The sequence below is a fragment of the Pseudomonas sp. genome, from assembly GCF_035554175.1.
Taxonomy (GTDB): Bacteria; Pseudomonadota; Gammaproteobacteria; order Pseudomonadales; family Pseudomonadaceae; genus Aquipseudomonas.
Genome location: NZ_DATMIV010000048.1, coordinates 1 through 57282, shown reverse-complemented (window position 1 = coordinate 57282; position 57282 = coordinate 1). Strand labels below are relative to the sequence as shown.

Annotated in this window: 53 protein-coding genes (1 of these 53 only partly in view); 31 read left to right on the top strand and 22 right to left on the bottom strand. The window is 60.5% G+C overall.

Features of this window, described 5'->3' with window-relative positions:
• Positions 1 to 277 carry the final stretch of a lysophospholipid acyltransferase family protein gene (locus tag VNV36_RS20915; RefSeq protein WP_325720109.1) on the top strand. Its footprint begins 518 nt before the window's first position, so only the last 277 of its 795 coding nucleotides appear in the window; its start codon lies beyond the left edge, outside the window; it ends in the stop codon at positions 275 to 277.
• 81 nt (positions 278 to 358) lie between these two features.
• Here VNV36_RS20915 and VNV36_RS20910 read toward each other — a convergent pair whose 3' ends face one another.
• A complete protein-coding gene (locus VNV36_RS20910) occupies positions 359 to 931 on the bottom strand; it encodes an acyl carrier protein phosphodiesterase (RefSeq protein WP_325720107.1) in 573 nt (190 codons plus the stop codon).
• Positions 932 to 1099: 168 nt separating this feature from the next.
• Here VNV36_RS20910 and VNV36_RS20905 point away from each other — a divergent pair, with 168 nt between their 5' ends.
• From VNV36_RS20905 to VNV36_RS20895, 3 genes are read left to right on the top strand one after another with little or no spacing between them, the layout of a single operon-like run.
• Positions 1100 to 1402: an ArsR/SmtB family transcription factor gene (locus VNV36_RS20905; RefSeq protein WP_016771327.1), complete on the top strand. Its 303-nt coding sequence runs from the start codon at positions 1100 to 1102 to the stop codon at positions 1400 to 1402.
• A gap of 34 nt (positions 1403 to 1436) precedes the next feature.
• Positions 1437 to 2603 (top strand): MFS transporter, encoded by a 1167-nt coding sequence (locus VNV36_RS20900; protein ID WP_325720105.1) that lies wholly within the window; start codon positions 1437 to 1439, stop codon positions 2601 to 2603.
• 29 nt (positions 2604 to 2632) lie between these two features.
• Positions 2633 to 3682, top strand: a complete 1050-nt coding sequence (locus tag VNV36_RS20895; RefSeq protein WP_325720103.1) for an alkene reductase — start codon at positions 2633 to 2635, stop codon at positions 3680 to 3682.
• 211 nt (positions 3683 to 3893) lie between these two features.
• On the opposite strand, the gene emhR is transcribed toward VNV36_RS20895, so the two are convergent.
• Complete coding sequence (gene emhR, locus VNV36_RS20890; RefSeq protein WP_325720102.1) at positions 3894 to 4526, bottom strand: efflux system transcriptional repressor EmhR; 633 nt, start codon at positions 4524 to 4526, stop codon at positions 3894 to 3896.
• Positions 4527 to 4792: 266 nt separating this feature from the next.
• Here emhR and emhA point away from each other — a divergent pair, with 266 nt between their 5' ends.
• From emhA to VNV36_RS20855, 7 genes are all read left to right on the top strand, one after another.
• Positions 4793 to 5950, top strand: a complete 1158-nt coding sequence (gene emhA, locus VNV36_RS20885; protein ID WP_325720100.1) for an efflux RND transporter periplasmic adaptor subunit EmhA — start codon at positions 4793 to 4795, stop codon at positions 5948 to 5950.
• 3 nt (positions 5951 to 5953) lie between these two features.
• A complete protein-coding gene (gene emhB / locus VNV36_RS20880; RefSeq protein WP_325720099.1) occupies positions 5954 to 9118 on the top strand; it encodes an efflux RND transporter permease subunit EmhB in 3165 nt (1054 codons plus the stop codon).
• Complete coding sequence (gene emhC / locus VNV36_RS20875) at positions 9115 to 10575, top strand: efflux RND transporter outer membrane subunit EmhC (RefSeq protein ID WP_325720097.1); 1461 nt, start codon at positions 9115 to 9117, stop codon at positions 10573 to 10575. The genes emhB and emhC overlap by 4 nt, the downstream gene beginning before the upstream one ends.
• A 376-nt stretch (positions 10576 to 10951) precedes the next feature.
• Positions 10952 to 12211, top strand: a complete 1260-nt coding sequence (locus VNV36_RS20870) for an OprD family porin (protein ID WP_325720095.1) — start codon at positions 10952 to 10954, stop codon at positions 12209 to 12211.
• Positions 12212 to 12390: 179 nt separating this feature from the next.
• A complete protein-coding gene (locus VNV36_RS20865; protein WP_325720093.1) occupies positions 12391 to 13581 on the top strand; it encodes an NAD(P)/FAD-dependent oxidoreductase in 1191 nt (396 codons plus the stop codon).
• Positions 13582 to 13605: 24 nt separating this feature from the next.
• Positions 13606 to 13962, top strand: a complete 357-nt coding sequence (locus VNV36_RS20860) for a DUF1641 domain-containing protein (RefSeq protein ID WP_325720091.1) — start codon at positions 13606 to 13608, stop codon at positions 13960 to 13962.
• Between the two features lie 21 nt (positions 13963 to 13983).
• A complete protein-coding gene (locus tag VNV36_RS20855) occupies positions 13984 to 14802 on the top strand; it encodes a methyltransferase domain-containing protein (RefSeq protein ID WP_325720089.1) in 819 nt (272 codons plus the stop codon).
• Positions 14803 to 14906: 104 nt separating this feature from the next.
• On the opposite strand, the gene pcaC is transcribed toward VNV36_RS20855, so the two are convergent.
• The 11 genes from pcaC to pcaR all read right to left on the bottom strand — a co-directional run bounded on the left by pcaC (position 14907) and on the right by pcaR (position 25900).
• Positions 14907 to 15299: a 4-carboxymuconolactone decarboxylase gene (pcaC, locus tag VNV36_RS20850; protein WP_007917093.1), complete on the bottom strand. Its 393-nt coding sequence runs from the start codon at positions 15297 to 15299 to the stop codon at positions 14907 to 14909.
• A gap of 10 nt (positions 15300 to 15309) precedes the next feature.
• A complete protein-coding gene (gene pcaD / locus VNV36_RS20845) occupies positions 15310 to 16101 on the bottom strand; it encodes a 3-oxoadipate enol-lactonase (RefSeq protein WP_325720087.1) in 792 nt (263 codons plus the stop codon).
• 11 nt (positions 16102 to 16112) lie between these two features.
• Positions 16113 to 17477, bottom strand: a complete 1365-nt coding sequence (locus VNV36_RS20840; RefSeq protein ID WP_325720085.1) for a 3-carboxy-cis,cis-muconate cycloisomerase — start codon at positions 17475 to 17477, stop codon at positions 16113 to 16115.
• Between the two features lie 45 nt (positions 17478 to 17522).
• A complete protein-coding gene (locus VNV36_RS20835; protein ID WP_325720083.1) occupies positions 17523 to 18818 on the bottom strand; it encodes an MFS family transporter in 1296 nt (431 codons plus the stop codon).
• A 191-nt stretch (positions 18819 to 19009) separates the two neighbouring features.
• Positions 19010 to 19576 (bottom strand): protocatechuate 3,4-dioxygenase subunit alpha, encoded by a 567-nt coding sequence (gene pcaG / locus VNV36_RS20830; RefSeq protein ID WP_325720081.1) that lies wholly within the window; start codon positions 19574 to 19576, stop codon positions 19010 to 19012.
• Between the two features lies 1 nt (position 19577).
• On the bottom strand, positions 19578 to 20282 hold the full coding sequence (pcaH, locus tag VNV36_RS20825) for a protocatechuate 3,4-dioxygenase subunit beta (protein ID WP_325720079.1): 705 nt from the start codon (positions 20280 to 20282) through the stop codon (positions 19578 to 19580).
• A gap of 36 nt (positions 20283 to 20318) precedes the next feature.
• Complete coding sequence (gene pcaF / locus VNV36_RS20820; RefSeq protein ID WP_325720077.1) at positions 20319 to 21524, bottom strand: 3-oxoadipyl-CoA thiolase; 1206 nt, start codon at positions 21522 to 21524, stop codon at positions 20319 to 20321.
• Positions 21521 to 22300 carry a CoA-transferase subunit beta gene (locus VNV36_RS20815; protein WP_325720075.1) on the bottom strand — a complete coding sequence of 260 codons (780 nt, stop codon included), beginning with the start codon at positions 22298 to 22300 and terminating at the stop codon, positions 21521 to 21523. Before VNV36_RS20815 ends, pcaF begins: the two co-directional genes overlap by 4 nt.
• On the bottom strand, positions 22297 to 23157 hold the full coding sequence (locus VNV36_RS20810; protein ID WP_325720073.1) for a CoA transferase subunit A: 861 nt from the start codon (positions 23155 to 23157) through the stop codon (positions 22297 to 22299). The genes VNV36_RS20815 and VNV36_RS20810 overlap by 4 nt, the downstream gene beginning before the upstream one ends.
• 265 nt (positions 23158 to 23422) lie before the next feature.
• Positions 23423 to 24769, bottom strand: a complete 1347-nt coding sequence (gene pcaK / locus VNV36_RS20805; protein WP_325720071.1) for a 4-hydroxybenzoate transporter PcaK — start codon at positions 24767 to 24769, stop codon at positions 23423 to 23425.
• Positions 24770 to 25057: 288 nt separating this feature from the next.
• Positions 25058 to 25900, bottom strand: coding sequence for a pca regulon transcriptional regulator PcaR (pcaR, locus tag VNV36_RS20800; RefSeq protein ID WP_325720069.1), 843 nt, complete (start codon positions 25898 to 25900; stop codon positions 25058 to 25060).
• Positions 25901 to 26532: 632 nt separating this feature from the next.
• On the opposite strand from pcaR, the gene VNV36_RS20795 reads away from it, so the two are divergent.
• The 3 genes from VNV36_RS20795 (at position 26533) to VNV36_RS20785 (ending at position 29077) form a co-directional block, all read left to right on the top strand.
• A complete protein-coding gene (locus VNV36_RS20795) occupies positions 26533 to 26733 on the top strand; it encodes a hypothetical protein (protein WP_325720067.1) in 201 nt (66 codons plus the stop codon).
• Positions 26734 to 27104: 371 nt separating this feature from the next.
• The gene (locus tag VNV36_RS20790) at positions 27105 to 28580 is read left to right on the top strand and encodes an inorganic phosphate transporter (RefSeq protein WP_325720065.1); all 1476 of its coding nucleotides are present in this window, start codon (positions 27105 to 27107) and stop codon (positions 28578 to 28580) included.
• A gap of 26 nt (positions 28581 to 28606) precedes the next feature.
• Positions 28607 to 29077 carry a hypothetical protein gene (locus tag VNV36_RS20785; protein WP_325720063.1) on the top strand — a complete coding sequence of 157 codons (471 nt, stop codon included), beginning with the start codon at positions 28607 to 28609 and terminating at the stop codon, positions 29075 to 29077.
• Between the two features lie 355 nt (positions 29078 to 29432).
• On the opposite strand, the gene ccoM is transcribed toward VNV36_RS20785, so the two are convergent.
• The 3 genes from ccoM to VNV36_RS20770 form a co-directional block, all read right to left on the bottom strand.
• Positions 29433 to 29546 (bottom strand): cytochrome c oxidase subunit CcoM, encoded by a 114-nt coding sequence (gene ccoM, locus VNV36_RS20780; protein ID WP_016771346.1) that lies wholly within the window; start codon positions 29544 to 29546, stop codon positions 29433 to 29435.
• A 144-nt stretch (positions 29547 to 29690) separates the two neighbouring features.
• Positions 29691 to 29915, bottom strand: a complete 225-nt coding sequence (locus VNV36_RS20775; RefSeq protein ID WP_325720292.1) for a hypothetical protein — start codon at positions 29913 to 29915, stop codon at positions 29691 to 29693.
• 32 nt (positions 29916 to 29947) lie between these two features.
• Positions 29948 to 30289 (bottom strand): aspartate-semialdehyde dehydrogenase, encoded by a 342-nt coding sequence (locus VNV36_RS20770; protein ID WP_325720060.1) that lies wholly within the window; start codon positions 30287 to 30289, stop codon positions 29948 to 29950.
• A gap of 250 nt (positions 30290 to 30539) precedes the next feature.
• Here VNV36_RS20770 and rapA point away from each other — a divergent pair, with 250 nt between their 5' ends.
• Positions 30540 to 33386 (top strand): RNA polymerase-associated protein RapA, encoded by a 2847-nt coding sequence (gene rapA, locus VNV36_RS20765; RefSeq protein WP_325720058.1) that lies wholly within the window; start codon positions 30540 to 30542, stop codon positions 33384 to 33386.
• Between the two features lie 153 nt (positions 33387 to 33539).
• Here rapA and VNV36_RS20760 read toward each other — a convergent pair whose 3' ends face one another.
• The gene (locus tag VNV36_RS20760; protein WP_325720055.1) at positions 33540 to 34889 is read right to left on the bottom strand and encodes a spinster family MFS transporter; all 1350 of its coding nucleotides are present in this window, start codon (positions 34887 to 34889) and stop codon (positions 33540 to 33542) included.
• A gap of 301 nt (positions 34890 to 35190) precedes the next feature.
• On the opposite strand from VNV36_RS20760, the gene VNV36_RS20755 reads away from it, so the two are divergent.
• Both VNV36_RS20755 and VNV36_RS20750 read left to right on the top strand, forming a co-directional pair.
• Complete coding sequence (locus VNV36_RS20755; protein ID WP_325720053.1) at positions 35191 to 35559, top strand: YkgJ family cysteine cluster protein; 369 nt, start codon at positions 35191 to 35193, stop codon at positions 35557 to 35559.
• 150 nt (positions 35560 to 35709) lie between these two features.
• Positions 35710 to 37992: a putative bifunctional diguanylate cyclase/phosphodiesterase gene (locus tag VNV36_RS20750; RefSeq protein ID WP_325720051.1), complete on the top strand. Its 2283-nt coding sequence runs from the start codon at positions 35710 to 35712 to the stop codon at positions 37990 to 37992.
• Here the strand turns inward: VNV36_RS20750 and VNV36_RS20745 are convergent.
• Entirely contained in the window at positions 37883 to 38779 is an 897-nt protein-coding gene (locus tag VNV36_RS20745) for an NAD(P)-dependent oxidoreductase (protein WP_325720049.1), read from the bottom strand. The two genes, VNV36_RS20750 and VNV36_RS20745, sit on opposite strands and share 110 nt — an antisense overlap.
• Positions 38780 to 38976: 197 nt before the next feature.
• On the opposite strand from VNV36_RS20745, the gene VNV36_RS20740 reads away from it, so the two are divergent.
• The gene (locus VNV36_RS20740) at positions 38977 to 41175 is read left to right on the top strand and encodes a hypothetical protein (RefSeq protein ID WP_325720047.1); all 2199 of its coding nucleotides are present in this window, start codon (positions 38977 to 38979) and stop codon (positions 41173 to 41175) included.
• Between the two features lie 267 nt (positions 41176 to 41442).
• Here VNV36_RS20740 and VNV36_RS20735 read toward each other — a convergent pair whose 3' ends face one another.
• Positions 41443 to 41763, bottom strand: a complete 321-nt coding sequence (locus tag VNV36_RS20735; RefSeq protein ID WP_325720044.1) for a DUF2288 domain-containing protein — start codon at positions 41761 to 41763, stop codon at positions 41443 to 41445.
• A gap of 351 nt (positions 41764 to 42114) precedes the next feature.
• On the opposite strand from VNV36_RS20735, the gene VNV36_RS20730 reads away from it, so the two are divergent.
• The 9 genes from VNV36_RS20730 to VNV36_RS20690 all read left to right on the top strand — a co-directional run bounded on the left by VNV36_RS20730 (position 42115) and on the right by VNV36_RS20690 (position 49849).
• Positions 42115 to 43242 carry a branched-chain amino acid ABC transporter substrate-binding protein gene (locus VNV36_RS20730; protein WP_325720042.1) on the top strand — a complete coding sequence of 376 codons (1128 nt, stop codon included), beginning with the start codon at positions 42115 to 42117 and terminating at the stop codon, positions 43240 to 43242.
• Between the two features lie 229 nt (positions 43243 to 43471).
• Positions 43472 to 44395, top strand: coding sequence for a high-affinity branched-chain amino acid ABC transporter permease LivH (gene livH / locus VNV36_RS20725; RefSeq protein ID WP_325720040.1), 924 nt, complete (start codon positions 43472 to 43474; stop codon positions 44393 to 44395).
• Positions 44392 to 45648, top strand: coding sequence for a high-affinity branched-chain amino acid ABC transporter permease LivM (locus VNV36_RS20720; protein ID WP_325720038.1), 1257 nt, complete (start codon positions 44392 to 44394; stop codon positions 45646 to 45648). The genes livH and VNV36_RS20720 overlap by 4 nt, the downstream gene beginning before the upstream one ends.
• The gene (gene livG / locus VNV36_RS20715; RefSeq protein WP_016771357.1) at positions 45645 to 46412 is read left to right on the top strand and encodes a high-affinity branched-chain amino acid ABC transporter ATP-binding protein LivG; all 768 of its coding nucleotides are present in this window, start codon (positions 45645 to 45647) and stop codon (positions 46410 to 46412) included. The genes VNV36_RS20720 and livG overlap by 4 nt, the downstream gene beginning before the upstream one ends.
• Entirely contained in the window at positions 46413 to 47114 is a 702-nt protein-coding gene (locus VNV36_RS20710; protein ID WP_003222380.1) for an ABC transporter ATP-binding protein, read from the top strand.
• A gap of 288 nt (positions 47115 to 47402) precedes the next feature.
• Positions 47403 to 47708: a BufA1 family periplasmic bufferin-type metallophore gene (locus VNV36_RS20705; RefSeq protein ID WP_325720034.1), complete on the top strand. Its 306-nt coding sequence runs from the start codon at positions 47403 to 47405 to the stop codon at positions 47706 to 47708.
• 25 nt (positions 47709 to 47733) lie between these two features.
• Positions 47734 to 48621, top strand: coding sequence for an MNIO family bufferin maturase (bufB, locus tag VNV36_RS20700; protein ID WP_325720032.1), 888 nt, complete (start codon positions 47734 to 47736; stop codon positions 48619 to 48621).
• Positions 48618 to 49376: an HvfC/BufC N-terminal domain-containing protein gene (locus tag VNV36_RS20695; RefSeq protein ID WP_325720030.1), complete on the top strand. Its 759-nt coding sequence runs from the start codon at positions 48618 to 48620 to the stop codon at positions 49374 to 49376. Before bufB ends, VNV36_RS20695 begins: the two co-directional genes overlap by 4 nt.
• Positions 49373 to 49849, top strand: coding sequence for a DoxX family protein (locus tag VNV36_RS20690; protein ID WP_325720028.1), 477 nt, complete (start codon positions 49373 to 49375; stop codon positions 49847 to 49849). The genes VNV36_RS20695 and VNV36_RS20690 overlap by 4 nt, the downstream gene beginning before the upstream one ends.
• Before the next feature lie 100 nt (positions 49850 to 49949).
• On the opposite strand, the gene VNV36_RS20685 is transcribed toward VNV36_RS20690, so the two are convergent.
• Positions 49950 to 50864, bottom strand: a complete 915-nt coding sequence (locus VNV36_RS20685) for a LysR family transcriptional regulator (protein ID WP_325720026.1) — start codon at positions 50862 to 50864, stop codon at positions 49950 to 49952.
• 104 nt (positions 50865 to 50968) lie between these two features.
• Between VNV36_RS20685 and VNV36_RS20680 the strand changes: the two genes are divergently transcribed.
• Positions 50969 to 51568, top strand: coding sequence for a short chain dehydrogenase (locus VNV36_RS20680; protein ID WP_325720024.1), 600 nt, complete (start codon positions 50969 to 50971; stop codon positions 51566 to 51568).
• 4 nt (positions 51569 to 51572) lie between these two features.
• On the opposite strand, the gene VNV36_RS20675 is transcribed toward VNV36_RS20680, so the two are convergent.
• Positions 51573 to 51920 carry a hypothetical protein gene (locus VNV36_RS20675; protein ID WP_325720022.1) on the bottom strand — a complete coding sequence of 116 codons (348 nt, stop codon included), beginning with the start codon at positions 51918 to 51920 and terminating at the stop codon, positions 51573 to 51575.
• A 128-nt stretch (positions 51921 to 52048) separates the two neighbouring features.
• Here VNV36_RS20675 and VNV36_RS20670 point away from each other — a divergent pair, with 128 nt between their 5' ends.
• Together VNV36_RS20670 and VNV36_RS20665 are read left to right on the top strand one after the other, a co-directional pair.
• Positions 52049 to 52702: a COG3650 family protein gene (locus tag VNV36_RS20670; protein ID WP_325720020.1), complete on the top strand. Its 654-nt coding sequence runs from the start codon at positions 52049 to 52051 to the stop codon at positions 52700 to 52702.
• Positions 52703 to 52797: 95 nt separating this feature from the next.
• Positions 52798 to 54411, top strand: a complete 1614-nt coding sequence (locus tag VNV36_RS20665) for an NAD(P)/FAD-dependent oxidoreductase (RefSeq protein ID WP_325720018.1) — start codon at positions 52798 to 52800, stop codon at positions 54409 to 54411.
• 137 nt (positions 54412 to 54548) lie between these two features.
• On the opposite strand, the gene VNV36_RS20655 is transcribed toward VNV36_RS20665, so the two are convergent.
• On the bottom strand, positions 54549 to 55643 hold the full coding sequence (locus VNV36_RS20655) for a PLP-dependent cysteine synthase family protein (RefSeq protein WP_325720016.1): 1095 nt from the start codon (positions 55641 to 55643) through the stop codon (positions 54549 to 54551).
• A gap of 250 nt (positions 55644 to 55893) precedes the next feature.
• On the opposite strand from VNV36_RS20655, the gene nhaA reads away from it, so the two are divergent.
• Entirely contained in the window at positions 55894 to 57078 is a 1185-nt protein-coding gene (nhaA, locus tag VNV36_RS20650; protein WP_325720014.1) for a Na+/H+ antiporter NhaA, read from the top strand.
• Positions 57079 to 57282 lie beyond the last annotated feature (204 nt).

Sequence of the window (57282 nt, the reverse complement as noted above, 5' to 3'; positions counted from 1 at the left end):
GATGCTGCAGCCGGTGGCGATCCGTTACCTGCGCGACGGCGAAATCGACACGCTGGCGCCGTTCATTGGCGACGACGACTTGCTGTCGCATTTGATGCGCCTGTTCAGCCATGACTGCGGCGATGTCGAAGTGCATCTGCTCAAACCGATTGCCTGTCAGGGCCGCGAGCGTGCGGCACTGGCGTTCGAAGCGCAGCAGGCGGTGCAGAAGGTGTTGTTTGGTGAGGTGGCGAAACCTGCCGAACCGCGTCGCACAGGCAATTTGATCGCCGCCTGACAATCTAAAGATCGCAGCGTTCGGCAGCGCCTACAGGGATCAGTGTAGGAGCTGCCGAAGGCTGCGATCTCTTGATTTTGCCTACCCCTGTAACGCTGCGAAATCCTGCAGTTGCGGGTAGAACAGGCTGAAGTCTTCACTCAACGGCTCGTACAACCGCCGCAATTCCTGCATCGCCCCCGCCAACTCCTCTGGCCGGGTCAACCGTCGCGAGATCCCGCGCAGGACCTGCTCCAGCACTGCAAATTCGCGATACGACCCCAACCAGTCATTGGCGATCATGTGCGGGGCAATTTTCGCCAGCCGTTCCGGCAATTGGCTCTCGCGGGACAACGCCCGATAGACGTCAGCGGTGAACTGCTCCAGCGGTCGGTCGGCGTACAGCGACCAGTCGCGCGCCAGGCAGTGATCGAAAAACACGTCGAGGACGATCCCGGCATAGCGCCGCCGCGTCTCGGTAAACCGCCCCAAGGCGATGTCCACCAGTGGATGCCGATCGGTGAACGCGTCGATCCGTCGATGCAGCTGGATCGCCGCTTCGACCTCCGGGGCGAACTGACCGTGCAGGCGACCTTTGACGAAGTCGCCGTACAGGCTGCCGAGGAACTGACCGGGGCGCTGGCCGCCGAGATGCAAATGCGCGAGATAGTTCATGGGCGCAGCTTAGCACTGCGGTTGGCGTTCCAGCACCTTCATATCGTTATAACCCGATATAACGATTTATGCGCAGGTCAGAGCGAATTCATATTGGTATATCGCGATTCAACGATTTAAAGTTCGCCTCATCGCGATATATCGCTACTGCCACCACGAGCCCCAGCCATGAACCTCGACCTCGACGAAATAATAAAAGCCCTGGCGCACCCAGTACGACGAGACATCCTCAACTGGCTGAAAGACCCGAAAGGCGAATTCCCCGAACAGTTGCACAACCACGAGTACGGCATTTGCGCCGGGCAGATCGATCAGCGCTGCGGCCTGTCGCAATCGACCGTGTCGGCGCATCTGGCGACCCTGCAACGGGCGGGGTTGATCAGCAGCCAGAAGGCCGGGCAGTGGCATTTTTTCAAACGTAACGAGGACGTCATCCAGGCGTTTCTCAGCACCCTCAGTAAAGAGCTCTGACCCTTAACGTCAGCCAGCTGACAAGGAAACCTGCATGCCCCTCTCGCTTCTCATCCTGGCCCTGAGCGCCTTCGCCATCGGTACCACCGAATTCGTCATCATGGGCCTGCTGCCCGATGTCGCGGCTGACCTCGGTGTGTCGATCCCCGGCGCCGGCTGGCTGGTCACCGGTTACGCCCTCGGCGTGGCCATCGGTGCACCGTTCATGGCGCTGGCCACGGCGAAGCTGCCGCGCAAGGCAGCCCTGGTGGCGTTGATGGGCATATTTATCGTCGGCAACCTGCTTTGCGCCATCGCCAGTGATTACAACGTACTGATGTTCGCCCGGGTGGTCACGGCGCTGTGCCACGGTGCGTTCTTCGGCATCGGTTCGGTGGTAGCGGCCGGTCTGGTCGCGCCAGACAAACGTGCGTCGGCGGTGGCCCTGATGTTCACCGGCCTGACCCTGGCCAACGTACTCGGTGTCCCGCTGGGCACGGCGCTGGGCCAGGAAGCCGGCTGGCGCTCGACCTTCTGGGCGGTGACTGTCATTGGTGTGATCGCCCTGATCGGCCTGATCCGCTTTCTGCCGGCCAAGCGTGACGAAGAAAAACTCGACATGCGCGCCGAACTTTCCGCGCTCAAGGGCGCCGGCATCTGGCTGTCGCTGAGCATGACCGCGCTGTTCGCTGCTTCGGTGTTCACCCTGTTCACCTACGTCGCCCCGCTGCTCGGCGAAGTGACCGGCGTGTCGCCGCGTGGCGTGACCTGGACGCTGATGCTGATCGGCCTGGGTCTGACTGTCGGCAACATCATCGGCGGCAAACTCGCCGACAAGAGCATGGCCGCTACGCTGATCGGCGTATTCGTCGCCATGGCCTTGATCTCCACCGTTTTGACCTGGTCCAGCGTTGCGCTGATCCCGACTGAAATCACCCTGTTCCTTTGGGCCGCCGCGTGTTTCGCCGCCGTGCCGGCGCTGCAGGTCAACGTGGTGACCTTCGGCAAGGCTGCGCCGAACCTGGTTTCGACCCTGAACATCGGCGCCTTCAACGTCGGCAATGCCCTCGGTGCCTGGGTCGGCGGCAGCGTCATTGCCCACGGCTACGGCCTGACCAGCGTGCCCCTGGCCGCCGCCGCCCTCGCCGTACTGGCCCTGCTGGTGACCCTGATTACTTTCCGCCAGAACGGCAATGCCGAACTGGCCCCTGCGTCCAACTGATCAACTTCCTTATCAAGAGGCTTTTAGACATGGCGACTATTTTCGACCCGATCAAACTCGGCGACATCGAGCTGAACAACCGCATCATCATGGCCCCACTGACCCGCTGCCGCGCCGACGAAGGCCGCGTACCCAACGCGCTGATGGCCGAGTACTACGTCCAGCGCGCCTCGGCCGGCCTGATCCTCAGCGAAGCCACCTCGGTGACGCCGATGGGCGTCGGTTATCCAGACACCCCGGGCATCTGGTCCAACGATCAGGTGCGTGGCTGGGCCAACGTGACCAAAGCCGTCCATGCTGCGGGCGGCAAGATCTTCCTGCAACTGTGGCACGTCGGCCGCATTTCCCATCCGTCGTACCTCAACGGCGAAGCCCCGGTCGCGCCGAGCGCCATCCAGCCCAAGGGCCACGTCAGCCTGGTGCGTCCGCTGGCCGACTACCCGACGCCGCGCGCGCTGGAAACCGCTGAAATCGCCGACATCGTCGACGCCTACCGCACCGGTGCCGAGAACGCCAAGGCTGCCGGTTTCGACGGCGTGGAAATCCACGGCGCCAACGGTTACCTGCTCGACCAGTTCCTGCAAAGCAGCACCAACCAGCGCACTGACAACTACGGCGGCTCGCTGGAAAACCGCGCGCGTCTGTTGCTGGAAGTGACCGACGCCGCGATCGACGTCTGGGGCGCTGGTCGCGTCGGTGTGCACCTGGCACCGCGTGCGGACTCCCATGACATGGGCGATGACAATCTGGCCGAAACCTTCACCTACGTCGCCCGCGAGCTGGGCAAGCGCGGCATCGCGTTCATCTGCTCGCGCGAGAAAGAAGGCGCCGACAGCTTGGGTCCGCAGCTGAAAGAAGCGTTCGGTGGCCTATACATTGCCAACGAAAAGTTCACCAAGGACAGCGCCAATGCGTGGTTGGCGGCAGGCAAGGCTGATGCGGTGGCATTCGGTGTGCCGTTCATTGCCAATCCGGATCTGCCGGCCCGTTTGCAGGCTGACGCGCCGTTGAACGAGCCGCATCCGGAAACCTTCTACGGCAAGGGTCCGGTGGGTTACATCGATTATCCGACGCTGTAAGCAAGCGGTAGCGCAGAAATGAAAAAGCCCCTGACTTGTGAGAGTCAGGGGCTTTTTGCTATCGGCGCAGGACGGGAACCAGAGAACACCGTTTCACAACAGCGACACAATTTCCCTACAAAATGCATGGCTCGCTACGTTTAAACTCCCCGCCGCGATCATTAGCCATGCAGGTTGATTGACATCTCTGCGGCCAATTGCGCATTTTGTTTCATTTGCGCAGGCTGGGGCTCAGGCGCAGCATGTCCAGCCCGGTATCGACCCAGCGCTCAGCCTGGGCATGCAGTTCGAAGCTGTCCGGGGCCAACAGCCAGCCGTACAGCAGGCCGTCGATATAGGCATGAATGCTGATAGCCGCGCGGGCGGTGTCGAGGTCTTCCGGCAATTGGCCGCGATTTACCGCATTACGCAGGGTCAGGCCGATGCGCAGGTTGCAATCGAGACTGGCCGTCCGGCGCTGCTGGCGCAGATCGCACATTTCATCGGTGAACTCGCACTTATGAAACAGAATTTCGTTGATGCGCCGGGTTTTCGGGTCCAGTGCAACTTGATGAAACAAATGAATCAGCAATTGCCGCATGCAGCCCAGCGGGTCCGGTTCGTCCTCGCTTTCACTGGCCTTGGCCAGTTCATCCAGCGGCTCTTGCAGGCTGTCGAGCATGGCCTGGACCAGATCGGCCTTGTTGCTGAAATGCCAGTAGATGGCGCCACGCGTTACGCCGGCCAGGGTCGCGATGTCCGCCAGGGTGGTGCGGGCGACCCCCCTTTCATAGAAGGCTTTCTCGGCCGCTTCCAGAATCTGGCTGCGGGTTTCCTGAGCTTCCTCTTTGGTACGACGGACCATGGCAGTAAAACCTCAAACAGGATGTTTCAGGGATGGCTGAATATCCGCTGAATAAAGAGGGGGCGATCTCTCGTGAATCGGCTCCCCGGCCTACAATTTCAAACCTTGCGACGACTTTTGTAACAGGGTGGGTGCGCGGCGCAGGTGTTTACAAACAACCATGAACGTAAGTATATTACTTAGCAAGCTACTTATCCACCCGGTGCCCGATTTTTACTCTTTCACACTTCTTGTGCGCTTCTTGCGCGCCTGACCCGAGGATCTTCATGCAATTCAAGCCAGCTGTTACCGCTCTGGTCACTGCCGTCGCCCTGGCATCGCTGCTCAGCGGATGTAAAAAGGAAGAAGCGGCCCCTGCCGCTCCGCCCCCTCAGGTCGGCGTCGTCACTCTGCAACCACAAGCCTTTACCCTCACCTCCGAACTGCCGGGCCGCACCAGTGCGTTCCGCATCGCAGAAGTTCGTCCGCAGGTCAACGGCATCATTCTCAAGCGTCTGTTCAAGGAAGGCGCCGACGTCAAAGCCGGCCAGCAGCTGTATCAGATCGATCCGTCGGTCTATGAAGCGACCCTGAAAAGCGCCGAAGCCAATCTGCGTTCGACCAAGTCGATCTCTGACCGCTACAAGCAACTGGTCGATGAGCAAGCGGTGAGCCGTCAGGAATACGACACGGCGCTGGCCAACCGCCTGCAATCGGAAGCATCGCTGCAAACCGCGCAGATCAACGTGCGCTACACCAAGGTCTACGCGCCGATCTCCGGCCGTATCGGCCGTTCTTCGGTGACCGAAGGCGCCCTGGTCAGCAATGGCCAGGCCGATGCGATGGCAGTGATTCAGCAGCTCGATCCGATCTACGTCGACGTGACTCAGTCGTCGGTGGAACTGCTGGAACTGCGCCGCGAACTGGAAAGCGGCCGCCTGCAAAAGGCTGGCGACAATGCCGCTGCGGTCAAGCTGACCCTTGAAGACGGCAGCCAGTACAAGCTTGACGGCAAGCTGGAATTCTCCGAAGTCTCGGTTGATCAGACCACCGGCTCGGTGACCCTGCGCGCGGTGTTCCCGAACCCGGATCACACCCTGCTGCCAGGCATGTTCGTGCACGCCCAGCTGCAGGCCGGCGTCAACAGCGCAGCGATTCTCGCACCGCAGCAAGGCGTGACCCGCGACCTCAAGGGCACCCCGACCGCCCTGGTGGTCGGCGCCGACAACAAGGTCGAGCTGCGTCAGCTCAAGGCCAGCCGCACCGTCGGCAGCCAGTGGTTGATCGAAGACGGCCTGAAACCCGGCGATCGCCTGATCACCGAAGGGTTGCAGTTCGTCAAACCGGGCGTCGAGGTCAAAGCGACCGAAGCGACTAACGTAGGTACCAAGAACCCGGCCCCCGCACAGGCAGCTGACAAAGCCGCCGGCGGCAAAGGGGAGTAACCCATGTCAAAATTCTTCATCGACCGTCCGATTTTCGCTTGGGTAATCGCCCTGGTGATCATGCTGGTCGGGGCACTTTCGATCCTGAAATTGCCGATCAACCAATACCCGAGCATCGCGCCACCGGCCATTGCGATCCAGGTGACCTACCCGGGTGCGTCCGCACAAACCGTGCAGGACACTGTGGTGCAGGTCATCGAGCAACAGCTCAACGGTATCGACAACCTGCGTTATGTGTCGTCGGAAAGTAACTCCGACGGCAGCATGACCATCACTGCGACCTTCGAGCAAGGCACCAACTCCGACACCGCGCAGGTGCAGGTTCAGAACAAGCTGAACCTCGCTACCCCGCTGCTGCCGCAGGAAGTGCAGCAACAAGGTATCCGCGTGACCAAGGCAGTGAAGAACTTCCTGCTGGTGATCGGCGTGGTATCGCGTGACGGCAGCATGACCAAGGACGACCTGTCCAACTACATCGTGTCGAACATGCAGGACCCGATCTCGCGGACCGCCGGTGTCGGTGACTTCCAGGTCTTCGGTGCGCAGTATGCGATGCGTATCTGGCTCGACCCGGCCAAGTTGAACAACTTCAGCCTGACCCCGGTCGACGTGAAGAACGCCATTGCCGCGCAGAACGTCCAGGTCTCGTCCGGTCAGCTCGGTGGCTTGCCTGCCGTGCAGGGCCAGCAACTGAACGCGACGATCATCGGCAAGACCCGTCTGCAGACCGCCGAGCAGTTCAAGGAAATCCTGCTCAAGGTCAACAAGGACGGCTCGCAGGTTCGCCTCAAAGACGTGGCTGAAGTCGGCCTCGGCGGTGAGAACTACGCGATCAGCGCCCAGTTCAACGGCAGCCCGGCCTCCGGTCTTGCGGTGAAACTGGCCAACGGCGCCAACGCCCTCGATACCGCCAAGGCCCTGCGCAACACCATCGACAGCCTCAAGCCGTTCTTCCCGCAAGGCATGGAAGTAGTGTTCCCGTATGACACCACTCCTGTAGTGACCGAGTCGATCAAAGGCGTGGTGCACACCTTGGTCGAAGCGATTGCGCTGGTGTTCCTGGTGATGTTCCTGTTCCTGCAGAACTTCCGCGCCACCGTCATCACCACGATGACCGTGCCGGTGGTGTTGCTCGGTACCTTCGGCATCCTCGCCGCCGCCGGTTTCAGCATCAACACCCTGACCATGTTCGGCATGGTGCTGGCCATCGGTCTGCTGGTGGACGACGCCATCGTCGTGGTGGAAAACGTCGAGCGGGTGATGGCCGAGGAAGGCCTGTCACCGAAGGAAGCGACCAAGAAATCCATGGGGCAGATCCAGGGCGCACTGGTCGGTATCGCACTGGTACTGTCGGCGGTACTGCTACCGATGGCATTCTTCGGTGGCTCGACCGGTGTGATCTACAAGCAGTTCTCGATCACCATTGTTTCGGCCATGGCCCTGTCGGTGCTGGTAGCGCTGATTTTCACCCCGGCACTCTGCGCGACCATGCTCAAGCCCATTCCCCATGGTGAGCACGGCACTCCGAAAAAAGGTTTCTTCGGCTGGTTCAACCGCAACTTCGATCGTAGTGTCAAAAGCTACGAGCGCGGGGTCGGCAACATCCTGCGCCAGAAGGTGCCGTACCTGTTGGCCTACGCGCTGATTCTGATCGGCATGATCTGGTTGTTCATGCGCATCCCCTCCTCCTTCCTGCCGGAAGAAGACCAGGGTGTACTGTTTGCTCAAGTCCAGACCCCGGCCGGTTCCAGTGCTCAGCGCACTCAGGTAGTCGTGGATGAGATGCGTGAATACCTGCTGCGTCCGACAAAGGATGGCGGTGAAGGTGACACTGTCGCCTCCGTGTTCACTGTGACCGGGTTCAACTTTGCCGGCCGCGGTCAGAGCTCGGGTATGGCGTTCATCATGCTCAAGCCATGGGATGAACGTAACACCGACAACAGCGTGTTCAAGCTGGCGGCTCGTGCCCAGCAGCATTTCTTTACCTTCCGCGACGCGATGGTGTTTGCCTTCGCGCCGCCAGCGGTACTTGAATTGGGTAACGCCACCGGTTTCGACGTGTTCCTGCAGGACCGTGCCGGTATCGGTCACGAAAAACTGATGGAAGCGCGCAACCAGTTTCTCGGCATGGCGGCGCAAAGCAAGGTGCTGTCCCAGGTGCGTCCGAACGGCCTGAACGACGAGCCGCAGTTCCAGCTGGAAATCGATGACGAGAAGGCCAGTGCCCTCGGTATCACCATCAGCGACATCAACAACACCCTGTCGATCGCGCTGGGCAGTAGCTACGTCAACGACTTCATCGACCGCGGGCGGGTGAAGAAAGTGTACGTGCAGGGCCAGCCGGATTCGCGTATGAAACCCGAAGACCTGAAGAAGTGGTACGTACGCAACGCCAGCGGCACCATGGTTCCTTTCTCGGCATTTGCGAAGGGCGAGTGGATCTACGGTTCGCCGAAGCTCTCACGCTATAACGGCGTGGAAGCGGTGGAAATCCTTGGTGCTCCGGCTCCGGGCTACTCCACGGGTGAAGCCATGGCTGAGGTCGAGGCCATCGCAGCGAAATTGCCAAAAGGTGTCGGTATCTCGTGGACTGGCCTGTCCTATGAAGAGCGTCTTGCAGGCTCGCAGGCGCCGGCTTTGTTCGCACTGTCGCTGCTGATGGTGTTCCTGTGTCTGGCGGCTCTCTATGAGAGCTGGTCGATTCCGATCGCCGTGGTGCTCGTGGTTCCGCTGGGGATCATCGGGGCCTTGCTCGCGACCAGTCTGCGCGGTCTGTCCAACGACGTGTACTTCCTGGTGGGTCTGTTGACGACCATCGGTCTGGCGGCGAAAAACGCCATTCTGATTGTCGAGTTTGCCAAGGAGCTGCATGAACAGGGCGCCAGCCTGCGTGACGCGGCTATCGAGGCTTGCCGCATGCGTCTGCGTCCGATCATCATGACCTCGCTGGCGTTTATCCTCGGCGTGGTACCGCTGGCCATTTCCACCGGCGCCGGCTCGGGTAGCCAACACGCCATCGGTACGGTGGTAATCGGCGGTATGATCACCGCCACGATCCTAGCGATCTTCTGGGTCCCACTGTTCTTCGTTACTGTGTCGTCCATCGGCAAGCGCAAAAATGCCGACGCGGATGGGACTACTGAAACTCCTAAAGAGGCTGGCCAATGAGCAAGTCGCTACTCTCCATCGCAGTCGCCGCCTTCGTGCTGAGCGGTTGCTCGCTAATACCTGACTATCAGCAGCCTGAGGCGCCCGTCGCGGGCCAGTACCCGCAGGGGCCGGCCTACTCGCCGGCCCAGGCTCCGGCGCAGGCCGCTGCCGAACAGGGCTGGAAGCAGTTTTTCCACGACCCGGCCCTGCAACAGCTGATCCAGGTCGCCCTGGAAAACAACCGCGACCTGCGTGTCGCGGCGCTGAACATCGACGCTTACGCGGCGCAGTACCGCATCCAGCGCGCCGACCTGTTCCCGGCGGTGTCGGCCAATGCCGCCGGCAGTCGCCAGCGTCTGCCGGCCCGCGCCTCGCAGACCGGCGATTCGATGATCAGCAGCTCCTACTCGGCCACCGTCGGCGTCAGCGCCTACGAACTCGACCTGTTCGGTCGGGTGCGCAGCCTGAGCGAGCAAGCGCTGCAGCAATACTTCGCCACCGAAGAAGCCCGGCGCAGCACGCAGATCAGTCTGGTCGCCAGCGTCGCCAATGCTTACCTGACCTGGCAAGCGGACAAGGAACTGCTCAAGCTGACTCAAGACACCCTCGGTGCCTTCGAAGAAAGCTTCAAGCTGACCAGCCGCAGCAACGAAGTCGGTGTGGCTTCGGCGCTGGATCTGGCCCAGTCGCGCACATCGGTGGAAAACGCCCGTGCCCAACTGGCGCGTTACACCCGTCAGGTTGCGCAGGATGAGAACAGCCTGACGCTGCTGCTGGGCACCGGCATTCCTGCCAACCTGCAAGCGGCCAAACCGCTGTCCGATGACCTGCTCAGCGATGTGCCGGCCGGTCTGCCTTCGGATCTGCTGCAGCGTCGTCCGGACATCCTGCAAGCCGAGTACAACCTGAAGGCGGCCAACGCCAACATCGGCGCGGCCCGCGCTGCGTTCTTCCCGAGCATCAGCCTGACCGCCAACGCGGGCAGCCTGAGCCCGGACCTGTCCGGCCTGTTCAAGGGTGGCTCGGGGACGTGGCTGTTCCAGCCGCAGATCAACCTGCCGATTTTCAACGCCGGCAGCCTGCGCGCCAGCCTCGACTACGCCAAGATCCAGAAGGACATTGGCGTGGCGAACTACGAGAAGTCCATTCAGACGGCCTTCCAGGAAGTCGCCGACGGCCTGGCCGCCCGCCAGACCTACACCGAGCAGTTGCAAGCGCAGCGTGACTTTGTTCAGGCCAACCAGGATTACTACCGCCTGGCCGAACGTCGCTACCGGATCGGCGTCGACAGCAACCTGACCTTCCTCGATGCCCAGCGTCAGTTGTTCAGCGCGCAACAGGCACTGATCACCGACCGCCTCGCGCAGCTGACCAGTGCGGTCAACCTGTACAAGGCCCTGGGCGGTGGCTGGAATGCGCAAACCGCGCAGAACGAACCGCTGAAAGAAGAAGCGCCGAAGATGAAGTTGTTCTGATCATCGGCTGAACACATCGAGCCCACCATGTTTGGTGGGCTTTTTGTTTTTTGAAGATCAAAAGATCGCGGCCTTCGGCAGCTCCTACAGGGAAACGCATTCCAAATGTAGGAGCTGCCGAAGGCTGCGATCTTTTGATCTTAATGCTGTTCGATTATCGCCCAGAACCCGCTTTGACCAATTGAAACCCCGCCTGCGCCCCACGCACCATTCGCCTCAGAAAACCAATAACAACAGGTTCGAAACCATGCTTGCGCGCCCTGCCCCGTCCGGCTGATCGCCGCCGCTTCATCCCTGAATTTTACTACCTGTCTGCGCCCCGAAAGCGGCCTTAGCGGATCCGTTTGCCTTACAAAAACAAGAGAATCCCCAGCCCATGACAACCTCCCCTGCTCCGTACGCATTCTCCAGTCTGATCGCCCTGGCACTGGCCGGAGCCGCCCTGCCCGTTGTGGCCGAAGAATCCGGTTTTATCGAAGGCGCCAAGGTCAACCTCAACCTGCGCAACTTCTACATCAACCGCAACTTCACCAACCCGACCAAGGCTCAGGGCAAGGCTGAGGAGTGGACGCAGAGTTTCATTCTCGACGCCAAATCCGGCTTCACCCAAGGCACGGTCGGCTTCGGCATGGACGTACTCGGCCTGTATTCGGTCAAGCTCGATGGCGGCAAGGGCACTGGCGGCACGCAGCTGTTGCCGTTGGACCGCGACGGTCGTCCGGCGGACAACTTCGGCCGCACCAACGTCGCGTTCAAGGCGAAGTTTTCTCAGACCGAAGTCAAGGTCGGCGAGTGGATGCCGGTGCTGCCGATTCTGCGCTCGGACGACGGCCGTTCGTTGCCGCAGACCTTCCGTGGCGGGCAGATCACTTCGAAGGAAATCGATGGCCTGACCCTGTATGGCGGCCAGTTCCGCGCCAACAGCCCGCGGGACGACAGCAGCATGAGCGACATGTCGATGACCGGCAAAGCTGCGTTCACCTCTGATCGTTTCAACTTTCAGGGCGGCGAATACCTGTTCAACGACAAGCGTACGCAGATCGGCTTATGGAATGCGCAACTCAAGGACATCTACAGCCAGCAGTACCTCAACGTGCTGCACAGCCAGCCGCTCGGCAACTGGACGCTGGGTGCCAACCTCGGTTTCTTCTACGGCAAGGAAGACGGCAGCGCCCGTGCCGGCGAGCTCGACAACAAGACCTGGTACGGGATGTTTTCCGCCAAATACGGCGGCAACACCTTCTACGTCGGCCTGCAGAAACTCACCGGCGACAGCGCCTGGATGCGCGTCAACGGCACCAGCGGCGGCACCCTGGCCAACGACAGTTACAACGCCAGTTACGACAATGCGCAGGAACGCTCCTGGCAATTGCGCCACGACTACAACTTCGCCGCCATGGGCGTTCCCGGCCTGACCTTGATGAACCGCTACATCAGCGGCGACAACGTACACACCGGCACCATCACCGACGGCAAGGAATGGGGCCGCGAGTCGGAGCTGGGTTACACCGTGCAGAGCGGCACCTTGAAGGATTTGAACGTCAGATGGCGCAACTCGACCATGCGCCGGGATTTCAGTAACAACGAGTTCGACGAGAACCGCTTGATCGTCAGTTATCCGATCAGCCTTTTGTAGCTGTCGATGCTCTGCTGATAACACATCCCATAACCGCCGGTCGCTTTGACTGGCGGTTCATCGAGGGGCAGATACAGTTTACAAAGCGTTTAAAATCTCCCGCCTGATGCAGGAGCCTTTTGTCCTTGCGTTATCTCCGGATGCTGTACGCGAAGCGGCCATGACCATGGAGGTCAGGTTTGAACAAGCGAATAGTTATCGTCGGCGGCGGCGTGGGCGGAACCATGCTGGCCAATCAATTGGTCGGCAAGCTGTATCCGGAAATCCTGCGCGGCGCAGTCTCCATCACTCTTTTATCCAACTGCCCCGATCACTTTTACAAACCTGCGTTCATGTACGTAGCGTTCAATCAGTTTTTCGAAGAAGAGCTCAAGCGCCCTGAACGCTCGCTCTTGCGCCCGGAAATCGCTTTCCAGGTCGAGGAAGTCACAGCTTTCGACTTTGTCGGCCAACACCTGAAAACCCGCAGCGGAAAACGATTCGACTACGATTTCCTGGTGATCGCCACCGGCTGCGTTCCGGCGCCCGAACGCATCGAAGGCCTGAAAGAGGCCGGCGACCACTTCTATCAATACCAGCCGGCCCGACAATTGGCGCAACGCCTGAGCACAATCGAAAAAGGCCGCATCTTCATTACCGTGTCTTTCCCCCATACCCCCAACGTGCCGCACCAATGCGGTATTGCGCCGGTGGAAACGACATTGATGCTCGATGATTTCCTGCGCCGTCGGGGTGTGCGCGAGCAGGTGGAGATTATTTACACCTACCCCACCGTCGCGCAGTTAATGCGCAATTGCCTGTTTTTGCAGCGCCCTACCGGTGACGTACTGCCCGCTGTTTTTGCGCAGAAAAATATTCATCATCAGCGTGGCTTCACCCTGAGCCGGGTCGATGCCGATGCGAAGATCGCCTACTCCGCAGAGGGCGATGCGCAACCCTTCGACATCCTGATGGCGACACCGCCCATCAGAGCCGTGGATGCGGTGCTGGAGTCAGGGGTTTCGCAGGCCGCGAACAATGAGGGCTGGCTGCCGACCAACCATGAAACCCTGCAGGTCTATGGTCTGGAACATGTCTATGTGATCGGCGACACCGTGGATCTTCCTGTAAGCAAGGCTGGCGGCGCGTGCCATAACCAGGCGCCGGTCATCGCCAACAACATCGCTGCCGAAATTCGTCTGGGCGCCCCTAACACCGTATACGACGGTCGAGTTCAGGCCGTGGCACAAATGGGCCTCAATGCCGGCATGCCCCTGTGGTACGACTACACCCACGATGTACTGCCGACCCCGCCGACCAGACTCGGCGGTCTGTTGAGAAACGGATTCAACCGTGGTCTGTACTGGGCTGTAGCCCGCGGACTGCTTTGACCCTGCACAGGGAGGAGCAATTTGATGCAAACGCCCGAAGACATGTCGGTTACCCCGGCAGCGGCCGCCCTGATGGCCAGACTGCAACCTTTGCTGGACGGTGGCCGGCTGGACAACCTTGTCGATGTGCTTGCACTGGTTTCGGATATGACCGATCTGCTGGACGCAGCGATGGTGGAAAAGCTTGCGCGACTTTTCGAAACCGCCACGGCCGCGAGCTGGACAGCGTGCAATACCTTGCGCCTGGCCCAAGCCGAAACTGCGGCGCTGCCAGAATCACCGAGCCTCTATAGCCTGTTCAAACTGTTGAACGATACGGATACGCGTAAAGGCGTGGCCGTCGTTCTGAAAACCCTCAACGTCATCGGAAGACAAATGTAATCCGCCAGAGAGGATCACCTCATGCGCGTCAAACGCGAAACGGCAGGGAATGCCGGTACCCACTGGGACGCCCGGGCGTACCAGCAATTTTCCCGTCTCCGGCAACGGCCGATCAATGAATTGCTCGAGCGTATCGAGTTGCAAGACCCTCAACACATTTACGACCTCGGTTGCGGCACCGGCCTTGCCACGCGGCTATTGGCCGAGCGTTGGCCGCAAGCGCGATTGCACGGGGTCGACAGTTCCGCGCAAATGCTCGAACAGGCACGTTGCCTGCCGATCAAGGCCTCGTGGAAACAATGCGACTTGCTCGACTGGCGGCCTGAACAACCGGCCGATCTGTTGCTCGCCGCCGCTGTCCTGCACTTTCTCGACGATCATCAACGGTTGTTGCCACACTTGCTCGGCCATCTCGACAGTGGCGGCTGCTTCGCCGCGCACATGCCGGACTGGCGCGATGCACTGTGGTACCGACTGATGCTCGAAACGCTCAACGATGGCGGCCCCGGCGGAACGCCTCTGGGCACGCCCGAACTGCGCCAGCGCATGGCTGCGCGGCCGTTACTGGCTCTGGAGGACTACTACCGTTTGCTCGCGCCGCTGACCGCGTCGCTGGACATCTGGGAGACTGAGCAACTGCAGGTGGTCGACGGTAAATCGCCGGTGTATGACTGGGTCAAGGTTTCGGCGCTGCGACCGGTGATGCAGGCGTTGAATGCAGAGGAACAGGTACGGTTTATCTATCACTACCTGATGCGTGTGCACGAGCATTACCCGCAGGAGGAGGACGGCTGCACGTTGTTTCCGTTCAAGCGAATATTTATTGTCGCCAGGGTTTGATTCGTTGCGGCCGCTACCGCTTTCGCGAGCAGGCTCGCTCCCACAGGGAAATGCATTCCAATGTGGGAGCGAGCCTGCTCGCGAAGGCGTCAGTGGCAACAACCTCACTCGCGGGATTCAACCCCGAGTTCATCCCACACCGATTCGGCCAGATGAAACGTCGCATTCGCCGCCGGGATGCCGCAATAGATCGCGCTCTGCATGATCACTTCTTTGATCTCGCCCCGGCTCACGCCGTTATTGGCCGCCGCGCGCAAATGCAGTTTCAGTTCGCCTTCGCGGTTCATGCCGATCAGCATGGCGATGGTGATCAGGCTGCGGGTGTGCCGAGGCAGGCCCGGACGGGTCCAGATGTCGCCCCAGGCGTGGCGGGTGATCATCTCCTGGAATTCCGAGTTGAATTCGGTCAGCGTGGTCAGGCTGCGATCGACATGGGCGTCGCCCAACACCGCGCGGCGCACTTGCATGCCTTCGTCGTAACGTTGTTTCTCGTCCACAGAATCTTCCTCACTGAGCCTGCAAAAACGCCAGCACACGCTCGCTGAAATCGGCGCCAGCCTGCACGCTGGACAAATGTGCCGCGTGGAACTCGGCGTACTCGGCGCCGCGCACGTTGTCGCGAATGAAATGCCCCCCGGACGGCGGCGTCACCGCATCTTCGCTGCCGGCAATCACCAGCAACGGCACATTGATCGAAGCGAGTTGCTGACGAAAATCGGCATCGCGCACCGCTGCGCAGTTGGCCGCATAACCTTGTGGATCAGTCGACGCGAGCATGTCGGTGATCTTCTTCGCAACTGCCGGATGTGCCGCGGAAAAGTCCGGCGTGAACCAGCGCGCAATCGAGGCGTCCCGCAACTCAACCATCGCTGCCGGGCCATCGCGCAATACCGTTTCGATGCGCGGATTCCACACCGACGGATCGCCGATCTTCGCCGCCGTGTTGCACACGATCAGCTTATGCAGACGACGGCTGGCGTTGATCCCCAGCCACTGGCCAATCAATCCGCCCATCGACAGTCCGCAGAAATGCGCACGCTCGATGTGCAGCGCATCCAGCAGGCCAAGTACATCGTGGCCCAGTTGCTCGATGCTGTACGGCCCTTCAGTGACCAGCGATTGACCATGGCCGCGCGTGTCAAAACGCAGCACGCGAAAATGCTCGACGAGCGCCGGCATCTGCGTATCCCACATGTGCAGGTCGGTGCCCAACGAGTTGGACAGCACCAGCACCGGTGCATCGACCGGGCCTTCTATTTGATAGTGCAGTTCGCCATCGGCGAGTTGTACGAAAGCCACAGCCCTCTCCTTCAGACAGTCAAAGCGTTGTGTTCGGCCACCGCGCGCTCGACCCAGACGTGGGCCTGGCCGAGGTAATGCGCGGGGTTCAACAGATCATCGAGCTCAGCGTCGCTCAGTTCGCCGGTGACTTGCGGCTCGTCACCGAGCACCGCACGCAAATGGCGCTGCTCGGCCACCGCGCGTTTGCAGCACTGCTCGAGCAGATGATGCGCGGTGTCGCGGCCAACACGCTGGGCGAGGACGATACTGACCGCTTCGGCCAGCACCAGCCCTTGAGTCAATTCGAGGTTGCGCGCCATGCGCGCCGCGTCGACTTCCAGGCCCTCGGCGAGCAAGCGCGCCTGCTGCAACGAACCGGACACCAGGCAGCAGATCTCCGGCAGGGTTTCCCATTCGGCATGCCACAAACCAAGGCTGCGCTCGTGCTCCTGGGGCATGGCGCTGAACAGCGTTGAGACCAGCCCCGGCACCCGCGTCGCCGCGCCGATCAGCACTGCCGCGCCGACCGGGTTGCGCTTGTGCGGCATGGTCGACGAACCGCCCTTGCCCGGTGCTGCCGGCTCGAACACTTCCGCCGCTTCGGTCTGCATCAACAGGCTGACGTCGCGGCCGAATTTGCCGAGGCTGCCGGCGATCAAACCGAGCACCGCGCCGAACTCGACGATGCGATCACGCTGGGTGTGCCACGGTTGCTCTGGCAGGTTCAGTTGCAGCTCTTCGGCCAAGGCTTGCGCGATTGGCAACGCTTGTTCGCCAAGTGCCGCGAGCGTGCCGGACGCGCCACCGAATTGCAGCACCAGCAGCCGCGGCTTCAGTTCTTGCAGACGTTGACGGCTGCGGGTCACGGCGCCCAGCCAGCCGGCGATTTTCATGCCGAGGGTCACCGGCGTTGCGTGTTGCAGCCAGGTACGCCCGGCCAATGGCGTGGTGGCGAAACGTTGTGCCTGGGCGGCGAGCGAGTCGGCCAGTTGCGCCAGTTCGCTTTCGATCAGCACCAGCGCCTGACGCAATTGCAGGACGAGCCCGGAATCCATCACGTCCTGGCTGGTCGCACCCAGATGCACATAGCGCTCGGCCTGGGCATCGGTCGCGGCAATCTGTTTGCCCAACGCCTTGACCAGCGCAATCGCCGAATTGCCGGCCGTGGCAATCGCCTCGCCCAGCGCGGCGAAGTCATACAGGCGCGCATCGCATGCCGCCGCAATCGGCGCTACGACCGACGAAGGAATCAATCCGACCCGTGCTTCGGCCCGGGCCAGCGCCGCTTCGAAATCGAGCATCGCCTGCACCCGGCCCTGATCGCAGAACACCTCGCGCATATCGCGGGCGGTGAAGTAGGCATCGAACAATTGATTGCCCGGTCGCTGAGTCATAAACAGTCCTTGCCGGCGCGGGCCTTGCAGCCCGCGCACATGAATTTACAGATCGTGGTGCAAATACTTCGCCTGCTTGGGCAAACGCAGACTGAACAGGAAGGCGACTGCCATCATCGCCGTCACGTACCAGTAGAAGGCGTTTTCCATGCCCCCGGCCTTGAGGCTCAGGGCAACGAATTCCGCCGAGCCGCCAAAGATTGCATTGGCCACCGCGTAAGCCAGGCCGACACCAAGGGCACGTACTTCGGGTGGGAACATCTCGGCTTTCACCAGACCGCTGATCGAGGTGTAGAAACTGACGATCGCCAGCGCCAGGGTGATCAATACAAACGCCAGAAACGGGCTGCTGATGCTTTTCAGGCTGAGCAGAATCGGCACGGTGAGCAGCGTGCCGAGGGCGCCGAACCAGAGCATCGAGTTGCGCCGACCGATCTTGTCGGCGAGCATGCCGAACAGCGGTTGCATGCACATATAGAGGAACAGCGCGCCGGTCATGATGTAGCTGGCGGTCTTGGCGTGCATGCCCGCGGTGTTCACCAGGTATTTCTGCATGTAGGTGGTGAAGGTGTAGAAAATCAGCGAGCCGCCAGCGGTGTAACCGAGCACGGTGATGAACGCCGCTTTGTGATCGCGAAACAGTGCGGTAATGCTACCCGCGTCTTTGTGCGCGCGGGTTTCTTCGTTGGTGGTTTCCTTCAGCGAACGACGCAGGAACAGCGAAATCAGCGCCGCCACCGCACCGACCACGAACGGTATGCGCCAGCCGTAGGCACGCAGGTCCTCTTCAGTGAGGAACTGTTGCAGCACCACCACCAGCGACACCGCCAGCAGTTGCCCGCCAATCAGCGTCACGTACTGGAACGAGGCGAAGAAACCGCGCTGGCCCTTGAGTGCAACTTCACTCATGTAAGTCGCGGTGGTGCCGTACTCGCCACCCACCGACAAACCTTGCAGCAATCGCGCGAACAGCAACAGCACCGGCGCCCAGACGCCAATGTCCTTGTAGGTCGGCAAGCAGGCGATCAGCAACGAGCCAAAGCACATCATCAGAATCGAGATGAGCATCGAATTCTTGCGTCCGTGCTTGTCAGCGACGCGGCCAAAGATCCAGCCGCCAATCGGGCGCATCAGGAACCCGGCAGCGAACACGCCAGCGGTGTTGACCAGTTGCACGGTGGGGTTGTCGGAGGGGAAGAACGCCGGGGCGAAATAGATCGCGCAGAAGGCGTAGACGTAGAAGTCGAACCATTCGACGAGGTTGCCGGACGAAGCGCCGACAATGGCGAAGATGCGCTTGCTGCGCTCTTCACCGGTGTAATGAGAGGTGGCCGTTGTCATTGTTTTTTCACTCGATAGGGACAGTCACAGTCTAGACATACTTTGCAACAGTCCCGTTCCACATCCAGTATCGATCGTTCCCCTGTGGGAGCGAGCCTGCTCGCGAAGAGGGAGTGCCAGACGACATGTGTGCTGGCTGACCCACCGCTTTCGCGAGCAGGCTCGCTCCCACAGGGGATGAGTGGTGTTCTTTAATAATCGAAGAACACCGTCTCGGCATCAGTGCCCTGCAGAACCACATTCCACTGGTAAACAGCGGATGCATCCTGTTTCGCCAGCAACGTTGCGCGACGCTCCGCCGGTACACATTCGAGCAACGGATCATCAGCGTTCGCCGGTTCACCCTCAAAATAAATCCGCGTCAGCAAGTGCTTGACCAGGCCTCGGGCAAACACCAGCACCACCAGATGTGGCGCCTGGGTCGAGCCTTTCAGCCCGGGCACGGTGCCGGGCTTGATCGTGGTGAAACGGAAGCGCCCTTCGGCGTCCACCGGCACCCGGCCGAAACCTTCGAAATTGGGGTCGAGCGGTTTGTCCTGCTGATCTTCCGGGTGGTCGTACTTGCCGGCGGCGTTGGCCTGCCAGACTTCGAGCATGGCATCGTTGACGACATCGCCGTTGCCGTCCAGCACCTGGCCGGTGATCGCCACGCGCTCGCCAAGGGTCAGCTCGTTGGCGAGGGTTTCGCGGTTCAGCCAGGTCAGGCCGATGTGGTAATACGGCCCGACGGTGTGGGACGTGGTCGCGGTCAAGGTCATGTCATTTCTCCATCGGCGTGGCATCACGGCCGCGCAGCACGATGTCCCAGCGGTAACCGAGGGCGTAGGACGGAATGGTTTTTTCCAGATCGAAAGCAGCGATCAGGCGTTCCTTGGCCGAAGTGTCCGGCACGCAGTTGTAGATCGGGTCGTAAGCCAGCAACGGGTCGCCCGGGAAGTACATTTGCGTGACCAGTCGGGTGAGGATGCTCGGCCCGAACAGGGAAAAGTGGATGTGCGCCGGGCGCCACGCGTTGTGGTGGTTGCCCCACGGATAGGCGCCGGGCTTGATGGTCTGGAACTGGTACCAGCCGTCGGCATCGGTGACGGTGCGACCGGTGCCGGTGAAGTTCGGGTCCAGCGGCGCATCGTGCAGGTCGCGGGCGTGGTTGTAGCGGCCGGCGGCATTGGCCTGCCAGATCTCCACCAGAATCCCCGGCACCGGCAGGCCGTTTTCGTCGAGCACACGGCCGTGAATGATAATACGCTCGCCCAACGGCTCGCCTTCGTGCTGTGCGGTCAGGTCGTTGTCCTTCTCGGCAATGTGCTCGGCACCGATGGTCGGCCCGGTGATTTCCGAGAGTGAATGGGGCAGGTACACCAAAGGCTTGGACGGCGAGCGCAGGTTGGTGGATTGATACGTCGGGTGCAGGTAGTCAGGCTGAGTGCCTGCCTGTGGGCGACGGTAACCAGGCTTGTCAGTCATTTCGCTTTCCTCAATTCTTAAAAGTGCCGCAGCGCGTCAGACGCGTTCGATGGCCAGCGCCAGACCCTGGCCGACACCGACGCACATGGTCGCCAGACCTTTCTTGCCACCGGTCTTTTCCAGATGGTGCAGGGCGGTCAGCACCAGCCGCGCGCCGCTCATGCCCAATGGGTGACCGAGGGCAATCGCGCCGCCATTCGGGTTGACCTGCGGCGCATCGTCCGCCAGGCCCAACTCGCGCAATACCGCGAGGCCTTGGCTGGCAAACGCTTCGTTGAGTTCGATCACGTCGAAATCGCTGACCGCCACGCCGAGGCGCTCGGTCAGTTTGCGCACCGCCGGCACCGGGCCGATGCCCATCACCCGTGGCGCGACACCGGCACTGGCCATGCCCAGCACTTTCGCGCGGGCGGTCAGACCGTGTTTTTTCACTGCGTCGGCTGAGGCGAGAATCAGTGCCGCGGCGCCATCGTTGACCCCGGAGGCATTGCCGGCAGTGACGGTTTTGTCAGCGCCGTTGACCGGTTTCAGCTTGGCAAGCGCTTCGATCGTGGTGTCGGCACGCGGATGTTCGTCCTGGCTGACCACGGTTTCGCCTTTCTTGTGGGCGATGCGCACTTCGACGATTTCTTCGGCGAAATAGCCGGCAGCCTGGGCAGCAGCCGTGCGTTGCTGGCTGCGCAGGGCAAAGGCGTCCTGATCTTCGCGCGACACTTTATAGTCGTCGGCGACGTTGTCGGCGGTTTGCGGCATCGCATCGACGCCGTACTGCGCCTTCATCAGCGGGTTGATGAAACGCCAGCCGATGGTGGTGTCTTCCAGCTTCATGTTGCGCGAAAACGCCGCGTCAGCCTTGCCCATCACGAACGGCGCACGGGACATCGACTCGACGCCGCCGGCGATCGCCAGCTCCATCTCGCCGCTGGCAATCGCACGGAATGCGGTACCGATCGCGTCCATGCCCGAAGCGCACAGGCGATTGAGGGTCACCCCCGGCACGCTGTCCGGCAGGCCCGCCAGCAGCAGCGCCATGCGCGCAACGTTGCGGTTGTCTTCGCCGGCCTGGTTGGCGCAGCCGAGGAACACCTCATCGACTGCATTCCACTCCACCGATGGATTGCGCTCCATCAAAGCCTTGATCGGCACAGCGGCCAGGTCATCGGCGCGAACGGCGGACAGTGCGCCGCCGAAACGGCCGATGGGAGTGCGAATCGCGTCGCAGATATAAACGTCACGCATCATGCTTCTCCCGGTGCCTGACCGTGGGCGGCAGCGGTGCGTGCTTCAAGATCACGCAGCGCGGTCAGCTCGACGTCGGTCGGCTCAGCGGTGGTTTCAACGGAGTCGGCAAAACGGATCGCCCAACCAGTAGCGGCGACCACTTGCTCGCGGGTCACGCCTGGATGCAACGCGGTGACCACGAACTCGTTGGTACCCTCCTCCGGTTCCATGATGCACAGGTCGGTGATGATCCCCACCGGCCCGGCGCCCGGCAGGCCCAGACGTTTGCGCGAATCGCCGCCCTCGCCGTGACCGACCGAGGTGATGAAATCGAGTTTGTCGACAAACGAACGCGCCGACTGTTTCAGGATGATCAGCACGCTTTTCGCCGAACCGGCAATCTCCGGCGCGCCACCGGCGCCCGGCAGACGCACTTTCGGCGTGTGGTAATCGCCGACCACGGTGGTGTTGATGTTGCCGAAACGGTCGACCTGGGCGGCGCCGAGAAAACCGACGTCGATGCGCCCGCCCTGCAGCCAGTAGCGAAAAATCTCACCGGTCGGCACTACAGTGTCGGCGGTTTCGGCCAACTCGCCATCACCGATGGACAGTGGCAACACGCTCGGCTTGGCGCCGATCGGGCCGGACTCGTAGATCAGTACCACATCGGGCGATGAAGTCAGGCGCGCGAGGTTGGCGGCTTTCGACGGCAGGCCGATGCCGACGAAGCACACCGAGCCGTTCTTCAGGCGGCGGGCGGCGGCGACGGTCATCATTTCATTGGTGGTGTAAGTCATTGCTTGGCCTCCGAAGCAGCGGCCAACCTGGCCTGGAATTCACTGAAGTCAGCGCAGCCATGGATGTATTCGTCGATCCACGCGGTAAACGTCTCACGGTCGCGAGCGATCGGATCCCACGCCTGATAGAAACGATTGTCACGCTCGGTGTAACCGTGGGCGTAGGACGGATGTGCACCGCCCGGCACATGACAGACCGCGCTCAAGGCCCAGGTCGGTAGTACGCAAGCGTTCATCGGCGCGTTGAGGTCGTCGACGATTTCTTCAACAGTGACGATGCAACGCTTGGCGGCCAGCGCGGCTTCTTTCTGCACACCGAGAATGCCCCAGAGCAGGACGTTGCCCTTGCGGTCGGCCTTCTGCGCGTGGATCACGGTAACGTCGGGGCGTACCGAGGGCACCGCCGCCAGCACTTCGCCGGTGAACGGGCAGGTCACGGTTTTGATCAGCGGATTGACCTTCGGCAGATCGGAGCCGGCATAAGCGCGCAGCACCGCGAACGGTAGGCCGGAAGCGCCGGCGACGTAGGCGTTGGCGAGGTCGGCGTGGCTGTGTTCTTCGATTTCCAGCGCGTGCGGCCATTGCTTTTCGACCGCGTCACGCAAACGGTGCAGCGAGCCCACACCCGGGTTGCCGCCCCAGGAGAAAATCAGTTTGCGTGCGCAACCGGCGCCGATCAGTTGGTCGTAGATCAGGTCAGGCGTCATCCGCACCAGCGTCAGATCTTTCTTGCCCTGACGAATGATTTCATGACCCGCTGCCGTAGGGATCAGGTGAGTGAAGCCTTCGAGGGCGACGGTGTCGCCGTCGTTGACGAATTGCTTCACCGCGTCGTGCAGCGAAAGGATCTCAGCCATGGAGCGGGCTCCTGTTTCTTTGTAAGGAATCGCCAGTGATAAAAAGGCGCGAGGTTGAGCGCCGGAGTCACTGAAGATTAAGCCTGGGAAAATCGCCAGACAATCCGATAATCGACTGAGCGTTCGTTTATCGAACGGATTGTTGCTTCCCTATCGGTTCGTGTCGCCGGCAAGAGATCGCAGCCTTCGGCAGCTCCTACAGGAGAACGCATTTCAAATGTAGGAGCTGCCGAAGGCTGCGATCTTTTCGCTCTACAAGGAAGTATCAGGTGGCATCCGCATGACTCACCATGCCTTTGATCAGCACCGCCGCCGTGGCCAATCCAGCCGGAATCACCAACGCGGTCAGCACCTGCTCGAAATTCCAGCCGAGGCCGAGCAAAGTTGCACCCATCCACGCACCAAGAATCGCGCCGAAGCGGCCGATGCCGAGCATCCACGACACGCCAGTCGCACGGCCTTGGGTCGGGTAAAACCGCGCCGCCAGCGACGGCATCGCCGATTGCGCGCCGTTCACGCACATGCCCGCCACCAGCACCAGCGTCGCCAGCAAGGTGATGTTGCCCAGGCTCTGGCCCACCGCGTAGGCAAACACTCCGGCGAGCAGGTAGAAAATGCCGATGACCTTGTGCGGATTGAAGCGGTCCATCGCCCAACCCACCGCGACCGCACTCAACACGCCGCCAAACTGGAACAACGCACCAATGAACGCGGCTTGCTCCATGCTTGCGCCGCTGTCGCGCATCAGCGTCGGCAGCCAACTGGTCAGCAGGTACACGATCACCAGGCCCATGAAATAGGTCAGCCACAACAGCAAGGTGCCCGTGCTGTAGGTACCGGAGAAAATCACCGCGAACACATTGCGCGCCTTGACGGTTTTCTGTTCCGGCACGCTGAAGCTCGACGCTCGGGCCACGGTAATCGGGTCGATCGGCGCCAGGGTCTTGCGCACTTTGTCGCTGCCACGGTTGCGCACGACCAGATAGCGCGCCGATTCCGGCAACCAGAACAGCAACACCACAGCAAGGATCAGCGGCAGGATCCCGCCGATCATCAGCAGGGCGTGCCAGCCGAACGCCGGGATGAGTTTTGCGGAAATGAATCCGCCGCCGGCCATGCCGAGGTTGAAGCCGCAGAACATGCTGGTCACCAGCAGCGACTTCTTGCGCTCCGGAGTGTATTCCGACAGCAACGTCGTGGCGTTGGGCATTCCCGCACCCAGACCGAGCCCGGTCAGGAAGCGCAGCACCAACAGTTGCTCGACGTTGGTGCTGTACGCCGACGCGAGGCTGAAGCCGCCAAACAGAATCACCGCACCGACGAGTACGACTTTTCGCCCGAAGCGGTCAGCCAACGGGCCGGAGCCCAGTGCGCCGAAGACCATGCCGATCAGCGCGGCACTCATCACCGGGCCGAGACTGGCGCGATCGATACCCCAGTCTTGCGACAGTGCCGGAGCGATGAAGCCCATGGCGGCAGTGTCGAGGCCGTCGAGAAAGACAATCAGGAAACACAGAATCACCACCCGCCACTGATAGCGCGAGATCGGTTGGGCATTGATGAAGGTCTGCACGTCGAGGCAGTTACCCACAGCGGACTGAGGCTGGTTCATTATTTTTATTCCACGTAAAAAACGCAGTCGAACGGCGGCCGGCCAAGGCAAGGCACGGTCACAAGAATAGAAGGTTGTAATCAGGCGTTGCGGTAAACCCGGCAACAACGGGTGAAATGCAGACAGTCAGGGAGCGAGCGCATGGTGAGTTGCCTCTTGTCATTATTATGGTGGTCGAGCATTCGGCGCGATGGAGAGTGCCGGATGACGCTGCCGCGACATTAATGATCCGAGGGTTTTAGCGTCAATTCGATAAACGCAACACTGTGCGTTTATCGAACAGCTTCCTCAGGCGAACAACTGCGCACTGAGGTCGCGACTGGCACTGAGCAGGCCCGGCAGAAAGCGCTGCTCCAGTTCGGCGCGGCTGACCCGTCCGGCGTGAGTGCTGACATTGAGCGCCGCCACCACTTGCCCGGACGCGTCGTACACCGGCACGGCGATCGAGCGCAGTCCCTGCTCCAGTTCCTGGTCGACAATGCACCAGCCCTGCTGCCGTACTTGTTGCAGACATTCAAGCAAAGCCTGGGGCGTGTGGATCGTGCGACTGGTCTTGGCCACTAGTTCGGCGTGGTCGAGGTACTCGCCCAGCGACGTGTCGTCCAGCGCCGCCAGCAGAATCCGCCCCATCGATGTGCAATACGCCGGCAGCCGCCCGCCGACCGAAAGATCCACGGAAATCAGCCGTTGCGTGGTCGCCGAGCGGGCGATGTAAAGAATGTCATCGCCCTCCAGCGTCGCCATGTTGCAGGCTTCGTGCAGTTGCTCGCTCATGCGGTCAAGGTATGGCTGGGCGGATACGGCCAATGGCGTCGAAGACAGATAAGCGTGGCCCAGGGTCAGCACTTTCGGCAGCAACGAATACGTGCGGCCGTCGGTAGTGGCGTAGCCGAGCTTGATCAAGGTATGCAGGCAACGGCGCACGGCGGCGCGGGGGATTTCCGTGCGGTGGCTGATCTGCGCAATGGTCAGATGGCGTTTGCGCTCCTGAAACGCTTGCACCACCGCCAGGCCACGGGCCAGCGAGGTCATGAAATCCGGGTCACCGGTCAGCGCCTGGATGCGTTTGGCCGGTGAGGCGACGATGGGCGGCGCCACGGAAGTGAAGGAGTTGCGCATTTGATCGTTCATTTCTTGTCCTTGTCCGGCCCGCATCAATGGCTAGTCAAACGGCTCACCGCCCGATGCACAAGCATGGAGACATCAACATTGGGCGATTATCGGACGGCCGACCGATAATCGCAATCGAGCGTTCGAGCTTTGAGTTGAACCAACTTTATCGATTCTGCTCACAACAAAGTGCGTCTTAGTTGTTCGAGTTAATGGCGCCAAAAACAGATCGCCTGCCAATAACGCTGTCTTTACACTTAACTAGCAACAAAAGTTGCAGCAACAAAACGATCACACATTCGGAACCGTTTTTAACTTGGCAAAGATAGTCATTCCCGAATCGACCGCTATAATGCACCCAGGTGGCGGCGCTTTAATCAACAGTCCGCGACCCGCTGAACGAGGCCTTTCGCTTCAGCCCCGGCCAGCGCCTGGCGCTCATTACGCATGCAACGCCAGCGCTCGCTGAAACAGGAAACTGATGCTGCGTCATTTTCAATCTGGTGCCGTAGCCGCCTGTAACAAGGAAGTCTTGATCGCCTTTGCAATGTCACCCTGCCTGATCGGGCCGTGGCTGACTGGCAAGTTCGTTCATTGCGTTCGTTGCAGTGCGTTTCACCGGATATTCAATTCGACTCATACAGGTAGCAACCGTGACAAAAGACGAACTGCGCGCGGAACTCGAGCGCCAGGAACAACGTTACAAGGAAGTTTACGGCGGGGAAGTCACCACCTACGCCGCCCAGCCGGAACCGGAACGCAAGGCATGGCGCAAGCGCCCGACCGTTCAGGATCAGGTGTTCAAGCAGGAAATCGAAAAAATCGCAAAGGAACTCAAAGCCGAAGAGCCATGAGCCACGGCTGTTGAACGTTCGTCTGTGGGCGACCCCCTGAGCCACACCGCGGTGGCAAGACGACATCGCGCGCGCCCGCTACTCGCGGGCGGCGGCAGCATCGCCATTTTGCTGGTTGTAAACGAGCGTCCCACAGGTTTCAGAGATATTTCAGACAAACGTTTGAGCCTTGGCGGCGTCGACAAAATCGCCTGTAAAAATGGATTTAATCAGTAAAATCAACAAGTTGTAAAACCCTGTACAGCGCTTGGTTTTCACGCTCTGCAACAAATTAAATCGAACAAGAGTGTGACCAGTGAGCAGACAGGGCATCGATTTCCTGTCTTTTCTGGCATAATCGCGCCCCCTTACGACCGGGTCAGAAAACCTTCATGATCGATTTATTCAGCGGACTGGATGCTTGGGTGCTTGTGAGCCTCTTGCTCGCCCTGACGTTTGTCCTCGCCTTCGAGTTCATCAATGGATTTCATGACACCGCTAACGCGGTAGCCACTGTTATCTACACCAAAGCCATGCCGCCGCACCTGGCGGTGTTCTTTTCCGGTGTGTTCAATTTCCTCGGCGTGCTGCTGGGCGGCGTGGGGGTAGCGTATGCCATCGTCCATCTGCTGCCGGTTGAACTGCTGATCAATGTGAACACCGGCCATGGCCTGGCGATGGTTTTCTCGTTACTCGCCGCGGCAATCGCCTGGAACCTGGGGACCTGGTACTTCGGTATCCCGGCTTCCAGCTCGCACACCCTGATCGGCTCGATTCTCGGTGTCGGCCTGGCCAACGCATTGATCAATGACATCCCGTTGAGAGATGGCGTGAACTGGCAGAAAGCGATCGACATCGGCGCCTCGCTGGTGTTCTCGCCGATGGCCGGCTTCCTCATCGCCGCGCTGGTGCTGATCGGTCTGAAGTGGTGGCGCCCCCTGTCGAAGATGCACAAGACACCGGAACAGCGCCGCAAAATCGACGACAAGAAGCACCCACCGTTCTGGAATCGCCTGGTCCTGGTGATCTCGGCCATGGCCGTGAGCTTCGTACACGGTTCCAACGACGGTCAGAAAGGCATCGGCCTGATCATGCTGGTGCTGATCGGTATCGTGCCGGCGCAGTTCGTCCTCGACCTGAACAGCACCACCTACCAGATCGAACGCACCCGCGACGCGACTTTGCACCTGAGTCAGTTCTACCAGCGCAACGCCGATTCGCTGGGTGAATTCCTGGCACTGGGCAAAAGCGTCGAAGGCGATCTGCCGGAGAAATTCCGCTGCAACCCGCAGCAGACCGAACCGACCATCGCCGCCCTGCTGCACACCCTCAAAGGCGTAGCGGACTACCATTCGCTGTCGTCGGAAAGCCGCATCGAAGTGCGTCGCTACCTGCTCTGCCTGGACGACACGGCGAAGAAAGTCGGCAAATTGCCTGGCCTGGAAGCCCGTGAAAAGGCCGACCTGGACAAGCTGCGCAAAGACCTGACCACCACCACTGAATACGCGCCGTTCTGGGTGATTCTGGCGGTCGCTCTGGCACTGGGCCTGGGTACCATGGTCGGCTGGAAACGCGTGGTGCTGACCATTGGCGAGAAGATCGGCAAGCAGGGCATGACCTATTCCCAGGGCATGTCGGCGCAGATCACCACCGCCAGTCTGATCGGCATGGCCAATATTTTCAGCCTGCCGGTTTCGACCACTCATGTGTTGTCTTCGGGTGTCGCCGGGACCATGGTTGCCAATAAAAGCGGCCTGCAGGGTGGCACGGTGAAGACGATTCTGCTGGCTTGGGTGTTGACCTTGCCCGCGACTGTGGCGCTATCGGCCGGGTTGTTCTGGTTGGCTTCGAAGGCTCTGGGCAGTTGATCGTTAGCTGTTGATTGGAAAAGGGCGTGATTCGTGAGGATCACGCCTTTTTTGTTATTGGATTGGGGGCATATCCGTTTCTGCGGGTGCTGCCGCTGACGGTTTCGCTCTTACAGCGAGTCACCTTTTTCAGACGCCAAAAAGGTAACCCAAAAGGCTTTGCCCCGGCGTACGGCCCGCTCGCTGGGGCTCGGGGTTCCTTCGTTACGGGACCGATCCGGGCGCAGCCTGCCGAAGGGGCAAAAGATCAAAAGCCAGAGCAAAAGCCAGAGCAGAAGCAGAAGCCAGATCAAAAGATCGCAGCCTTCGGCAGCTCCTACAGTTGGATTGGGTACAACCGCAAGAAACAGGTCGGCTGTCAGGCCGCCTTCGCGAGCAGGCTCGCTCCCACAGAAAAGCAAAAGCAAAAGATCGCAGCCTTCGGCAGCTCCTACACGATGAGCGTTAGCTCGAGTATCGCTTTTGATCTTGATCCACGGGCGACGTCGGAAGGCTGAGTGGAGGGATTGATCCGGGCGTGGGAGCGCAGCGACCGTTTGGCGCAGTCGTACACAGCGAGTGTAGGTGCAGCGAAGCAAACCGGAGCCGCTGCGCCCGGATCAGTCCCGGAGCGAAGGAACCCGAGCCTGCGAGGGCCGAACGCAGGAGCAAGCGTTTTTTTGCTTACTTTTTTTAGGCGCTTGTAAAAAAGTAAGTCGCCGTCAGGCGAAACCGCCAGCAGCCGCTACCGAAGCAACGGATATTCACCCAAAACCCCAACAGCCTGGTCGGCCCAAAGGCCGCCACGGCCAAAAAAAAGGGGCAACCGAAGTCGCCCCAAAATGCCTTGCGTGCCCATCAATCCAGAAGAACTCACTTGCGCCGTTTATGCGCATCCTTCCAGATAAAAAATCCAAACCCTGCAAAAAACAGCACCATAAGCCCCACCGTCAGAACCCCGGCAAACACCACGTTATCGAAAAACATGACTGGCCTCCTGGCCCTGCTTTGCTGCGATGGGTTCAAGTTACCAAACACACAGACGCACACATTGACCGGGATCAATATCCGCAAGGAAGGGAAATAAAGGAGGGGAAATAACTGACCTGCATCAATGAATGCAGCGGGAGATCAACGCTTTTTCGGTTTGTTCTTTGACTTTTTCTTGGACTTTCCCAACGGCATGGCCTGTTCGAAGGCCTGGCGCACTTCGTTCAACCGCTTCTCGTTGAGGTCATGCACGCGCTTGGCGCGTTCGGTACTGAGGTCGATCAGTTTGTCGTCTTGGCTCATGGCGTCCGGCACATCGCAAAAGGAATCACGGCTGCCGATCATCGGCAGGGTTGCGCCAATCATGCCGCCTGGCGCACGCGCTGACCAGCCGCAGCTCAAATCTCGATATCGACCCACAGCCCCTGACGCGGCTGATCGTCTATCAGCGGCACCACCGGCACCGTGTTGTCAGCGTTAAGCTCAGTGCCTGGCACGGCCAGATGCTCTTCGGGATCCTCGTCCGCCTCGCGGCGTCTGCGCTCGCGCTCCTGCTGGCGACGCTGTTCTTCGCGCAGCAACAGGCCATCCTCTTCAGGATCGCGCTTTTGCAGATCGATCGTGCTTTCGTTGGAGCTTTCCTGCACCGGCACCACCGGCGGAATGTCCGGCCGCTGGCGGATCGGATCCTGCTGGGAAGTGATCGGCACAGCGCTCAAGGGGAGCATCGGTGGCAACATATAAAGGTCTCCTGTGTGCAGGCTATCGGCTGCGGCAAGGGCGCCTTGAGCCACTGGTCGAAAATCTGTGACGCACTTGGCACCTGTAGGGCTGCCGAAGGCTGCGATCTCTTATGGACAACGCCAAACCCGAGTGTTCCCACAGATCAAAAGATCGCAGCCTTCGGCAGCTCCTACCCCAGTATTCCTTTGGCCTGAAGCCCGCATTCCGTTAAGATAGCCCGCTTTTTCAAGGTGGGAGTCAGGCAGCATGGCGCAGCAGTATCAACCGGGGCAACGCTGGATCAGTGACAGCGAAGCAGAGCTTGGTTTAGGCACCGTTCTGGCACAGGACGGCCGCTTGTTGACCGTGCTTTACCCGGCCACTGGCGAAACCCGCCAGTACGCGCTACGGAATGCGCCCCTGACCCGCGTGCGGTTCTCGCCCGGCGACTCCATCACCCACTTCGAAGGCTGGAAGATGACCGTGCAGCAGGTCGACGACGTCGACGGGCTGATGGTCTATCACGGCCTCAACGGGCAGAACGAAGTTGTCACCCTGCCGGAAACCCAGCTGTCGAACTTCATTCAGTTCCGCCTGGCCAGCGACCGTCTGTTCGCCGGCCAGATCGACCCGCTGCCGTGGTTCTCCCTGCGCTACAACACCCTTGAACACACCAGCCGTCAGTTGCAGTCCTCGCTGTGGGGCCTGGGCGGCGTGCGCGCGCAGCCGATCGCGCACCAGTTGCACATCGCCCGTGAAGTTGCCGACCGTATCGCCCCGCGCGTGCTGCTGGCGGACGAAGTAGGTCTGGGTAAAACCATCGAAGCCGGTCTGGTGATTCACCGCCAACTGCTCTCCGGCCGTGCCAGCCGCGTGCTGATCCTGGTTCCGGAAAACCTCCAGCATCAGTGGCTGGTGGAAATGCGCCGCCGTTTCAACCTGCAGGTCGCGCTGTTCGACGAAGAACGCTTCATCGAAAGCGATGCCACCAACCCGTTCGAAGACACGCAACTGGCGCTGGTCGCGCTGGAGTGGCTGGTCGATGACGAGAAAGCTCAGGACGCCTTGTTCGCCGCCGGTTGGGATTTGCTGGTGGTCGACGAAGCGCACCATCTGGTGTGGCACGAAGACAAGGCCAGCGCGGAGTACTCGCTGGTCGAACAACTGGCCGAAGTGATCCCTGGCGTGCTGCTGCTCACCGCCACCCCGGAGCAACTCGGTCAGGACAGCCACTTCGCCCGTCTGCGCCTGCTCGACCCGAACCGTTTCCACGACCTGGCCGCTTTCCGCGCCGAGAGTGACAACTATCGTCCGGTCGCCGAAGCCGTTCAGGAACTGCTCGACAAGGGTCGTCTCTCGGCCGAAGCGCACAAGACCATCCACGGTTTCCTCGGCAACGAAGGCGAAGCCCTGCTCAGCGCAGTCAACGACGGCGATAGCGAAGCCAGCGCACGTCTGGTGCGCGAACTGCTCGATCGCCATGGCACCGGCCGCGTGCTGTTCCGTAATACCCGCGCCGCCGTGCAGGGTTTCCCGGAGCGCAAACTGCACCCGTACCCACTGCCATGCCCGGACGAATACCTCGAACTGCCGCTGGGCGAACACGCCGAGCTGTATCCGGAAGTCAGCTTCCAGGCGCAGCCGGACGCCAGTGAAGAAGAACGCTGGTGGAAATTCGATCCGCGCGTCGAGTGGCTGATCGACCAGCTGAAAATGCTCAAGCGCACCAAAGTGCTGGTGATCTGCGCCCACGCCGAAACCGCGATGGACCTGGAAGACGCCCTGCGCGTGCGCTCCGGCATCCCGGCCACGGTGTTCCACGAGGGCATGAACATCCTTGAGCGTGACCGCGCCGCCGCCTACTTTGCCGACGAAGAGTTTGGCGCGCAGGTGCTGATCTGCTCGGAAATCGGCAGTGAGGGTCGCAACTTCCAGTTCGCCCATCATCTGGTGCTGTTCGATCTGCCGTCGCACCCGGACCTGCTCGAACAGCGGATCGGACGTCTGGACCGGATCGGGCAGAAACACATCATCGAACTGCACGTGCCGTATCTGGAAACCAGCCCGCAAGAGCGCCTGTTCCAGTGGTATCACGAAGCGCTCAACGCGTTCCTCAACACCTGCCCGACCGGCAACGCCTTGCAGCATCAGTTCGGCCCGCGCCTGCTGCCGCTGCTCGAAGAAGCGGATGACGGCGAGTGGCAAGCGCTGATCGACGAAGCGCGCAGCGAGCGCGAGCGTCTGGAAGCCGAACTGCACACCGGTCGCGACCGTCTGCTGGAACTGAATTCCGGCGGCGCTGGCGAAGGTGAAGCGCTGGTCGAGGCGATCCTCGAGCAGGACGATCAGTTCGCCCTGCCGATCTACATGGAAACCCTGTTCGACGCGTTCGGTATCGACAGCGAAGACCATTCGGAAAACGCCCTGATCCTCAAGCCGAGCGAGAAGATGCTCGACGCCAGTTTCCCGCTGGGCGACGACGAAGGCGTGACCATCACTTACGACCGCAACCAGGCGCTGTCACGCGAAGACATGCAGTTCATCACCTGGGAACACCCGATGGTCCAGGGCGGCATGGATCTGGTGCTGTCCGGTTCGATGGGCAACACCGCCGTCGCGCTGATCAAGAACAAGGCGCTGAAACCGGGCACTGTGTTGCTGGAGTTGCTGTACGTCAGCGAAGTGGTCGCGCCGCGCTCGCTGCAGCTGGGTCGCTACCTGCCGCCGGCCGCACTGCGCTGCCTGCTCGATGCCAATGGCAACGATCTGTCGCCAAGGGTTTCCTTCGAAACCCTCAACGATCAACTGGAAAGCGTGCCTCGCGCCAGCGCCAACAAGTTCATCCAGGCCCAGCGCGATCAGCTGACGCCACGGATCAACGCCGGCGAAGAAAAAATCGCCCCGCGTCACGCCGAGCGTGTGGCTGAGGCGCGTCGTCGTCTGGCGGCTGATACTGACGAAGAGCTGGCGCGCCTGACCGCGTTGCAGGCGGTCAACCCGACCGTGCGCGACAGCGAACTGGAAGCGTTGCGCACTCAGCGTGAGCAAGGTCTGGCGATGCTGGATAAAGCGGCGTTGCGCCTGGAAGCGATTCGGGTGCTGGTGGCGGGTTAAACCGCCCTGCTCCATCGCTGCAAACAAGAAGGCCCGCAGTGATGCGGGCCTTTTTTATTTCAGAAGCAAAAGCAAAAGATCGCAGCCTTCGGCAGCTCCTACAGGGGGAACACATTCCCATGTAGGAGCTGCCGAAGGCTGCGATCTTTTGATCTAAGCAGTCGCCGCAGAAATTTCAGGCTCAACCACCGCCACCAACCCATCCTTCATCCGCTGCGCATCCCGCACAAAACACCGCGCCGCCAGAAACAGAAAGACCATGGTCAGGAACAGCGCCACCGGGATCAGGTACATCGCGTCATGCAGACCGACTGCCTTGAACGCTTCGGTCATCTGCTCCGCTCCCGCCGCCGCCATCGCCGTATGCGCGAAGTGATCCGACAGCCCACCGACCACCACCGGCCCCAGCCCGCCGCCAAGCAGATACAAACCGGCAAAGAACAACGCCATCGCCGTGGCGCGCAGGCGCGGTTCGACCACGTCCTGAATCGCCGTGTACACGCAGGTGTAGAAGTTGTACGCGAACAGCCAACCGACGCTGAACACCGCGACGAACACACCGATCTCGATGCGTCCGGCATGCAGCGCCCACGCCGTGCACAAGGTTGAGATGATCAGGCTGAACGCGGCAAACAGCAGCCGCCCGCTGGCGAAGCGCTGGTGGATCTTGTCGGCGATCCAGCCGCCGAGCGTCAGGCCGACCAGCCCGGTCACGCCGACAATCACTCCGGTGGCCACCGCCGCCTCCTGCAACGGCATGAGGAAATAGCGCTGCAGCATCGGCACCAGAAACGAGTTGCAGGCATAGGTCGCGAAGTTGAAGCACAGCCCGGCCATCACCAGCCACAGAAAGGTCGGCACGGCGAGCACGCGGCGGATCGGTCTGTCGACCTTCTCTTGCGAGACCTGCACGGCTTCTGCCGCGCCGCGTTTCGGCTCTTTGATGAAGAACATGAAAATCGCCAGGATCAGCCCCGGCACGGCGGCAATAAAGAACGGCGCGCGCCAGCTGTCGAACGCCTTGACCATCGCGCCGATGGTGAAGAACGCCAGCAGCAGCCCCAGCGGCAGGCCGAGCATGAAAATGCCCATGGCTCGCGCCCGACGGTGCGCCGGGAACAGATCGCCGATCAGCGAATTGGCCGCCGGCGCATAACTGGCCTCGCCAATGCCGATACCCATGCGCACGATGAGGAAACTCCAGAAACTGCCGACCAGACCGTTGACCGCCGTCAGCGCGCTCCACGTCGCCAGGCCCCAGCCCATCAGTTTGCTGCGCGAACCGGTGTCGGCCATGCGCCCCAGCGGCAGGCCGGCAATCGCATAAACGACGGTGAACGCGGTGCCGATGACGCCGAGCTGAAAGTCGCTGAGGTGCCATTCCATGCGGATCGGCTCGATGATGATCGCCGGGATGGTGCGGTCAAAGAAATTGAACAGGTTGGCGAGGAACAGCAGGAACAGAATGCGCCAGGCATTCGCCGCTTGGGTCGAGTTCTGCATGGGTCCGTCTCTTTATTGTTATGGGGCTTCACTGCCAGCGCGTTCGAGCCCGGAACCTGCAATCTAGTCAGCGGCGCGGGGGCTGTCTGTCATCATTCGTCAGCCTGATATCAGCCCATCGCACTGTAAAGAAACGTAAGCCCTTGATAAGTCAGCAATCCCCCGCCATACGGGGCTTTCGCGGCAAAATCCGGCGACAAAAAAATAGTTTCGCGCCCCCCTTCCCAATGCCTTGGCAAAGCCTAGAATGGCCGCCGGATCCGTCCGGATCTTCCGATCAATCCCTTTGATACCCCCGCCCATGTCCGAAGCCAGTCCGTGTCTGAATTGCGGTGCCTGCTGTTCCCATTTTCGCGTGTCTTTTTTCTGGGGTGAGTGTTCATCCGCTGGCGGGACAGTGCCCGATGAACTGGTCTCGCAGATCACTCCGAGTCGGGTAGCGATGATCGGCACCGACCGCAAACCGGCGCGCTGCACATCCCTGGCAGGTGAGGTCGGCAGCGCCGTGGCGTGCACGATCTACGACAAACGCTCAAGCACCTGCCGCGAGTTCGAGGCGTCCTGGGAGAACGGCGAGCACAACCCGGACTGCGACAAGGCCCGCGCCGCCCATGGCCTGCCACCTCTGCCGCCGCACTGGAACGACCTGCCGCTGGAGCGCATTGCCTGAGCCTTATCGCGAAACGCTATGAGGCTAATGGCAAAATCATTACCACCAATGTGCCACTACGACTTGCAGCCTGAAAACCGCCTCTATACTCCTCTCATTCGCTTGCGTTGATTGACGCACGGGCCAGATGAATCCGAGACGGGGCGCGCTATGGAGTGGCTTGGTTTGCAGTTTGTTGCCGAGCTGCCGCAAAGCGGACAGGTTCTTCTCGATTGCAGCCACAACCCCTTGCTGGTGATGGTCGCCTATCTGGTCGCCTGCGCGGCAAGTTTCGCCACCCTGGACATGGCCGAGCGTGTAGTGCATGCCGAAGATAAAGGGGCACGCCGCGTGTGGCGCTGGATCGGCGCGACCTGCCTGGCCGGCGGCATCTGGGCCATGCACTTTATCGGCATGCTGGCTTTCCAGGCGCCGATCGAGATTCAGTACGACCTCGGCATCACCCTGTTCTCCTTGCTGATCGCCCTGCTCGCCTCCTGGCTGGCCATGCACACTTTGAGCGAGGTGCAACCGAGTGCCCTGCACTGCCTGAAAACCGCATCAGTCATCGGCCTGGGCATTGCCGGCATGCATTACGTCGGCATGGCCGCCCTGCAGTCGAGCGCTACCGTCTACTATCATCCGGGACTGTTCGCGCTGTCGGTGGTCATTGCCATAGGCGCCAGCTTCGCCGCGCTGTGGGTCGCCCGGTACCTGAGCGAAGGCAGCGGTGTAGCGCATCAGTTGCTCAAGTACAGCGCAGCACTGATTCTCGGCGCAGGCATCATCAGCATGCACTTCACCGGCATGGCTGCGCTGGATCTGGTCCTTCCCGAAGGCGCCCTGGCAGCCAACGGCGGCGACACCGGGCATCTGCAACTGGCCCTGACCGTGGCGCTGATCATCCTGTTGATTCTGGGCAGCGCGATCAGCGCCGCCCTCGCCGACAAGAAACTGCAAAACAAGGAACACGATCTGCGCCGGGTCAACGCCCTGCTCAGTCAGCTCGATCAGGCGCGCATGTCCTTGCAGCACGCGGCCAATTACGACGCTTTGACCAACCTGATCAACCGCCGTGGTTTCAACCAGATGTTCGCCGAAAAAATCAGCCAGAAGACCCGCGAGGGCGGCATGCTCGCGGTAATGTTTCTCGACATCGACCACTTCAAACGCATCAACGACAGCCTCGGCCATGATGCCGGTGATGCACTGCTCAAGGTCATCGCCCAACACATCAAAGGCTCGGTACGCAGCCACGAAGACGTGGTTGCGCGTTTCGGCGGTGACGAATTCTGCATCCTCATCAGCCTGCGCGATCGCGAAGAGGCTCGGGGCATGGCCCAGCGCATCATGCTCAAGATGAAGGAACCGATCGAACTGGCCGGCCGCCGCATGGTGATGACTACCAGCATCGGCATCAGCCTGTTCCCCGAAGACGGCACGACTTGCGAGGAGCTGCTCAAACACGCCGATCTGGCGCTGTATCAATCCAAAGGCGCGGGGCGCAACGGCCTGCACTTCTTCAATTCCAGCCTCAAGACCCGCGCCAGCTTCGAGCTGCAACTGGAAGAAGAACTGCGCGGCGCGCTGCGCGAAGAGCATGCGCTGATGCTCTATTACCAGCCGATTTTCGAATTGAAAACCGGCCGCGTGACCAAGCTCGAAGCGCTGATTCGCTGGCAGCATCCGGTTCACGGCTTGCTCACTCCCGATCGCTTTATCGGCATCGCCGAGAACAATGGTTTGATCGCCGAGCTCGACAACTGGGTGCTGCGCCGCGCCTGCAAGGATCTCGGCGAGCTGTCGCGGCATGGGTGTGCCGAGGTGAAAATCGCCTGGAACTGCTCGCCGCTGAATCTGGCTCGGGAAGAACTGGCTGAGGAAATCGAACACGCGTTGCGCACCGCCGGTGTAGCGCCGGAACGCCTGGAGCTGGAGGTCACCGAAAACGCTTTGATGGGCAACATCGCCAACACGCTGGTGTTGCTGCGGCAGATCCGCGCCCTCGGTGTGTCGCTGTCGATCGATGATTTCGGCACCGGCTATTCGTCGCTGGCCTACCTCAAGCGCCTGCCGCTCAATACCCTGAAGATCGATCGCTCGTTCATCCTCGACATTCCCACCGCCACGGCGGACATGGAGATCGTCCAGGCGATCATCGTCATGGCCCACACCCTGCATCTGCAGGTCGTCACCGAGGGCGTCGAGAGCCTGGAACAGTACGAGTTTCTCGAGCGCTCTGGCTGCGATTTCATTCAGGGCTATCTGCTCAGCCGCCCGGTGCCGCTGGACGAGTTACGGGAGGTGCTGGACGAAATCAACCAGCGCAAACCCGTGCTCGGGGTCAATCCTTTGAGTCTGGCGCGCGGTACATTTGCACCAGTGTCGCCGGATCCTGTGCCAAAAAGCCCTGCGCCCCATGCAGGCGCATCAGTTGTGCGGCCAATCCGCTGATCGGCGTCGCCGAACCCTGTTCGCGGGAAAACTTCACCGCCGTGTCGAGATCCTTGAGCAACGTTCGCACATGCCACTTGATCGGCTCGAAACGACTCTCGGCCATTTGCGGGACGAGGATCTGCAATGGCTTCGAATCGGCAAAGCCGCCGGCCAGGGCTTCTGCGATCAGGCTCGCATCGACGCCAGCCTGCTCGGCCAGCGCGACCACTTCGGCGATCACCAGGGCATTGCAGGCAACGATCATCTGATTGCAGGCCTTGGTCACCTGCCCGGCGCCAATGCCGCCCATGTGCGTGACGCGCTGACCGAGACTGAGCAGCACCGGGCGTACCCGCGCAAGATCCGCCGCATCGCCACCGACCATGATCGCCAGACTGCCGGCCTCGGCACCGACCACGCCGCCCGAGACCGGTGAGTCGAGCCAGTCCATGCCGGTTTTCTCGGCCAGTTCGGCAGCCATTTCGCGGGTTGCGGTCGGTTCGAGGCTAGAGAAATCCACCAGCAGTTGGCCGCGCTGCGCACCTTCGGCAATTCCCCTCGCGCCGAACACCACCTCACGCACCACGGCAGTATCGGCCAGGCACAGCATGACAATGTCGGCGTGCGCGCACAGTTCGGCGGGGCTCGCCACTTGTCGGGCGCCGGCCGCAACCAGTGGCGCGCACTTGTCCGGGTTGCGGTTCCACACCGTCAGCGGGTAACCCGCCGCCAGCAGACGCCGGCACATCGGCAGGCCCATCAGGCCGATTCCGGCAAACCCCAACGAAGGTAGCGTTGACATCATTTTGCCTCTTTTCCATTAAAGATCAGCGAATCATGGCCGATTCATCAACGATCAGGAAAGGATTCCGCCCGGCGATCACACAGGCCAACACCCCCGACGCCCGGGCCTTATTCGCGCACACAAGACGCGAGATCCCATTCCGTGAGGCGCGCCGGCATTGATCGGCACGCCAACCCAGTCCAGGTAAATGGCGCACCATGACCTCTAAAAACAATCCCGCCAGCGCAGTAGCCGATCTGACCCTGAACCCCGCTGCGAACAGCACGTCATCATCCAGGCCCGCGCTACCTTCGCGTCCGCTGTCGACCCAGCAGTACCTGTACTTCACCGAAACCAATACCGACCGCATCCTCGATAATCTCGACGGCCTGCGCGATTCGGTATTCCCGCGCCCACCGCATCAGGAAGGTGACAACGAGCAGCACAACGATCAGGAGTTTCCGTCGGTGTGCCTGATCGGCCTCGGTCGCTGCGGCTCCAACATCGCTCTGGACGTCGCCGAGCTGGTGTACAACGCGCGCAAGTTCTATCTCAACGAATTCAATAACGAAGATCGCCCGGCTGATCGGCGCTTGGCCGACAAGGGCTACAGCCCGGCGCAGTGGATCAGGAACAACCTGCGCATCGGCCCCAGCAAATCGACCAAACCGGTATTTCTGGTCGAACCGCTGGTGATGCTCGGCGACCTCGACAAGGACATCGCCGGGCGTATCCGTTTCTCGCGCAAGGGCGAGAAAAGCGGCTTCCTGCGCGACTACAGCAAGATGAAGATCATGGACTTGTCCGAAGTCCACGCCGGCGGCGCCGGTAACGCGCCGATCCTCGGTCAGTACCTGGCGAAGATCATCCTCAACAAGGACACCCAGCGTTTCTCCAGCCCTGACTGGAAAATGATCCACTCGTACCTGATCGACAGCTGCGGCATCAAGGCCAACCAGTCGCGCCTGTACTTTTCGATCTTCAGTGCCGGCGGCGGTACCGGTTCGGGCATGGCCTCGGAGTTTGGCCTGGCCCAGCAGCACTCGTACATGAACAAGACGTTCGACACCAAACCGATGGACGAACATGACGGCAAAAGCGGTCATTCGTTTGTGTTTGAGCCGATCTTCACCAGCGGCATCTGCGTGCTGCCGAACATTTCCGATCACCGCAGCGAAATGTCCGAGGCGCTGCACATCAATGCCGGCCGCCTGCTGTGCAAATACCTGTCGGAGGAATGGGATTTCTCTTACAACTTCGCTAACGAGGACAGTAGCGAAGCCAGCGTCATGGGGCGGATTCGTCCATGGAACGCGATGATGCTGATCTCCAACGACATCATGCGCTACGCCGAAGAAAGCGATGACGGCAACATCCAGAACATTGATGTCAATGCCATGGAGAAGCACGCCAACCAGTACATCTCACAGCAGATCTTCAACATCCTCACGGCGCAGGCAGTCACCACTGACTACGACCAGAATTACTTCCGCCGCGCCGGTATCGACATCGGTGAAACCATTCGCCTGGATGCCAATGACCTGTTCATGAGTCTGGCCGGCCCGGTGGCGATTGCCTACGCCGAATCGGTAGTGCCGGAAACCCCGCCGCCGAGCAGCGACAAGTTCAAGGTGTTCGATAAAGAGCCGCAGCGCCTGAACATCGACGACCTGTTTTTCCGTTCGATTGATCTGCCGCACTTCAACAAGGTCACCCAGGCCATCGAAGGCATCAGCCTGTTGCCGATCGAGTCCAAGCGTTATCGCGCCTCGCTGGAGCAGTACAAGAATTCCGGTTACGACGCAGCGGCGCTGCACGATTTGCACTTCTTCAAGAACTGCTCGTCGGTGGTGTCGATCGTCTCGCTGCCAAAAGACTACAAACTGTCGTACATGGACCTGAACCGGTTGAAGACTCACCTCAACAGCCTGTTCCCCAACACCACGCTCAAGCGTTACGCACTGGTGATCGGCGCCTCGGCCAACCTATCGCTGACTACCTTGATCGCCAAGAGCCCGTGCCTGTCGGATGATTTCCTGACCTTGATCGTAGCGTTCATCAAGCGCTGCTTCGCGAAGAACCCGTACCGCTTCGACGAGACGCTGGACAACTCGATTCTCGATTTCATCATTCAGGAGGAGTTCGACGAAGACCGCATCGATGACCTGCTCAACGAATTCGAAAACCCGGCGAAGATTCTCGATACCAACTGGTACGCGATCAAACCGATGTACGAGAAGAAGTATCGCGAGCTGATCAACGACAAGGACAAGTTCGTCTCGATCAATGACATTCGCCTGTCGCGCGATTGTGTGAAGAAGTCGATCAAGTACCTGCGCGAGATCTACCGTCACCGGATTGGCAAGACCAAGGTGATTTCGCTGAATAACCATACTGGCAAGACTTACTCGGTCTGATCAAAGACCGAGCTGTCCCTATTCGCGAGCAGGCTCGCTCCCACAGGGAAATGCATTCCAGTGTGGGAGCGAGCCTGCTCGCGAAGGCGCCCTCGAATCACTGCCAGTTTCAATTTGTGAACATCCAGAAACAATTAAGCAGCCGTTAGGCTGCTTACTAAACTGTTCCCGTTACGTTTACGTCACCGTGATGCGTGGTGTTTCTCCACGGCAAGGTGCCATCACGCTACTCCGCTACACACTTTTCAAAGCGGGTCGATCGCACCATCAAGGTGCATCCCCTGAAGTGACCGCCCTTTCCTGGATCAGAATCCAAGGCGAAACCACCACGGCCCAAAGCTGCGGATCACGCTCGAAAATATCCAGCGCCCGCGTTTCAGACAGCTTGGCGACTTTGTCGTCGGCCAGCCAGGCCGCGACTTTCTCGCCTTCGTCCGACGCCACGGCCTCGGCGGCAGCGATCAAATCGAGCGCTGGGTCGACCCACAATAGGGCACCCTTGGCGAAGAACGGCTCCAGCTCTTTCCAGGTAATGGATGCCGTTTCACCAAGCAGCTTGGCATAGAGGGTGCTAGGTTCTTGATTCATGGGAGCTGTCCGGAAAAGAAATCGACGCGAATGATAACGTCGGTGATCCGCCAGAAAAACCCGGTTGCAAATCGCTTCACCGAACGAAAAGAGCAGGAATGCCAGGGAAAGCTGCCTATTGGGATATATGCCCCCGATTGCCCCGCCGCGATTCTGTCTTTTTCATTCAAAAATGCGACACCTCCAAGTTTTGCCCCGTGGCGCCTGCTTCCCAGTTGAACAAGCGGCGCTCTACACTGTACCGGTACAGTTGCTGGGGGCGTTTCCGGAGGATGTCGCAAAGATATCTGACCCGGTTCTGCTGCTGCGGCGCCAGAACTCTAAAAAATACAACAGTAAGAGTGGAGCACTATGACTAAGGCTACTAAGCAGATTTCCAAACTGTTTGCCGCTATGGTTCTGGCCGGGGTTGCCAGCCATTCGTTCGCAGCTGACACCATCAAAATCGGTATCGCCGGTCCCAAGACCGGTCCAGTAGCCCAGTACGGCGACATGCAGTTCAGTGGCGCGAAAATGGCCATCGAGCAGATCAACGCCAAGGGCGGCGTCGACGGCAAGAAACTCGAAGCCGTTGAATACGACGATGCCTGCGATCCGAAACAAGCGGTAGCGGTAGCGAACAAGGTCGTCAACGACGGCGTCAAGTTCGTGGTCGGTCACCTGTGCTCCAGCTCCACCCAGCCGGCTTCGGACATCTACGAAGACGAAGGCGTGATCATGATCACCCCGGCCGCCACCAGCCCGGACATCACCGCCCGTGGCTACAAAATGATCTTCCGCACCATCGGTCTGGACAGCGCCCAGGGCCCTGCCGCCGGCAACTACATCGCCGATCACGTCAAACCGAAAGTGGTTGGCGTACTGCACGACAAACAGCAGTACGGTGAAGGCATCGCCACCGCCGTCAAATCGACCCTCGAGAAGAAAGGCACCAAGGTTGCCGTCTTCGAAGGCGTCAACGCTGGCGACAAAGACTTCTCCGCAATCATCGCCAAGCTCAAGCAAGCCAACGTCGACTTCGTTTACTACGGCGGCTACCACCCGGAGCTCGGCCTGATCCTGCGTCAGGCTCAGGAGAAAGGCCTGAAAGCCCGCTTCATGGGTCCGGAAGGCGTGGGTAACGACTCGATCACCCAGATCGCCAAGGACGCCTCCGAAGGCCTGCTGGTGACCCTGCCGAAATCCTTCGACCAGGACCCGGCCAACGTCGCCCTGGCTGACGTGTTCAAAGCCAAGAAGGAAGATCCGAGCGGTCCGTTCGTGTTCCCGTCCTACTCGGCTGTGACCGTGATTGCCGAGGGCATCAAGGCTGCCAAGTCCGAAGACTCCGCCAAAGTGGCCGAAGCCATTCACGCCGGTTCGTTCAAGACCCCGACCGGTGACCTGAGCTTCGACGACAAGGGCGACCTGAAAGACTTCAAATTCGTCGTGTACGAGTGGCACAACGGCAAACCTAAAACCGAAGTTTCGCCTCAGTAAGGCCCTGCCCGACTGACTGCCAATAAAGCCCACGGCGTGCCGTGGGCTTTGTTTTGCGAATGTATGGGCCGCGCTGGCGTGATCCGCCAGTCTGCCCACCTGAAAATCTCAAAACCGTCATCAGCGGTTCGCTGGCAAAACCCGGATTCGAAGTGGATGGAGATCCACGGGGCCGGGCGGGAAAATGACTCCACCAGTGAAATGCGTACAGGTTTTTAGGAGCGCTGTAATGCCTGACCTCTATCACTTCTTCCAACAGCTGGTTAACGGCCTCAACGTTGGCAGCATGTATGCCCTGATCGCCATCGGCTACACGATGGTTTACGGCATCATTGGAATGATCAACTTCGCCCACGGCGAGGTGTACATGATCGGTTCCTACGTGGCGTTCATCGCCATCGCCGGGCTGACCATGATGGGACTCGACAGTGTCCCGCTGTTGATGACTGCGGCGTTCATCGCCAGCATCGTCGTCACCAGTTCCTACGGTTACAGCATCGAGCGGATCGCCTATCGCCCGCTGCGCGGCAGCAACCGTCTGATCCCGCTGATTTCTGCCATCGGTATGTCGATCTTCCTGCAGAATACCGTTCTGCTGGCGCAAGACTCCAAGGACAAAGCAATCCCCAACCTGATCCCGGGCAACTTCGCCTTCGGTCCGGGTGGCGCACAAGAAGTGCTGATTTCCTACATGCAGATCGTGGTCTTCGTGGTGACCGTGATCGCCATGCTCGGCCTGACGCTGTTCATCTCCCGTTCCCGACTGGGCCGCGCCTGCCGCGCCTGTGCCGAGGACATCAAGATGGCCAACCTGCTCGGCATCAATACCAACAACATCATCGCCCTGACCTTCGTCATCGGTGCTGCACTGGCGGCCATCGCTGCCGTGCTGCTGAGCATGCAATATGGCGTGATCAACCCGAACGCCGGTTTCCTCGTCGGCCTCAAGGCCTTCACCGCTGCGGTACTGGGCGGCATCGGCAGCATCCCCGGGGCGATGCTCGGTGGGTTGGTGCTCGGTGTAGCGGAAGCGTTCGGTGCCGATATCTTCGGCGACCAGTACAAGGACGTCGTGGCGTTCGGCCTGCTGGTTCTGGTGCTGTTGTTCCGTCCGACCGGCATTCTGGGCCGTCCGGAGGTTGAGAAAGTATGACTAGGAATCTTAAACAGGCACTGTTCAGTGCCTTGCTGGTCTGGGCTGTGGCCTACCCGGTACTCGGTCTGAAACTGACCATCGTCGGCATCAACCTGGAAGTGCACAACACCAGCCCGGCCATCCTCGCGACCATCGCGATCTGCTCGGTGCTGATGTTCTTGCGCGTGCTGTTCAATCAGCAGATCAGCAAGGCCTGGCGCTCCTCGCCGGGCATGCCGCTGATTCCGGCCAAGGCGAGCAACTTCCTGACCCTGCCGACTACCCAGCGTTATTTCATCATTGCGCTGATTCTGGTAGCGCTGGTGTGGCCGTTTTTCGGCTCCCGTGGCGCGGTGGACATTGCAACGCTGATCCTGATCTACGTGATGCTCGGCCTGGGCCTGAACATCGTCGTCGGTCTGGCCGGCCTGCTCGACCTCGGTTACGTCGGCTTCTACGCCGTCGGCGCCTACAGCTATGCGTTGCTGTCGCACTACTACGGCCTGAGTTTCTGGATCTGCCTGCCGATTGCCGGTCTGATGGCGGCGACGTTCGGCTTCCTGCTGGGCTTCCCGGTGTTGCGTCTGCGCGGCGACTATCTGGCAATCGTGACTCTCGGCTTCGGCGAGATCATCCGTCTGTTCCTGCGTAACCTGACCGATATCACCGGCGGCCCTAACGGCATCAGCAACATCGAGAAACCGACGTTCTTCGGCCTGACCTTCGAACGCAAAGCGGCCGAAGGCCTGCAGACGTTCCACGAGTATTTTGGTCTGCAATACAACTCGATCAACAAGGTGATCTTCCTTTACCTGGTGGCCCTGTTGCTGGCGCTGGCGGCGCTGTTCGTCATCAACCGTCTGTTGCGCATGCCGATCGGCCGGGCGTGGGAAGCACTGCGTGAAGACGAAATCGCTTGCCGTGCGTTGGGCCTGAACCCGACCGTGATCAAACTTTCCGCGTTCACCCTTGGCGCCGCCTTCGCCGGTTTCGCCGGCAGCTTCTTCGCTGCCCGTCAGGGTCTGGTGACCCCGGAGTCGTTCACCTTCATCGAATCGGCGATCATTCTCGCCATCGTCGTGTTGGGTGGCATGGGCTCGCAACTGGGTGTGATCCTGGCGGCGATCGTGATGATCCTGTTGCCGGAAATGATGCGTGAGTTCAGCGAGTACCGCATGTTGATGTTCGGTGCCCTGATGGTGTTGATGATGATCTGGCGTCCACAAGGTCTGCTGCCGATGCAACGCCCACACATGGAGTTGCGCAAATGAGCCGCGAGATCCTTAAAGTCGAAAATCTGAGCATGCGCTTCGGCGGTTTGCTCGCGGTCAACGGCGTGGCGCTGACCGTCAAAGAGAAACAGGTGGTTGCCCTGATCGGGCCGAACGGCGCCGGCAAGACCACCGTGTTCAACTGCCTGACCGGTTTCTATCAGCCCACCGGCGGCAGCATCCTGCTCGACGGCGAGCCGATCCAGGGCCTGCCGGGCCACAAGATCGCCCTCAAAGGCGTGGTGCGTACCTTCCAGAACGTGCGCTTGTTCAAAGACATGACGGCGGTCGAGAACCTGTTGATCGCCCAGCATCGTCACCTGAACACCAACTTCCTGTCCGGCCTGTTCAAGACCCCGGCGTTCCGCAAAAGCGAGCGCGAGGCCATGGAGTTTGCCGAGTACTGGCTGGAAAAGGTCAACCTCAAAGAGTTCGCCAACCGTACCGCCGGCACCCTCGCCTACGGCCAGCAACGGCGTCTGGAAATCGCCCGCTGCATGATGACCCGTCCGCGGATTCTCATGCTCGACGAACCGGCCGCCGGCCTGAACCCGAAGGAAACCGAAGACCTCAAGGCGCTGATCGGTGTGCTGCGCGAAGAGCACAACGTCACCGTGCTGCTGATCGAACACGACATGAAACTGGTCATGAGCATTTCCGACCACATCGTCGTGATCAACCAGGGCACGCCGCTGGCCGACGGTACGCCGGAACAGATCCGCGACAATCCTGAAGTGATCAAAGCCTACCTGGGGGAAGCGTAAATGCTGCAGTTTGAAAACGTTTCCACCTTCTACGGCAAGATCCAGGCCCTGCACAGCGTCAACGTCGAAGTCCGTCAGGGTGAGATCGTTACGCTGATCGGCGCCAACGGTGCCGGCAAGTCGACGCTGCTGATGACGCTGTGCGGTTCGCCGCAGGCGCACAGCGGCAGCATCCGCTACATGGGTGAGGAACTGGTCGGCCAGGACTCGTCGCAGATCATGCGCAAGAGCATCGCCGTGGTGCCGGAAGGTCGTCGGGTGTTTGCCCGTCTGACCGTGGAAGAAAACCTGTCCATGGGCGGATTTTTCACAGATAAGGGCGACTATCAGGAACAGATGGACAAGGTTCTCGGACTTTTCCCACGCCTGAAAGAACGCTTCAACCAGCGCGGCGGCACCATGTCCGGCGGCGAACAGCAGATGCTCGCCATCGGCCGTGCGCTGATGAGCAAGCCCAAGCTGTTGCTGCTCGACGAGCCGTCGCTGGGTCTGGCGCCGATCATCATCCAGCAGATCTTCGACATCATCGAACAGCTGCGCAAGGACGGTGTGACGGTGTTTCTGGTCGAGCAGAACGCCAACCAGGCGCTGAAAATCGCCGACCGCGCCTACGTTTTGGAGAACGGCCGCGTGGTCATGCAAGGCACCGGTGAAGCGCTGCTGACCGACCCGAAAGTGCGCGAGGCGTATCTGGGGGGTTGAGTTTCATCGCTGAACAAAAAACGGCCTTCGGGCCGTTTTTTATGCCCGGACGAAAAGCACTGCCTCCTGTGGGAGCGAGCCTGCTCGCGAAAGCGGTGTGTCATTCAACATTATTGGTATCTGCCATGAAGCCTTCGCGAGCAGGCTCGCTCCCCCAGGGGATACCGGTGAATCCGAGATTTTTATAAATTTCTCGCCCTATCTGTAACGCATGCCCCCACCCGTTCTCTAGAGGGACAAGCAAGCGCAAACCGCTTGCAGAAACCCTGACAAAACTGGAGAAACATCATGACTGCTACCACCCGCACCCTGTCCGCTACCGCCCTGGTTCTGGCTCTCGGTTCCGCTTTGAGCATCGCCACTGTCTCCACCGCTCAGGCTGCCGATGCCAACATGGAGAAATGCTTCGGCGTGGCCCTCAAAGGCAAGAACGATTGCGCCGCCGGTGCAGGCACCACCTGCGCTGGCACGGCGAAAACGGATTATCAGGCCAACGCCTGGAAGCTTGTTCCGAAAGGCACCTGCGCTACTACCGAAAGCAAAACCTCGCCGACCGGTTTCGGTCAGCTCGAAGCCTTCAAAGTCAAGTCCTGATCCACGGCCTGCCTGAGTGACGCCCATGTTCAGTCATCACGAACCGTCCCTGCCGCGCACTCAGGCAGCTCGCACCGAGCTCCCTGCCCGCGCCGGGCTGGGACTCAAGACCGGGCACTTCCTGGAAGTGCTCGGCTCCATTCCCGACCTCGGTTTCTTCGAAGTCCACGCCGAAAACTACATGGTCGCCGGCGGCCCGTTTCATCATTTCCTCGGTTTGATTCGCGAGCAGTACCCGCTGTCGTTGCATGGCGTGGGGCTGTCGATCGGTGGCGAGGGCCCGCTGGACAGCCAGCACCTCAAACGCCTCGCCGAGCTGATCGAGCGCTATCAACCACAAGCCTTTTCCGAGCATCTGGCCTGGTCGAGCCACGGCCCGGTGTTTCTCAACGATCTGCTGCCACTGGCCTATGACACGCCGACGCTGAACCGCGTCTGCGCTCACATCGATCAAGTGCAGAACACCCTCAAACGACCGATGCTGCTGGAAAACCCGGCGACTTATCTGGCATTCCAGCATTCAACCATCGACGAGGCCGAGTTCATCGCCGAAGTAATCCGGCGCAGCGGCTGTGGTTTGTTGCTCGACGTCAACAATGTCTATGTGTCGTGCATCAATCATCAGCGCAATCCGCAGGCCTACCTCGACGCATTACCGCTGCACGCGATCGGTGAGATTCACCTGGCCGGGTTTGCTGAAGATTGCGACAGCCTCGGCGACCGCTTGCTGATCGACGACCATGGCGCGCCGATTGATCAGGCCGTTTGGGATCTGTACCGACAAGTGCTGCGCCGTATCGGCCCGGTGGCGACGCTGATCGAACGTGATAATCACGTGCCGGACTTCGACGTGTTGCTGGCCGAAGCGCAGCAAGCCGAGGCGCTGTTGCGCCGTGCAGAGCGTGGCGCATGAGCACGCAAGCGGACTTCGCCGCCGCCCTGCTCGACGTACAGCTGCCCTGCCCCGATGGCCTGTGCAGCCGTAACGGCGCCGACCCCTCGCGGCGTTTTGCGGTGTATCGCAACAACGTGCAGAGTTCGTTGATCAACGCCCTGGCAGACAGTTACCCGGTGGTGGTGCAGTTGGTCGGCGATGAATTCTTCCATGCCATGACGGCCGTTTTCGTACAAGGCCAGCCGCCACAAAGTCCGTTGATGAGCCGCTATGGCGAGGACTTCGCCGACTTCATCGCGCAATTCGAACCCATCGCCGGCGTGCCTTACGTGGCCGATGTTGCCCGCCTCGAGCACTTGCGCACGGTCGCCTACCACGCCGCCGATGCGCAGCCGATCCGGCCTGAGCAAGTCAGCGCCGCGCTCGCCAGTCCGCAGACGTTGGATGGGCTGTGTTTCGAGCTGCATCCTTCCCTGCATTTGCTCGACTCAGCCTACGCCGTGGTGGCGATCTGGGCCGCGCATCAACAGGAGCAAAGCCTGGCGGGCATCGGCCTCAATCAAGGCCAGCATGCTCTGGTGCTGCGCAACGGTCTCGACGTTGAAGTGTTTGCGCTTGACTCGGGTGCGAGTGTGTTTATCCGTCATCTGGTCAAGGGCTCGTCACTGCTGGCTGCGGCAGAAAACAGCCCGCCGTTCGATCTCGCCCAGACCCTCGCCCTGCTGATCGCGCACAACGCGATCACTCGCCTGCATTACAAGGAGTTGCCATGAACAACATCATCCTTCGCGCCATCGCGCTACTGGAAAAAATCCCGCACAGCCTGATTGCCTTCATTGCGCGTTTCTCGATTGCAGCGGTGTTCTGGAAGTCCGGGCAAACCAAGGTCGAAGGGCTGGCGATCGACTTGATCGACGGTACCTTCGAATTGGGCTGGCCGCGTTTGGCGGACTCGACGATTCCGCTGTTTCAGAGCGAGTACAACCTGCCGCTGCTGTCGCCAGAATTCGCTGCGCATATGGCGGCGTTTGCCGAGCATGTATTTGCGCTACTGATTCTGCTCGGTCTTGCCACACGGTTTTCGGCGCTCGCATTGCTTGGCATGACCCTGATCATTCAACTGTTTGTCTATCCGGCTGCCTATCCGACCCACGGCACCTGGGCGGCGGTGTTGCTCTATCTGATGGCGACCGGGCCGGGCAGGTTGTCGATCGATCACCTGATTGCCCGCCGATTCCAGGGCTGACTTCGTCCATGTAGGAGCTGCCGAAGGCTGCGATCTTTCGATCTTCCAGAAGCAAAATCAAAAGATCGCAGCCTGCGGCAGCTCCTACACAGGTTGGCTTTCAGCGCTGGAGTCGATCCAGCGCCTCGCCACTGCGCTTGAACCAGCCAATCAGATAATCCGCGAGCACCTGCGTGCGTTTCGGCAATCCGCCCTGATACGGATGCACCAGATACATCGGCATGCGCCGGGTCTGGTAATCGCGCAGCAGCCAGCGCAAGCGGCCGTCAGCCAGTTCCGTTTGCAGCAGGTACGACGGCAAGCGAGCGATGCCGGCGCCGGACAGCGCAGCTTTTTTCAACAGGTTGTAGTGGTTGCTGGCAAACGGCCCGGACACACGCACCCGCAGCAATTCGTGCTGCTGGTGATACAACCACTCCTCCCGCCCGCTGTAGTGGCTGTTGAGCAGACAGCGATGCTCGGTCAGTGCCTGTGGCGTCGCCGGCTCGCCGAAACGTTCGAGATAGACTGGGCTGGCGCAGGTCATTTCATGCCACGCCAGCAGCGGTCTGGCGACCAGCCGATCATCATTGGACACCTCGGCGCGAATCGCCAGATCAAAGCCATCCCGGGACAAATCGCGATAACTGTTGTTCAGCTCCAGCTCGATCTGCACCTCGGGATATTGCCCGGAAAACTCCAACAACAAGCCATCGAAGAAGGTTTCCCCCAGCGACACCGGAACCGTCATGCGCACTGGCCCGGCCATGTCATCCTTCAAGCGCGCCAGGGCCTGTCGTGCGCGCTCGACCTGGACGACCAGCGCCTGAGCCTGCGGCAGCAGCGCCGCGCCCGCCGCCGTCAGGCTCAAACGCCGGGTCGTGCGCTGCAGCAAAACCACAGCGAACCGGGTTTCAAGCTGGCTGATGCGCTTGGACAGCTGGCCCTTGCTGCAGCCCAACTGCTGCGCGGCGAGGGTGAAACTACCGGCCTCGATCAGCACGGCAAACGCGACCAGATCATCCATTTCGCTCATGGATTGTTTCCATTTGAAAACCAAAGGTTGCCTATTAGTGCGCTTATCCAGCGAAAAAACCACTCTAGACTGAAACCTCATTCACTCACCTGAGGTACAGCTCGATGAAAATTCTGTTGATTGGCGCAGGCGGCACCATTGGTTCGGCAGTGGACAAAGAATTGTCGCAACGCCACGAGGTCATTCGTATCGGACGCAGCAGCGGTGACTTGCAGGTGGATATCAGCGACAGCGCATCGATTCGCAAGCTGTTCGAACAGACCGGCAATTTCGATGCGTTGATCTGCGCGGCGGGCAACGTCACCTTCGCAGCGCTGGAGGAGATGACTGAAGACAGCTTCGCCCTCGGCCTGAAAGACAAACTGATGGGCCAGGTCAACCTGCTGCTGATCGGCCGCGAATACGCCAATGACGGCGCCTCGTTTACCTTCACCACCGGCGTGCTCAGCCACGACCCGATTCGCAGCGGCGCCTCGGCAGCGCTGGTTAACGGCGCCCTCGACAGTTTCGTCCGCGCCGCCGCCATCGAACTGCCGCGTGGTCTGCGGGTGAACTCGGTCAGCCCGACCGTTCTGAGCGAGGCCATGGGCAAATACGCGCCCTACTTCCGTGGCTTCAAGGCGGTTCCTGCAGCGGAAGTGGCATTGGCCTATGCGAAAAGTGTCGAAGGCCTACAGACCGGGCAGACGTTTCACGTGGGCTGATCGTTTACTCGATCAGGGTGGGCAAAAGCTTTCTGGCAACGGGCCGAGGCATCGAAATCCTGAATTGGGACCCCAGCGCCGAGTAAACCATCGCCGTAGAAATCGGCTGGCCATTGATCGAAACCGTCAACCGTTTGCCGATCGATTTCCGGCTGATTCGCGCGACCCGCTCGGTTGCTTCTGGCGTCAGAATGACCGAGAGCTGGACGTGATCCGGGTTGGCCCCTTGATCATCCTTGAGCAGCAGCTCCGTTCGGGTGAAATCGGTTGCCGAGGAAAGATTGATCTCGGCCGCCTGACTTGCGCCCGATGCGGCCAGCGCCAACGACAACATCACAGACTTCCATTGCATAAAGTTCTTCCTGATCCATGAGGCAAAACTATGCATCGACCTTAATGACGACTCAATAGTGGCCACACAAGCCTTGTGATCGACAGCCAGCGTCAGTAACGTGGCAGCACCTGTCTGGAGAGCCAAAGATGCGTGTTGCCCGTTCGTTTGTCCTCGTTGCCCTGCTGCCGTTGTTTGCCGCCTGCCAGTTGTTCGATGGCCAGCGCGAAAGTGCCTCTCATATCGGGCAAACGCGAATGCAGGGACAACTGACCGCCGCCGACGGCAAACTGGTGTTTCAGCCGTGCCAGGAGCAGCGTCAACTGGTGGTCAATGACATCGGCGGCACCAGTGTCCTGCAAGAGGCCGCGACCCTGGCCGACGAACAGGGCAAGCTGTTCGCTGATGTGCGCGGCAAAGTCGCGGGCGATCGGCTCGACCTGAGCCAGTTGTATCGCGTCGAACGCTCGGGCACAGCCTGTGATGACCCCAACTTCAAATTGCTGATCCTGCGCGCCGCCGGCCATGGCCCGGAGTGGAACGTCAAGGTCAGTGGTAAAGGCATGGTCATTGATCGCGCGGGCCAGCCTCCGCTTGCCGTGCCCTATGTGGAAGAGCAACTGGGCGACGGTCGCTTCAATCTCAGCAGCGAAGCGAACAACCAGCGCATCGAATTGTGGGTCGCGCCGCAGCGCTGCGTGGACAGCAGCACTGGCAGCGTGCAGCACATGAGCGCGGAACTGCGAATCGACGGCCAGGTGCAGCGCGGCTGCGGCTATTTCGGCGGTGCACGTAACGACTGATCGTTTTTCCCCCACGGATCCGGTTGCGGCGGCTTATAATCGCCGCCTTCAACGCCCTGGCGCAGTTGTGCGCCCCGCGAATCCGGATCTCCGCCATGTTACGAATCACTGAACTCAAGCTGCCAATCGATCATCCCGAAGAAGACCTGCGCGCCGCCATCGTGCAACGCCTGGGCATCGCCAGCGATGACCTGCTCGATTTCACCTTGTTCAAGCGCAGCTATGACGCGCGCAAAAAGTCCTCCGAACTGTGCTTCATCTACACCATCGACCTCAACGTCCGCGACGAGGCCAGGGTGCTGGGCAAGTTCGCCGACGACCGCAACGTCAACGTGGCGCCGGATGTCAGCTATAAATTCGTCGGCCAGGCACCGAGCGATCTCAGTCAGCGCCCAATCGTCGTCGGTTTCGGCCCTTGCGGCATCTTCGCCGGCCTGCTGCTGGCGCAAATGGGTTTCAAACCGATCATCCTCGAACGCGGCACCGAAGTGCGCCAGCGCACCAAGGACACTTGGGGCCTTTGGCGTAAAAGCGTGCTCAACCCCGAGTCCAACGTGCAGTTCGGCGAAGGCGGCGCGGGCACTTTCTCCGACGGCAAGCTGTACAGCCAGATCAAGGATCCGAAGTTCCTCGGACGCAAGGTGCTGCACGAATTCGTCAAGGCCGGTGCGCCGGAAGAAATTCTCTACGTCAGCAAACCGCACATCGGTACGTTTCGTTTGACCGGTATGGTCGAAAACATGCGCGAACAGATCCGCGAGATGGGCGGTGAAGTGCGCTTCCAGGAACGCGTCACCGACGTCCTGATCGAAGACGGCCAACTGCTCGGCGTGCAACTGGCCAGCGGCGAGACCCTGCATTCGAGGCATGTGATCCTGGCCCTCGGCCACAGCGCCCGCGACACCTTCCGCATGCTCCATGGCCGTGGCGTGTTCATGGAAGCCAAGCCGTTCTCGGTGGGTTTTCGCATCGAACACCCGCAATCGCTGATCGACCGCGCGCGTCTGGGCAAATACGCCGGCCACCCGAAACTCGGGGCTGCCGACTACAAACTGGTGCATCACGCCAAAAATGGTCGCTCGGTCTACAGCTTCTGCATGTGCCCGGGCGGCACCGTGGTCGCGGCGACGTCGGAGCCGAACCGCGTGGTCACCAATGGCATGAGCCAATACTCGCGTAACGAGCGCAACGCCAACTCCGGGATCGTCGTCGGCATCACCCCGGAAGTCGACTACCCGGGCGGCCCGCTCGCCGGTATCGAATTGCAGGAACGCCTGGAATCCCACGCCTTTATCCTGGGCGGCAGCGACTACAAGGCCCCGGCGCAACTGGTAGGCGACTTCATCAACGGCAAGCCTTCGACCGAACTGGGCGAAGTCGAACCGTCGTATAAACCGGGCGTTGCTCTGGGTGATCTGGCCCTGGCGCTGCCGGACTTCGCGATCGAGGCGATCCGTGAAGCCTTGCCGGCGTTCGAGAAGCAGATTCGCGGTTACTCGCTGCACGATGCCGTGCTGACCGGGATCGAGACGCGCACCTCGTCACCGCTGCGCATAACGCGCAACGAGTCGCTGCAGAGCATGAACGTCAAGGGCCTGTTCCCGGCCGGTGAAGGCGCGGGTTATGCCGGTGGGATTCTCTCGGCGGGCGTTGACGGGATTCGGATTGCCGAGGCTGTGGCCCGGGATATTCTCGGCCTGGAAGCCTGATCAGCATAAGCTGACACAACACAAACCCTGTGGGAGCGAGCTTGCTCGCGAAAGCGGCCTGTCAATCAACGAAGATGTTGAATGTGACTCCGCATTCGCGAGCGAGCTCGCTCCCACATTGGTTTCTGCGTTCAGCTTTAGATATTCGCGCGAATCACGGAGGTCGGCAGCGCCTCGCCGCGCTCGGCACTCGCCGCCACCGCTGCAATCAAATCATCCAACTCATAACCCTGCGCCTTCAGCCAGCCCTGATCGTAATATGTGTCGGCATAACGCTCGCCGCCATCGCACAGAATCGCCACGATCGATCCCGATTCCCCCGCCGCTTTCATCTGCTGCGCCGCCATCAGCGCGCCGATCAGATTGGTCCCGCTCGATCCGCCGACATGCCGCCCCAGACGCTGCGCCAGATAATGCATCGCCGCCAGCGACAACGCGTCCGGCACTTTGACCATCGCATCGATCACCTTGGGCAGGAACGACGCTTCCACCCGTGGCCGACCAATGCCCTCGATTCGCGACCCGCAGTCCAGTCGCAGGCCGGCATCCCCGGTCTGATAAAAGTCGAAGAACACCGAACGCTCGGCATCGGCGCACAACACGCGGGTGCAGTGCTGGCGATAGCGCACATAACGCCCAAGGGTCGCGGTGGTGCCGCCGGTGCCGGGACTGGAGATCAGCCAGCTCGGTTCGGGGTGTTTCTCATAGCGCATCTGCTGGAAGATCGACTCAGCGATATTGTTGTTCGCTCGCCAGTCGGTGGCGCGTTCGGCGTAGGTGAACTGGTCGATGAAGTGACCGCCATGCTCGCGCGCCAAACGTTCGGATTCGGCGTAGATCTGTGTCGGATCTTTCACCAGATGGCTTTGGCCACCATAGAAGGCAATCTGGGCAATCTTCTCTTTCGAGGTGGACGCTGGCATCACTGCGATAAACGGCAAGCCGAGCATGCGCGCGAAATACGCTTCCGAAATCGCTGTCGACCCGCTGGACGCCTCGATCACCGGCGCGCCGGGCTTGAGCCAACCGTTGCACAACGCGTAGAGGAACAGTGAACGGGCCAGACGATGTTTGAGGCTGCCGGTGGGGTGGCTGGATTCGTCCTTGAAATACAACTCGATGCCGGCAAAACCAGGTAGCGGCAAAGGGATCAGGTGGGTGTCGGCGCTGCGCTGAAAATCCGCCTCGATGATGCGAATGGCTTCACGGGCCCACTGTCGGTTGTCGCTCATGGTCTCGGTTCTCGTTGAATCAGACAGCAGATCAGTCTGCTGAGAAAGGTCATGGGCAAGCTTAGGAAAAATCCTGCTGACGGCAAAGATACAGCTGAGTCTCAATGTGTCAGGCAACTGCTAGGCTCAGCGTTGCCTGGCCAGACAGCCTGTAACGACATATAACAAAAAAGAATATAATTTGTGTTTTAACAACTAACGGTACGGGTTAGGGTGTGGCACCTTTTGACTCAATCGATGGAGAGCGACCTTGCCTCTGCGTAGCACTTTCACGCGTTTCTTTCAGTTGGAAGCTGCCAGCGGTCTGTTATTGATCGCCGCAGCCATCCTTGCGCTGATGATCAACAACTCGCCGCTGTCCTGGCTGTACACCGGCCTGCTCGACACCCCGGTGGTAGCGCAGATCGGCGCGTTGAAAATCGCTAAACCCCTGCTGCTTTGGATCAACGACGGGCTGATGGCGCTGTTCTTCCTGCTGATCGGCCTGGAAGTGAAACGCGAAGTGCTCGACGGCCAGCTGTCCAAGCCTTCTCAGATCGTTCTGCCCGGCGCAGCGGCGATCGGCGGCATGCTGGTGCCGGCGCTGATCTACTGGTTCCTCAACCGCGACAACCCCGCCGCCCTGAGTGGCTGGGCCATCCCGACCGCCACCGACATCGCGTTCGCCCTCGGTGTACTGGCGCTGCTCGGCAAGCGCGTGCCGGTGTCGCTGAAGCTGTTCCTGATGACGCTGGCGATCATCGATGACCTCGGCGCCATCGTCATCATCGCGATCTTCTATTCTGGCGAACTGTCGACCCTGTCCCTGGGTCTGGCGGCTGCCTGCATTGCCGCGCTGGTGGCGATGAACCGGTTCGGCGTGGTCAAGCTCGGGCCGTACATGATCATCGGCCTGATCCTCTGGGTCTGCGTGCTCAAGAGCGGAGTCCACGCCACGCTGGCCGGTGTGACCCTGGCTTTCTGCATTCCCTTGCGCACGAAAAATGCCGAACCGTCGCCGCTGCTGACCCTCGAACACGCGCTGCACCCGTGGGTCGCCTACGGCATCCTGCCGCTGTTCGCCTTCGCCAACGCCGGTCTGTCGCTGAGCGGCGTCACCGTCGAAAGCTTCACTCACGACGTGCCGATGGGCATCGCCATCGGCCTGCTGCTGGGCAAAACCATCGGCGTGTTCGGCCTGACCTGGCTGGCGGTCAAGATCGGCCTCGCCGCCCTGCCCCAAGGCGCGAATTGGGGGCAGGTCCTGGGCGTGGCGATCCTCTGCGGCATCGGCTTCACCATGAGCCTGTTCGTCGGCTCACTGGCCTTCGAACCCGGCGTGAGTGATTACGCCGGCATGGACAGGATGGGCATCCTTACCGGCTCGATTCTCGCGGCGCTGATTGGTTATGCGGTGACGGCGGCGGCGAGTCGCAAGCATTCACAGCTGCAATAACACTTGTGGCGAGGGAGCTTGCTCCCGCTGGACTGCGCAGCAGGCCCATTTTTTGGGGCGCTGCGCACCCCAGCGGGAGCAAGCTCCCTCGCCACAGATTCCACGCGCCACAGTTACGCAGCGAACAATCCCCACGTCATTAGCGACGCGTCCTACAGCCACAATTTTCCCGCTTCGATAACGTCGTGCAGCCCCCTTCGAGGG

Bases quoted from the DNA above. Each gene is read 5' to 3' on its own strand.
- VNV36_RS20910 (WP_325720107.1), bottom strand. From the start codon at position 931: ATGAACTATCTCGCGCATTTGCATCTCGGCGGCCAGCGCCCCGGTCAG.
- VNV36_RS20905 (WP_016771327.1), top strand. From the start codon at position 1,100: ATGAACCTCGACCTCGACGAAATAATAAAAGCCCTGGCGCACCCAGTA.
- VNV36_RS20900 (WP_325720105.1), top strand. From the start codon at position 1,437: ATGCCCCTCTCGCTTCTCATCCTGGCCCTGAGCGCCTTCGCCATCGGT.
- VNV36_RS20895 (WP_325720103.1), top strand. From the start codon at position 2,633: ATGGCGACTATTTTCGACCCGATCAAACTCGGCGACATCGAGCTGAAC.
- emhR (WP_325720102.1), bottom strand. From the start codon at position 4,526: ATGGTCCGTCGTACCAAAGAGGAAGCTCAGGAAACCCGCAGCCAGATT.
- emhA (WP_325720100.1), top strand. From the start codon at position 4,793: ATGCAATTCAAGCCAGCTGTTACCGCTCTGGTCACTGCCGTCGCCCTG.
- emhB (WP_325720099.1), top strand. From the start codon at position 5,954: ATGTCAAAATTCTTCATCGACCGTCCGATTTTCGCTTGGGTAATCGCC.
- emhC (WP_325720097.1), top strand. From the start codon at position 9,115: ATGAGCAAGTCGCTACTCTCCATCGCAGTCGCCGCCTTCGTGCTGAGC.
- VNV36_RS20870 (WP_325720095.1), top strand. From the start codon at position 10,952: ATGACAACCTCCCCTGCTCCGTACGCATTCTCCAGTCTGATCGCCCTG.
- VNV36_RS20860 (WP_325720091.1), top strand. From the start codon at position 13,606: ATGCAAACGCCCGAAGACATGTCGGTTACCCCGGCAGCGGCCGCCCTG.
- VNV36_RS20855 (WP_325720089.1), top strand. From the start codon at position 13,984: ATGCGCGTCAAACGCGAAACGGCAGGGAATGCCGGTACCCACTGGGAC.
- VNV36_RS20840 (WP_325720085.1), bottom strand. From the start codon at position 17,477: ATGACTCAGCGACCGGGCAATCAATTGTTCGATGCCTACTTCACCGCC.
- VNV36_RS20835 (WP_325720083.1), bottom strand. From the start codon at position 18,818: ATGACAACGGCCACCTCTCATTACACCGGTGAAGAGCGCAGCAAGCGC.
- pcaG (WP_325720081.1), bottom strand. From the start codon at position 19,576: ATGACCTTGACCGCGACCACGTCCCACACCGTCGGGCCGTATTACCAC.
- pcaH (WP_325720079.1), bottom strand. From the start codon at position 20,282: ATGACTGACAAGCCTGGTTACCGTCGCCCACAGGCAGGCACTCAGCCT.
- pcaF (WP_325720077.1), bottom strand. From the start codon at position 21,524: ATGATGCGTGACGTTTATATCTGCGACGCGATTCGCACTCCCATCGGC.
- VNV36_RS20815 (WP_325720075.1), bottom strand. From the start codon at position 22,300: ATGACTTACACCACCAATGAAATGATGACCGTCGCCGCCGCCCGCCGC.
- VNV36_RS20810 (WP_325720073.1), bottom strand. From the start codon at position 23,157: ATGGCTGAGATCCTTTCGCTGCACGACGCGGTGAAGCAATTCGTCAAC.
- pcaK (WP_325720071.1), bottom strand. From the start codon at position 24,769: ATGAACCAGCCTCAGTCCGCTGTGGGTAACTGCCTCGACGTGCAGACC.
- pcaR (WP_325720069.1), bottom strand. From the start codon at position 25,900: ATGAACGATCAAATGCGCAACTCCTTCACTTCCGTGGCGCCGCCCATC.
- VNV36_RS20790 (WP_325720065.1), top strand. From the start codon at position 27,105: ATGATCGATTTATTCAGCGGACTGGATGCTTGGGTGCTTGTGAGCCTC.
- ccoM (WP_016771346.1), bottom strand. From the start codon at position 29,546: ATGTTTTTCGATAACGTGGTGTTTGCCGGGGTTCTGACGGTGGGGCTT.
- VNV36_RS20775 (WP_325720292.1), bottom strand. From the start codon at position 29,915: ATGATTGGCGCAACCCTGCCGATGATCGGCAGCCGTGATTCCTTTTGC.
- VNV36_RS20770 (WP_325720060.1), bottom strand. From the start codon at position 30,289: ATGTTGCCACCGATGCTCCCCTTGAGCGCTGTGCCGATCACTTCCCAG.
- rapA (WP_325720058.1), top strand. From the start codon at position 30,540: ATGGCGCAGCAGTATCAACCGGGGCAACGCTGGATCAGTGACAGCGAA.
- VNV36_RS20760 (WP_325720055.1), bottom strand. From the start codon at position 34,889: ATGCAGAACTCGACCCAAGCGGCGAATGCCTGGCGCATTCTGTTCCTG.
- VNV36_RS20755 (WP_325720053.1), top strand. From the start codon at position 35,191: ATGTCCGAAGCCAGTCCGTGTCTGAATTGCGGTGCCTGCTGTTCCCAT.
- VNV36_RS20750 (WP_325720051.1), top strand. From the start codon at position 35,710: ATGGAGTGGCTTGGTTTGCAGTTTGTTGCCGAGCTGCCGCAAAGCGGA.
- VNV36_RS20745 (WP_325720049.1), bottom strand. From the start codon at position 38,779: ATGATGTCAACGCTACCTTCGTTGGGGTTTGCCGGAATCGGCCTGATG.
- VNV36_RS20740 (WP_325720047.1), top strand. From the start codon at position 38,977: ATGACCTCTAAAAACAATCCCGCCAGCGCAGTAGCCGATCTGACCCTG.
- VNV36_RS20735 (WP_325720044.1), bottom strand. From the start codon at position 41,763: ATGAATCAAGAACCTAGCACCCTCTATGCCAAGCTGCTTGGTGAAACG.
- VNV36_RS20730 (WP_325720042.1), top strand. From the start codon at position 42,115: ATGACTAAGGCTACTAAGCAGATTTCCAAACTGTTTGCCGCTATGGTT.
- livH (WP_325720040.1), top strand. From the start codon at position 43,472: ATGCCTGACCTCTATCACTTCTTCCAACAGCTGGTTAACGGCCTCAAC.
- VNV36_RS20720 (WP_325720038.1), top strand. From the start codon at position 44,392: ATGACTAGGAATCTTAAACAGGCACTGTTCAGTGCCTTGCTGGTCTGG.
- livG (WP_016771357.1), top strand. From the start codon at position 45,645: ATGAGCCGCGAGATCCTTAAAGTCGAAAATCTGAGCATGCGCTTCGGC.
- VNV36_RS20710 (WP_003222380.1), top strand. From the start codon at position 46,413: ATGCTGCAGTTTGAAAACGTTTCCACCTTCTACGGCAAGATCCAGGCC.
- VNV36_RS20705 (WP_325720034.1), top strand. From the start codon at position 47,403: ATGACTGCTACCACCCGCACCCTGTCCGCTACCGCCCTGGTTCTGGCT.
- bufB (WP_325720032.1), top strand. From the start codon at position 47,734: ATGTTCAGTCATCACGAACCGTCCCTGCCGCGCACTCAGGCAGCTCGC.
- VNV36_RS20695 (WP_325720030.1), top strand. From the start codon at position 48,618: ATGAGCACGCAAGCGGACTTCGCCGCCGCCCTGCTCGACGTACAGCTG.
- VNV36_RS20690 (WP_325720028.1), top strand. From the start codon at position 49,373: ATGAACAACATCATCCTTCGCGCCATCGCGCTACTGGAAAAAATCCCG.
- VNV36_RS20685 (WP_325720026.1), bottom strand. From the start codon at position 50,864: ATGAGCGAAATGGATGATCTGGTCGCGTTTGCCGTGCTGATCGAGGCC.
- VNV36_RS20680 (WP_325720024.1), top strand. From the start codon at position 50,969: ATGAAAATTCTGTTGATTGGCGCAGGCGGCACCATTGGTTCGGCAGTG.
- VNV36_RS20675 (WP_325720022.1), bottom strand. From the start codon at position 51,920: ATGCAATGGAAGTCTGTGATGTTGTCGTTGGCGCTGGCCGCATCGGGC.
- VNV36_RS20670 (WP_325720020.1), top strand. From the start codon at position 52,049: ATGCGTGTTGCCCGTTCGTTTGTCCTCGTTGCCCTGCTGCCGTTGTTT.
- VNV36_RS20665 (WP_325720018.1), top strand. From the start codon at position 52,798: ATGTTACGAATCACTGAACTCAAGCTGCCAATCGATCATCCCGAAGAA.
- VNV36_RS20655 (WP_325720016.1), bottom strand. From the start codon at position 55,643: ATGAGCGACAACCGACAGTGGGCCCGTGAAGCCATTCGCATCATCGAG.